This window comes from Aureimonas frigidaquae, assembly GCF_001463905.1.
GTDB classification, from domain to species: domain Bacteria; phylum Pseudomonadota; class Alphaproteobacteria; order Rhizobiales; family Rhizobiaceae; genus Aureimonas; species Aureimonas frigidaquae.
In genome coordinates, this window is the sequence record NZ_BBWR01000007.1 from 55,642 (window position 1) to 110,834 (window position 55,193).

A 55,193-nucleotide genomic window follows, 5' to 3' on the forward strand; every position below is an offset into this window, starting at 1 on the left:
GCTGATTACCAGATAGCCCGATCCTTGTCGAGATGCCGGGCCGCGCTTTATTGCCCGCCGGCGCCCGGCAGATTGCGCAGGATATCGTCGGCCGCAAAGCTTGCCGCGCGCTCGAAAGCCTCGTCGCTATCGCCCCGGAAGGACAGTTTGCGTGCCAGCGCGACCTGGCCGCTCGGTACGTCGATCACATTCACCCAGCCGGACGAGATGAGTGTGCTCATCTTCTGGACGGCGCCGAGGACGATGTAGTCCGCCTGAACGCTACGGGCCGATTCGAGAAGGTCGACCGGCCGCGAATTGGCGGGCGTGCAGCCTTGCGCGGTGCAGGGCAGCTCGACCGCATCGACGGTTCCGGGCGCGCCGAGGCCGTCCTGCAGCAGCGTGCGGAACAGCACCATGCGCCGCTCATGCGCGGCCGTCTGATCGGTCGGCTCGCCGGACGTGTCCACGTAGTCGAAGGGCATGACGGCGAGCCGCGGCTCGGCCGCGTGGGCCGGCGGCACTGCCGGCGCCGCCAGGGCGGCCAGGATGAGGAGGGGCAGGCGAAGCGGCATGGCGGCAACCTTCCGCCGTTCGAACAACGGCCGTGTGGGGCGCCCATGGTCTGGCAGACTGAAGCGCAGCGCGCGCGGCGTCAAGCGGCGCCACGCGCCTGGTTGCTGCGATCCACCTGTTGCAGCACGTGCAGGAGCGCGCGCAGGGCGATCTCCACGCTTTCGCTCGAGGCGGCCTCGCTCTCCGGGCCGAGCGCTTCGCTGATTTCGGCCAGGCGGCTGCGCCCGGTCATGCTGCGCCCATGCTCGGCCAGGGCGGCGATCTGCGCGCGAATGGCCTCCAGCCGCTCGCGTTCGGGCGGGGTCGGCGGCGTGGTGCCGAAGCGGCGTGCCAGTACATGCACCGCATGGACGATGGCGTTGACGCGCATGATGGCGCGCCGCCATTCGGCCTGGCCCGCACCGAAGGTCCAGGCGCTTTGCAAGGGCCCGATCGCGGCGCGGATGTCGGCATGCGCCCGGTCGAGCTGGCGCACCCGCACCAGGAGCCGCGCCGGGTTGTCGCCGCCATCGAGCGCGATGGCGCTTTCCACGAACTGATCGAGCGCCTGCATGAAACGGTCCATGGCCTGGCGCGCCAGGCTGCGCGTGGAGCGCGGCAGGACGCAGAGCGAGACGAACATGCCCGCCGCCGCGCCGATCAGCGTTTCCTCCAGCCGCAGGATCAGGAGTTCGGGCGTGAAGGTTCCGATGAGGCCATAGACGAGCGAGATGGCGACCGTCATGAAGAAGGTCATCGCACCGTAGGACACGGTCAGAAGGTAGAAGCCCCAGAAGACGCAGGCCGCCACCAGGACGAGGGTCGGCGCCAGCGCGCCGTGGATGGCGGTGGCCAGAACCATGCCGGCGATGATGCCGCCGGCCGTGCCCAACGCGCGTTCGAGCCCCCGGATCATCGTCTCGCCGCGCGACTGCGTGTTGGTGAAGATCAGGAAGGCGGTCAGGACTGCCCAGAACCAGCGGTCGGGCGACAGGAAGATGCCGCCCGTCATGGCGATGGCCGAGGCGAGCGTGACCTGGAAGGCTTCCCGCAGGGCGGGATCGCTGCGCCAACCCGTGCGCGTGGAGGGCGGCCGGCGCGGCTCCGGGCCGCCGCCGGTCTGGAAGGCGGCATCGGGCGTCGCCTGCGCGGCGGCGCGCACCTGATGCCGCGCCCGGGCGAGCGTTTCCAGCCGCTCGGCCACTGCCGGGGCCATGCGCCCGGACACCCCGTCCGCCGCGGCTTCACGGGCGCCGGCGAGCGCCATGCCGAGGGCGCTTTCCATGGCCAGGTGAAGATCGAACAGCCGGGCCGCCAGAAGGGCGGCGTGCGGATCGGTGCCCGACTCGGCCATCGGCAGATAGGCCTCGCACAGAAGGATGACGTCCTTGCCCCGCCGCTCCGCCGACAGCGCCTCGGCGCGGGTTGCGGGCGTCCAACCCCAGCGCACGCCGCGCCGGATCTGGCCGGCCAGGCGGCCGACGCATTCGTCCAGCGCCTCGGCGGCGCGGCGGAAATCCTCCGCCGGCCGCTCCGGAATCAGGACGTTGCGCGTCAGATGGGCGATGACCGCCGACAGGACGAGCGACAGCGCGATGCCGGGCAGATCCGTCAGGACAGGATGCAGATAGGCGGCGATCATGCAGCACATGAAGGCGAACATGCCGACGCCTTGCCACCGCGTGCCGAAGCGGCGCGCATAGACCGCCACGAAGATCACGCAGAGAAAGATGACATTGACCGCACCCAGCCGCTCATGGCCGAAGGCGCTGACCAGGCAAATCACGCAGAAGCCCGTCAGCACCGCGATGGCGCGGGTGATGGCCCTGGCGCGCGCCGTGGTATCCTTGATGGCGACGGCGCCCTGGATGGCCGTGGCAAGCGCGATGCCGTAGGCGGCCGGGGTCAGGGCCAGCCAGGGATGGAGCATGGCCAGCGCCGCGCAGACGAGCACCACGGTGATCAGCGCCCGGCTGCCGAGCCGCAGCCGGACGAGGCCGGGATCGGAGGCCAGCAGCCTCTGGCGCAGGCCGAAGCCGTGCCGCTCTTTTGGGGAGTTGCGCGATGTGCTCATTGCCGCTTTGTGTAGAACAGTTGCGGGCGGAGCAGAAGATGAGCGAACTCGACCGAACCGATCGTCGGATCCTGAAGGCGCTGCAGGCCGATGGCCGCATGACGAATTCGGACCTTGCCGCGCAGATCGGCCTGGCCCCGTCCTCGCTCGGTGAGCGGCTGAAGCGGCTGCAGAAGGATGGCTACATCCTCGGCTTCGGGGCCCGGCTCGATCCGCAGCGGCTCGGCTTCGGCCTGCTCGTCTTCGTGGAGGTGATCCTGGACACGACGACGCCCGATGTCTTCGAGCGCTTCGCCAAGGCGGCGCGGCGCACGCCCGAAATCCTGGAATGCCATATGGTGGCGGGCGGCTTCGATTATCTGATCAAGACCCGTCTGCCCGACATGGCCGCCTACCGGCGCTTTTTGGGAGAGATCGTCCTGGCGCTCCCGGGGGTGCGGGAAACGCGAACTTACGCGGTGATGGAAGAGGTCAAGAATGACGGACTCCTGCCTCTTTGAAGGCCAAGTCCTTTTCAAACGATTTTAATTTGGAGTGGAGGCTTCCACCGTCTTTACGTAGCCTGCGTTGCACAGCACAAGAACAGCCGAACTAGTCCAGGCCGCTCTATTTGCCGCGCGCCGCACTTTGGAGGCACCATGCTAAGAACCGAGACCGTCCGCAGGATCCTGTCCTGGTACGAGGGGGAAACACCCGGGCTGAAGAGCAATCTGTCCCGCCTCCTGATGCATGGGCGGCTTGCCGGCACCGGTCGGGTCGTGATCCTGCCCGTCGACCAGGGTTTCGAGCATGGCCCGGCGCGCAGCTTCGCGCCGAACCCGGCGGCCTACGATCCGCACTACCTGTATGAGCTGGCCATCGAATCCGGCGTGTCGGGCTATGCCGCGCCGCTGGGCCTTCTGGAGCAGGGCGCCGACACCTTCGCCGGCGAAGTGCCGCTGATCCTCAAGCTGAACAGCGGCAACTCGCTGGTCACCCGCCAGGACCAGGCCTTGACGGGCACGGTCGAGGACGCGCTGCGGCTCGGCTGCGTGGGCGTGGGCTTCACCATCTATCCGGGTGCGGACGCCTCCTACGACATGATGGAGGAGCTGCGCGACATCACGCTCAAGGCCAAGTCCCGCGGCCTGATGACGGTGGTCTGGTCCTATCCGCGCGGCGGCAAGGTCAGCAAGGACGGCGAGACCGCGCTCGACATCATCGCCTATGCCGCGCACATGGCGGCGCTGATGGGCGCCACCATCATCAAGGTGAAGCTGCCGACCGACTTCGTCGATCTGAAGGACGCGCAGCCGACCTATGAAAAGAACGACATTCCGCGTGCGAACGGCGCCGATCGCGTGCGCCACATCATGCAGTCCTCCTTTGCCGGCAAGCGCCTGGTCGTCTTTTCGGGCGGCGCCGCCAAGAACGAGGAAGAGCTTCTGGGCGAGGTCCGGTCCATCCGCGAAGGCGGCGGCAACGGCTCGATCATCGGCCGCAATTCCTTCCAGCGCCCGAAGGCAGAGGCGCTCGCGCTTCTCGATAAGGTCATGAGCATCTACGCCTGACCTTGCCTTGCGCAATTGCTAAAGCGGGGAGGGGGAATTACCTATGAGGTGCTCCCCTTCCCGCGAGACAGGTATGCGCACGATGACCAAGGCCGCCAAACTGACGCGCAACGAGACGCTGGTTCTCGATGCGCTGCGGCAAGGGACCGGGCCCCTGACCGCCTATCAGATCCTCGACATGCTGCGCCCGGAGGGGATCAAGGCGCCGCTGCAGATCTATCGCGCCCTGCGCGCTTTGTCGGGACGCCATCTCGTCCACCGCCTGGAAAGCCAGAACGCCTTCGTGGCCTGCTCGCACGGCCATCACGAAGGCCATCGGCATACGGTGATCTTCCTGGTGTGCCACGCGTGCCAGACGGTGCGCGAGGCCGTCGACCCGGGTATCGACCGCGCCGTGGCACGGCTTGCCGAGGCGGAAGGCTTTGCCGCGGCCGATGCCGCCATGGAGATTCGCGGCCTGTGCCCGCAATGCCAGGCTGCCGGTGTGCGCCAGACGGACGAGACGGTGGCCCCGGCCGACTGACGATGCCCGCGCCCGCCTTTCGCGGGAGGCGATCAGTTTCCGGCGGCCGCCTTCAATGCCTCTGCCGGATCGCGCGGGGCGCCGCTTTCGTCGAAACCGGCCAGATAGGCGATGACGTTCTTCAACTCGTCGGGCTTCTTGATGCCGGGAAAGATCATCTTGGTCTTGGGGACGACGGCCTTGGGGTTCTGCAGCCAGGCGGTCATGAGCTCTTCGTTCCAGACCTTGCCTTCGCCCCAGGTGACGAGGTCGGGCGAAAACTTGAACCCTTCCACGATGCCCGGCTTTTCGCCGATAATGCCGTTGAGCTCGGGGCCGACCTTGTTGGCGGCGCCGGCTCCGACGGCGTGACAGGCCATGCAGCGCCGGAACACTTTTTCCCCTGCCGCAGGATCTCCCATCTCCTGGGCGGCGAGGGGGGTGATGGTCGCGGCCACGCACAGGATGCTGGCGGCGATTGTCGCCTTCCGCATGATTCCTCCAGATATTGCGGTGCCCGACGCGCGCTCAATCTAGGTTGAACAATTCCAGCTTGGCAACGGAGAATTCTTAGCTCTTCGCGTCTTAACCATGTTCCTTATCGGTGCGTTAGGGATCAGTCATCTACAGGAGTGGACAAGGGTGGCGCGCACCGCGCGAGCAGTGTCAGTCCGGAACCGTCCCGGCCCGCCGCAACGCAACCGGCATCGCCGTGGGATGCGCCCCGCCCATCCGGCCCGAACGTGGCCGGCAAGCACCGCGACCGCGGTATCTGGAGCATATGACATGAAGCGCATCGCACTCATCCTGGCGGCGTCGGCCGTTCTGGCCGGCCCGGCCCTTGCCGCGGACATCTATTACGACCAACCGGTCGCAGCCGCGCCGATGGCCTATGATACGGGCTTCACCTGGACCGGCTTCTATGTCGGCGGGCAGGGCGGCGTGGCCCTGAGCCGCGAATCCGGCCTGTTCTCATCGAACAACTCGTCCTTCCGGGGCGGCAGCGCCGACGGCAATGCCGGCGTGGTGCTCGGCCTGCATGGCGGTTACGACTATCAGGTCCAGAACTTCATCCTCGGCGCCGTCGCCGATCTGAGCTATGTCGACGCCAATTCCCAGGCGACGTTCCAGCAGTTCGGCCAGGAGTTCGGTTCCAAGCAGGATATCGACTTCATGGGCACGCTGCGCGCCAAGGGCGGCCTGACCTCCGACCGCTTCGCCGTCTATGCCACGGGCGGTCTTGCCTATGCCAACGTGTCGAACAAGCTGATCGGCAGCCCGCAGGTTTCGTCCGCAGGCCAGACCTACAACGTCTCCCTGGAAAAGGATGACGACAATTTCGGCTACGCCGTGGGCGCCGGGCTCGACTACCTGCTCGGTCAGAACATGTCGGTCGGTATCGAGTATCTCTATACCGATCTCGGCAAGGTGAACACGAAGGTCAAATACACGCCCGTCGGCGGCACGATCGCGACCGATTCCCTGAGCGCGACCTCCAACGACGATCTGGACTTCCACACCGTCTGGGCCAAGGCCTCCTGGCGCTTCAACTGAGGCCGGGCTGCGTAGAGGCAGAATCGCAAAAGGCCGCCAGGGAAACCCGGCGGCCTTTTGTTTGTTGAGGGGGTTGCACGACAGGCAGCCCGGAGCACTGGACGAACTAAGAATATCGTCCTAATGTCGGCGGAACCGGTTGGGGTGAAGAGCTGTGTCCGTCGCCCTGTAATGCAGCGGGGCGGTCAGTCGTCTCCCCGCCGATCCGGCCCTTCTTGTAAGCTACATTCAGCGGGCGCATCGCTGTTTGTTCGAGTAACGGCTTTCGGGCTTTACTCTCATGCCCTCTACGGCGTGACGGATCGGCTGCCATCGCGGGCAGGCCATCGCGCCTTCAGCCACGCGCGGGGAGCCAGCCGCCGAGGTTTTCCTCGATGATGGTGGTCAGCGCGGTGATGTGCGGGGCGTCGTCGTTCAGGCAGGGAATATAGGTGAAGCGCTCGCCGCCCGCATGTTCGAAGGCCTCGCGGATCTCGCCGTTGATTTCCTCAAGCGTCTCGATGCAATCGGCGCTGAAGGCGGGGGAGGCGACGGCGATGTGCCGGATGCCCTGGCGCGCCAGATCGGCCACATGCTCCACGGTATACGGACGCAGCCATTCTTCAGGGCCGAAGACGGATTGGAAGGTCGTGTCGATGCTGCCCTTGTCCCAGCCCAGGCGCTCGCGCAGGAGGCGCGTCGTCTTCTGGCACTGGCAGTGGTACGGATCGCCCTGCATGAGGTACCGCTTGGGCATGCCGTGATAGGAGGTGATGAGCCGTTCCGGGCGTGCATCCAGCCCCGCATAGACACGCTCGACCGATTGGGCGAGCGCCTCGACATAGAGCGGATGCTCGAAATAGGCGTCCACCACCCGCGACGCCGGTTGCCGGAACTGCTTCATCAAGGCCCGGAAGAACTGGTCGTTGGCCGTCGCGCTCGTCGCGCCGGCATATTGCGGATAGAGCGGGACGTAGAGGATGCGGGTGCATCCGGCATCCACCATGCGCTGCACGACACTGTCCACGGATGGATTGCCGTAGCGCATGCAGAACTCCACCATGACCTTGTCGCCATGGCGCTCGGACATGGCTTTTGCGACCGCGGCGGTCTGCCGTTTGGTGATGGTCAGGAGCGGGCTTTCGTTCAGCTCCTCGTTCCAGATGCTCTTGTAGTTGGCGCCGCTGGAAAAGGGCCGCTTGGCCAGGATCACCGTCTGGAGGATCGGCTGCCACTTCCACCGCGGATAGTCGATGACCCGCTTGTCCGACAGGAATTCGCTGAGGTACCGGCGCATGGACCAGTAATCATAGCCATCCGGCGTGCCGAGATTGGCCAGGAGAATCCCGACCCTGGGCTTGGCCACCGGCGGATGATCGGCCGGCATGGCGTCGGTGCGGCCAAGGGTGCTGGGCTGGTTCATGATGTCTTCCGGTTGGAGGTCGGCGGGTTCCAGCCCCATTTAGGCTGGATACCGTCCGCGTTCCAGACGGAACCGCCACCCATCCGTCAGGCCGCCAGCGGCCCGAGGCCGAGATCGGCCCGCCGCGGCAGGTCGGCGCCGCGCCGCGAGCAGGTGATGGCCGCCGCACGAATGGCAAAGCCGATCACGGCCTCGACATCGCCGACCGACATGGCATCCACGGCGGCGCGGCTCAGATTGCCGTCTTCCTTCAAGCGGGCCAGGGTGGCGGCCTGGAACGTATCGCCCGCGCCGACCGTGTCGACCACGGTCACGGGCAGGCCCGGCACCTGGACCACATGGCCGCCGCTCGTCGTGGCAAGGGCTCCGTTCTCTCCGCGCGTGATGACGGCGAGGGCTGGCCCGGACGCGATCCAGTCCGACAGGACGCTGTCCAGCGAACGGCCGGGATAGATCTGCTGAAGGTCTTCCTCGCTCGCCTTGATGAGCGTCGCCTTGGGCAGCGTGCGGGCCACGCGGTCCCGCCAGATGTCGAGATCCGGCTCCACCGAGGCGCGGATGTTGGGATCGTAGCTGATGAACCGCCGGCCGGATTCCTGGCCGATCAGGTGCAGCAGCGCCGAGGCCGTGGGTTCCGACACGGTCGAGTAGGACGAGATGTGGATGGCGTCGAGCTCGTCCGGGAAATGCTCCGGCACATCGGCCACCTCGACCGAGCGGTCGGCGGTGCCCTCGATGTAGAAGTCGTAATTGGGCGTGCCTTCCGGCGTGAGCGACACGATGGCAAGGGTGGTGGCACGGTTCGTGGGGATCAGGAACCGCTCGTCGATCCCTTCCGCCTTCATGAAGGCGCGAATCCGCCGGCCGAAGAGATCGCCCGACATCTTGCTGAAGAAGGCGCTCGCATGGCCGAGCCGCGACAGGCCGAGCGCCACGTTCAGCGTGGAGCCGCCGACGCGTCCCTCCAGCGCCACCGAGGCAGGATCGCCCCCCTCGGACTTTTCGAACATGTCGAAAAGCGCATCACCGCAACTCAGGAACATGGAACCCCCAACAGCCCGACCAATCCTTCATGGCCTAGCAAAATCGGCGCGGATGGGAAATGCCTTGAGGCGCCGTTGCACAGGCTGCTAAGCGGTGTCGCCGGGCAGCGCCAAAGGCAGCGCCAAGGGATGCAGAGGACAGGCCGTTGAACGATCCCATCATCATCGACGTCACGCGCGGCAGCCTTGTGGAAAGCCGGCACCGCGTGCATGCGGCCGTGGTCGAGGCCGACGGAGCCTGCGCCTTCCAGGCCGGCGATATTGCGGCGGCGGTTTTTCCGCGTTCGGCCGTCAAGGTGCTGCAGGCCCTGCCTTTGATCGAGACCGGGGCTGCGGATGCCGCCAACCTGTCCCCGGCCGAACTTGCGCTGGCCTGTGCATCCCATTCCGGCACGCAAGACCATGTCAGCGCTGTCCGGGCCATGCTGGCCAAGGGCGGGCTGACCGGCGCCGAGCTGGAATGCGGCTGCCATTGGCCCTTCGATCTGAAAGTGGCGCTCGATCTTGCCCGCGCCGACGGCACGCCCACGCCGCTGCACAACAACTGCTCGGGCAAGCATGCCGGCTTCCTGTGCACGGCCGTCCATATGGGTGAGGAGACGGCCGGCTATGTGCGCGCCACCCATCCGGTCCAGGAGCGCGCCCGCCGTGCCATCCAAGAGACGATCGGCGCCGAGCTTTCGAGCGATGCCTGCGGCATCGACGGCTGTTCGATCCCGACCTATGCCGCGCCGCTCGAAGCCTTTGCGCGCGGCTTCGCACGGCTGGCGACCGGAGAGGGCGTGGATGGCGAGCGCGCGCGCGCCGGGCGCCGCCTGATCGATGCCTGCATGGCCCACCCCTTCGAGATGTCGGGCCCCGGCCGGGCCTGCCTGAAGCTGATCGAGGCGGGGCAGGGCCGCGTCTTCGCCAAGACGGGCGCCGAGGGCGTGTTCTGCGGCGCGGTGCCGGAGCTCGGCTTCGGCTTTGCCCTGAAGGCGGAAGACGGGGCCACGCGCGCTGCGGAAAGCGCCGTCGCGGCGCTCCTGGCCGCCATGCTGCGGAAGGTCGATGCGGAGCTGGCGGCGCGTTACGACGAAATGTCGCGTGCGCCCTTGCGCAACTGGGAAAAGATGGCGGTGGGCGAAGTGCGGCCGGCACGGGCGTTGAACCTGCGCTGACGCGGAAGACGCCGGCAGCCGGCAACACGAAATCTCGCCTTTACGTGATCCGCCAGACCTTTAATATGGCGTGCGAGTGGGCACCTATAGCGGGATGTCGCGTGGACGGGTCCACGTGCATTTTGAAATGGGAGTAACGATATGGCTTGGAACAAACCTTCGATCGTCGAAGTCTGCGTTGCAATGGAAATCAACGGCTATATGCCGATCGAATTCTGATTGCCGGAGCAGTCTGAGAGCCGCGGGCGGCTTGACGGCCGCCTGCGGTTGACGATTCTGGGGGCCGCTGCCGGCGGTGGTTTCCCCCAGTGGAACTGCCATTGCGACATTTGCCGGCTGGCCTGGAACGGCGATGCGCGCGTCAGCGCGCGGACGCAATCATCCATCGCCGTCACCGGTGACGGGGTGCACTGGCTTCTCGTCAACGCTTCGCCCGATCTGCGCAAGCAGATCCTGTCGACGCCCGAACTCGCCGCCGGCCGCCATCTTGGCCCCGACGACAGGCGGGGTTCGCCCATCGCCGCCGTTCTGGTGACCAATGGCGACGTGGATCATGTGGCCGGGCTGCTCACGTTGCGCGAACGCCAGGCCCTGACCCTCTACGGCACCGCAGGAGTGCTCGACGTGATCGACGCCAATCCGATCTTCAACGTTCTGGCCCGGGACGCGGTCGCCCGCGTGGCGGTGCCGTCCGGCACGCCCTTCGAGCCGGTGCCGGGGCTTGAGGTCGAATTGTTTCCCGTGCCGGGCAAGGTGCCGCTCTATCTGGAGGGCGACGTCGTGGATGTCGGCGCCATGGGCGATATGACGACGGGCATCCGCCTGACGGCTGGGGGCCGCACGGCCTATTACATTCCGGGCTGCGCCGCTGTGGACGACAGGCTGCGCGACAGGCTGCGCGATGCCGATCTGCTCCTGTTCGACGGCACCGTCTTCACGGATGATGAAATGGCCGCGGCCGGCGTCGGCGCCAAGACCGGGCGCCGCATGGGCCATGTCCCGATCAGCGGTGCGGGCGGCAGCCTCGACGCCTTCAGCGACCTGTCCATCGGTGCGCGGGTCTATGTTCACATCAACAACACCAATCCGATCCTGGTGGAGGGCTCGGCCGAGCGCGATTGCGTGGAGGCAGAGGGATGGATGGTGGCGCATGACGGGCTGGAGCTCGTCCCATGACGGCCCTGCTCGACCCGCATGAATTCGAGGCTGCGCTGCGCCAGATCGGCGCGGAGCGCTACCACAACCTGCACCCTTTCCATAAACTCCTGCATGGGGGCCATCTGACCCGTGAGCAGGTGCAGGCCTGGGCCCTGAACCGCTATTACTACCAGTCGAAGATCCCGGTGAAGGATGCGCTCATCCTGAGCCGCCTGGACAGCCCCGAATTGCGGCGCGAATGGCGGCGGCGCATCATCGATCACGATGGCGATGGGACGGAGCCCGGCGGCATCGAAAAGTGGATCGCGCTCGGAACGGGCGTCGGGCTGGACCGAGGCTACGTCATCTCCGGGAAGGGCATTCTGCCGGCCACCCGTTTCGCGGTGGATGCCTATGTGCATTTCGTGGCCGAGCGCAGCCTGCTGGAGGCCGTGGCATCGTCCCTGACCGAGCTCTTTTCCCCCAATGTGATCGGCGAGCGGGTGGCCGGCATGCTCGCGCATTACCCCTTCGTCACCCCTGCGACGCTCGCCTATTTCGACAAGCGGCCGGTGCAGGCCAAGCAGGATTCCGATTTCGCCCTGCGCTACTGCATCGACAATGCGCGCCGGCCGGAAGACCAGGAGGCGGTGCTGGACGCGCTGCGTTTCAAGTGCGACGTCTTGTGGGCGCAGCTCGACGCCTTGTACTTCGCCTATGTCGAGCCGGGGCTGACCCCGCCGCAGGCCTGGCGGCCGGGCGAGGGCCAGGCCGGGGGAGATCGGGCATGAGCGCGCTGCCCGGCACGCGCGTGCCCCGCTTTCCGCATGGCGTGCGCTTCCGCGAGGACAAGACACGCGGCCGCTTCATCCTGGTCGGGCCCGAGCGCATCTTCGAGGCCGATGGCGTGGCGACGGAAATCCTGAAACGGGTGGACGGCCAGCGTTCGCTCGATGCCATCATCGGCGAACTCGTCGAAGCCTTCGCGGCCGATGACGCAACGATCCGCCCCGATGTCGAGGCCTTCCTGGCAGACCTCGAGCAAAAGCAGCTGGTGCTCCTATGAACGAGATGCCCCATCCGCGCCCCGTCCCCGCGCAGCCGCCTGCGGCGCCGGCGCCGATCGGCCTTCTGGCGGAGCTGACGCATCGGTGCCCGCTGCGCTGCACCTATTGCTCCAACCCGCTGGAGCTCGAAACACGCTCGTCGGAACTGTCGAGCGACGACTGGAAGCGCGTCTTCGACCAGGCGGCAGAGATGGGTGTCATTCACGTCCACCTGTCGGGCGGGGAGCCCACCGCGCGCCGCGATATCGTGGAACTGACGCGGCATGCGGCGGCCGCGGGGCTCTACACCAACCTCATCACCTCCGGCATCGCCGTATCGGACGCCATGCTGGATGCGCTGCTGGAGGCGGGGCTCGACCATATCCAGCTGTCGATGCAAGGCGCAGATGCACAGGTGACCGAACACGTCGGCGGCATGAAGGGCGCTTATGAGCGCAAAGAGGCCTTTGCCGGCGCGGTGGTGGCACGCGGCTTTCCGCTGACCCTGAATGCGGTGATCCACCGGCAGAACATCCACCAGGTGCCGGCCATGATCGAGAAGGCCGTCCATCTGGGTGCCAAGCGGCTCGAAGTGGCCCATACGCAATATTACGGCTGGGCCCTGCGCAACCGGGCACAGCTCATGCCCCGCCGGGAGGATGTCGACCGCACCATCGAGGAGATCACGCAGGCGCGCGAACGGCTACAGGGCAAGCTCGCCATCGATGCGGTGTTTCCCGACTATTATGCGCGCTACCCCAAGCTCTGCAACGGGGGCTGGGGCCTGCGCACCTTCAGCGTGACGCCGTCGGGCACCATGCTGCCGTGCCATGCCGCGCAGACGCTGCACCATCTGGAATTCTGGTCCGTGCGCGATCATGCGCTGGCCGATATCTGGGAGCGCTCACCCGGCTTTGCCGCCTATCGCGGGACAGGCTGGATGAAGGAGCCCTGCGCAAGCTGCGAGCGCAAGACGGTGGACCTCGGCGGTTGCCGCTGCCAGGCGCTGGCCTTGACGGGCGATGCCGCCAATGCCGATCCGGTCTGCGTCAAATCGAGCTTCCACGACATGGTGGCCGGGCTTGCGGTGACGGAATCCGCCGTCGCCGACCCGCGGCCGGCGACGTACCGCCAGTTTTCCAAGGGCGAGGCTGCCGGCTAGAGCCACTTCTTGTAGCGGAAGAAGGCCAGCGGCAGCACGGCCGAGATGATCATGCCGGCCAGTGCCAGCGGGTAGCCAAGGCTCCAGTCGAGTTCCGGCATGTCGTGGAAGTTCATGCCGTAGATGGATGCGATGAGCGTCGGCGGCATGAAGCCCACCGCCGCCACCGAGAAGATTTTGATGATGGCGTTCTGCTCGATGGAGATCATGCCGACGGACGTGTCCAGAAGGAAGCTCGTCTTGTTGTTCAGGAAGGCGGCGAAGTCGTTCAGCGACTGCACGTCGCGCGACATGGCCTTGATGCGGGTCCGCAGCTCCTTGGGCGCCTTGCGCCTGTCGAAGGCGAGCTGCGCGAAGGGCAGCATGCGGTCGAAGGTAGCCAGCGCTTCCCGCGTGCGGGAGGCAAGGTCCGCGCAACGGCCGATCTGCCGCAGCATGTCCTTGTAGGTGGCGCTGGCGATGGGCGCGCGCTGCTCGGACGACTGGAAGATATCCCGCGCCGTGTGGTCGAGATCGGTCGCCGTGCCCTCCAGGAGATCGGCCACGCGATCCACCACGGCTTCGAGAAGCCCCAGGAAGATCACCTCCGCGCGCGGGGGCTTGGGGCCGCGCCGCGGCTTGGCATTGGGTGCTTCCGATCCGGTCGGATCGCCCGGCTCGGCATGTGCCTCCGGCGCCGCGCCCCCGGCGCTCTCCCCGGCGGTCACGACGTCCGGCACGACGTCAGGCACGATGTCCGGCCTTGGCATGGTCTCGGGCGCGGCGCGGGCGGCTTTGGCCGGAGGGCGCTGGGGCAGCGGCAGATCGTGCGACAGGGGCTCGCGGCACAGCTTGGCGGCGTAGAGTTCGAAACTCTTGGGCTCGCTGTAGCGCAGCGTGACGAGGGTCGCCCCCGACAGGATGAAGACCACGGGCGCGAAATGCGCGACGCCCGTCGACTGGCGTCCATGCGGCAGGACGATGGTCATGAAGTCGGCGCCGTCTTCGGAGTAGAGCCGGCTCGACACCTCGATCTCTCGCATTTCCTCCGGGGTCGGCACGTCGATGCCCAAATGGTGCTCGATGGCTCCGACCTCTTCCTGCGTGGGGTCGAGAAGGTCGAGCCAGATGGCCGCCTGTGGAAATTCAGCGCCATGGGACGTCACGGGGCGCATGCGCCCCTCGGAAAAGACGTAGGACAGGATCATCGGATCAGCGCCGGTCAGGCGAACTGGGCGAGGGCCGGCACCGATGCGATGGCCCGGTCCACCGTTTCGTCGCCGGCATGTTCGCGCGCAGCAGTCACCAGCGTTTCGGCGATGTCGCGGATCTGGCCCATATCGAGACCGAGGCCCATCAGCCGGGCGCCCAGTGTCATGATGCCGCCGCTGCCGTCATATCCGCTCGCCGAACCGAGCGCATCGGCCGCGCCGGGCGTTGCGGCGATCATGGAGTCGATCGAGTCGTCCTCGCTCTCGACCTGCATGTAGGCCAGGATATAGCCTACCGCCTGCCGGGCGTTCGCTTCGGAGATTTCGGAGGCGGCTGCTATACGTAAGAAGAGGTCGTCCATGGCGGTCGTCCTGGTATTGTACCATCATCCGGCGGCCGCCGGGCGCGGCGGGACCATGGCAAAGCCCGGGGGCAAGGGCAAGCGGAGGGTTTGAGAAATGGAAGAGGAAGGCCAGCTCCTTCTCGGAGCCAGCGTCGCCGATGGCACGCCCGTGCCCGAGTATCTGGCGTTGCGTTACGCCAATCGCCACGGGCTGGTGACGGGCGCGACGGGCACCGGCAAGACGGTGACCCTCCAGGTCCTGGCGGAGGCCTTTTCCAATGCGGGCGTGCCCGTCTTCTGCGCCGACGTGAAGGGCGATCTGTCGGGCCTTGCCCTGCGGGGCGAGCCGAAGGACTTCCTCGTCAAGCGGGCGGAGGAGATCGGGCTGTCGCCCTATGTGAACGACTACGTGCCGACGATCTTCTGGGACCTTTTTGCTGAAAAGGGCCATCCGGTCCGCACGACGGTATCGGAGATGGGGCCGCTGCTCCTGTCGCGCCTGATGGATCTGACGGATGCCCAGGAAGGCGTTCTCAACATTGCCTTCCGCATTGCCGACGAACAGGGGCTCCTGCTCCTGGACCTGAAGGATCTGCAGGCCATGCTGGCGCATGTCGCGGGCGAGGCCGATGCCATATCGGCCCGTTACGGCAATGTCGCCAAGGCCTCGGTCGGCGCCATCCAGCGCCAGCTCCTCGTCCTGGAAAATCAGGGCGCGGCCAACTTTTTCGGCGAGCCGGCCCTGTCGATCGACGATCTGATACGCACCGACCGCGAGGGGCGGGGCTATGTCAGCGTCCTGTCCGCCGACCGCCTGATGCGCAGCCCCCGGCTCTATGCGACCTTCCTGCTCTGGCTCCTGTCGGAACTCTTCGAGGAACTGCCGGAAGTCGGCGATGCCGAGAAGCCCAAGCTCGTCTTCTTCTTCGACGAGGCGCATCTTCTGTTCGACGATGCGCCCAAGGCGCTGGTCGACCGGATCGAGCAGGTGGTGAAGCTGATCCGTTCCAAGGGCGTCGGCGTCTACTTCGTCACGCAGAACCCGATGGACGTTCCCGAATCGGTGCTGGCGCAGCTCGGCAACCGGGTGCAGCATGCGCTGCGCGCCTATACCCCGCGTGAGGAAAAGGCCGTGCGCACCGCGGCCGATACGTTTCGACCCAATCCCGCCTTCGATACGTTCGCGGCCATCACGCAGCTCGGCGTCGGCGAAGCGCTCGTTTCTACCCTCGGCAAGGGGGGCGTTCCGACCATCGTACAGCGCTGCCTGATCCGCCCGCCGGCCGGCCGGCTCGGCCCGATCGAGGGTGCCGAACGCCGCCAGATCATGGCGGCAAGCCCTGTGCTGGGCCGTTACGACACACCGGTGGATCGGGAATCGGCCTTCGAAATCCTGGCCGCACGGACCGCCGAGCGCGAGGAACTCGCCATGCGCGAGAAACAGGCCGAGGCAGAGCGGCGCATCCCCGTGCCGAGCCTGCCGCCGCAAGGGGGGCAGACGACTGCGCCCCGGACGCGGACGGCGTCCGGCTACCAGCGCCAATCCGTGACCGAGGCGATCATGAAGTCGGTCGGCCGTACCGTCGCCACCCAGGTGACCAACGCGGTGCTGCGCGGCATCCTGGGTGGGTTCAAACGCGGCCGCTGATCAGACGGTGACGCCGCCGCTCGCCTGATTGACGATGACGGTCGCGCCATCCTGCGCGCGATCGTAGAGATCGATGATGTCGTGGTTCATGAAGCGCACACAGCCCGAGGAAACCGCCTTGCCGATCGTCCACCATTCCGGCGTTCCGTGCAGGCGGTACAGCGTGTCGCGGCCGTCCTGGAACAGATAGAGCGCACGGGCACCGAGCGGGTTCGTCAGGCCGGGCTCCATTCCCGTGCGATAGACTTCCAGCTCCGGCTGGCGGGCGATCATTTCCGACGGCGGTGTCCAACGCGGCCAGCGTCGCTTGTACTGGACGCGCGCCCGGCCGTCCCAGGAGAAGCCCTGGCGGCCGATGCCCACGCCGTAGCGCATGGCCGTTCCGCCCGGCTGGACCAGATAGGCGAAGCGCGACGGCGTATCGATGATGATCGTTCCGGGCGCCTCGGGGCCGTTATAGGCGACCTCACGCCGCAGGAACTGCGGATCCATCCGGTTGAGATCGATGGCGGGGATGGTGAACTCGCCGTCGTTGATCACCCCGTAGGCGGCTGCATATTCGGGCGGGATGTTGCCCCGGCTCGGCGTGGCATCGGCGATGCTGGCGCGGTTGGTCGTGGTGCAGCCCGCAAGAGCAAGTGCTGCACCCGCGCCGAGGCCCGCCAGAAGATGGCGCCGCGACAGCGTCGAGCTTGCGATGGTTTGGGTCATGTCCCGCCCTGAAAGAAACGCGTTGGTCCTGAACAATGCCACCGTAAACCTGCAAAGGTTGCGAAATGTTCCACGCACGCCGGTTTTGGCAACCGGGCGGCACAGGCTTTATGACCGGCCTTCAGTCGATCGGCGCCCCGCCAGCCCGCCCGGACGGGGTAGTTCACCTTTGCGAAGGGGAAGAAAAATTCCGCTGCGCCGGCGCAAATGGAAACGGCTTCCGGCTGACAAGTGCGACAATCCACCCTAGTTAAGGCGTGGCTTGGTCCGTGATCGGTCGGCCAGCCGGCCGGATGAACCCGGACCACATACGCGATCAGAAGGGAATCGACGAACATGGCTTTCACCCTGCCTGAGCTGCCCTACGCCTACGATGCGCTGGGGCCCTACATGTCCAAGGAAACGCTCGAGTACCATCACGACAAGCACCACCAGGCTTATGTCGACATGGGCAACAAGCTGGCGGCCGAGGCCGGGCTTGGCGACGCCTCCGTGGAAGAGGTGGTGAAGCAGTCCTACGGCAAGAACCAGCCGCTCTTCAACAATGCCGCCCAGCACTACAACCACATTCACTTCTGGAAGTGGATGGCCCCGAACGGTGGCGGCAAGTCGCTTCCGGGCAAGCTGCAGACCGCCTTCGACCAGGATCTCGGCGGCTACGACAAGTTCCGCAACGACCTGATCGAGGCGGGCAAGGGCCAGTTCGGCTCCGGCTGGGCCTGGGTCTCGGTCAAGGACGGCAAGCTCGAAATCTCCAAGACCCCCAATGGCGAGAACCCGCTCGTCCATGGCGGCACGCCGATCCTCGGCGTCGATGTCTGGGAGCATTCCTATTACATCGACTACCGCAATGCGCGGCCGAAGTACCTCGAGGCCTTCGTCGACAATCTCATCAACTGGGATTACGTCCTCGAGCGCTACGAGGCAGCGGCGCGCTGAGCCTTCGGGCGTCATCGCACGGTTTGCGAAAGGCCCTCCCGGCAGCCGCCGGGAGGGCCTTTGCACATCAGGAAGCCTGTCCTGCGACGGCGATGGCGAAGGCCTGGACCAGCGCCGTTTCCTCCAGCCGCGCGAAGCGGCCGGATGCGCCGCCATGGCCCGCTTCCATGTTGGTGCGCAGGAGCAGGGGGCGGCCGCCATCGCCGCGTTCGGCCCGCAGCCTGGCCACCCATTTGGCCGGTTCCCAATAGGTCACGCGCGGATCGGTCAACCCCGCCAGCACGAGCATGGCCGGATAGTCACGATCGGCGACGTTGTCATAGGGGCTGTAGCCGGCGATGCGGTGATAATCCTCCACGGACTCGATCGGGTTGCCCCATTCCGGCCATTCGGGCGGCGTCAGCGGCAGCGTGTCGTCGAGCATGGTGTTGAGGACGTCCACGAAGGGGACCTCCGCCACGATGCCGCCGAAGGCTTCGGGCGCCATATTGGCGATGGCGCCCATCAGCATGCCGCCGGCCGAGCCGCCATGCGCCACGATCCGGTCGTGGCGCGTGAACCCTTCCGCGACCAGATGACGGGCGACGGCGATGAAATCGGAAAAGGTGTTTTCCTTGTGCTCGCGCCGGCCGTTCTCGTACCAGGCGAAGCCCTTGTCCTTGCCGCCCCGCACATGGGCGATGGCCCAGACGAAGCCGCGATCGACCAGCGACAGGGCATTGGCGTTGAAGGAAGCCGGAATGGTGATTCCGTAGGCGCCATAGCCGTAGAGAAGGCACGGCGCGCTGCCGTCCAGCGGCGTATCGCGCCGGTAGAGGAGCGACACGGGCACGCGCTCGCCATCCGGCGCGGGCGCCATGATGCGCCGCGTGACATAGGCCGAAGGATCGTGACCGGAGGGGACTTCCTGCGTCTTCAGAAGGTGCCGGGCCCGCGTCTCCACATCGTAGGAGAAGGTCTGCGTCGGCGTCGTGAGGGAGGAATAGGTGAAGCGGATCTCGTTCGTGTCGAATTCGTAGGTGCCCGACAGGCCGAGCGAATAGGCTTCCTCGCGGAAGGCGATCGCATGCTGCGCGCCGTCGGCCAGGCGGTGGATCACGATGCGCGGCAGGCCGTCGCGCCGCTCCAGCCAGATCAGGTGCCGCTTCAGGACGAAATGCGACAGGATCAGCCGGCCGGGCTCGTGCGGGACGAGGTCCTGCCATTGCGCGCGGCCCGGCTCCTGCGCCGGCGCGGTGACGATCTTGAAGTCCTTGGCGCCGTCGGCGTTGGTCAGGATGTACAGCGTGCCGGCGGCTTCCTCGACGCTGTATTCCACGCCCGTCTCCCGCTCGGCCACCAGCCGCGGCGCGGCGTCGGGGCGGTTGGCGGGAATGAGCCAGACCTCGGATGTCTCGTGATCGTGCAGGTCGATCGTCACGAAGGCCTTGGACTGCGTTTCGCCGGCATTCATGAAGAAGCCGGCATCCGTTTCCTCGAAGACGAGGCGGTCGTCCTCCGCCGGCGTGCCGATCCGGTGGTAGAAAAGCTTGTCGGGCCGGTGATTGGCGTTCATCCGCGCATAGAAGAAGCCGTCGGCGCCGGCCGACCACGTGGCCGAACCGGCCGTCTGGGACAGGAGGACCGGATCGTCCGTGCCGCTCGACAGGTCCCGGACGGCGATGGTGTAGAATTCGGAGCCCTTGTCGTCATAGCTCCAGGCGATGCGGGCATGATCGGGCGCATGCTCCACGGCGCCGAGCGAGAAATAGGCGCGCTCCCCCGCCTCGACCGGCACATCCAGAAGCACCTCCTCCTGGCCACCCTGGCGCGGACGGCGGATGAAGCGGGGATATTCGGCGCCATGCTGGTAGGAGACGCCGTAGGCATAGGGGCCATCGGGGGCGGGGACGGAGGAATCATCCTCCTTGATCCGCCCGCGCATCTCGGCGACGAGCGTTCGGCGCAAGCCTTCCGTTCCGGCAAGAACCTTCTCCTGATAGGCGTTCTCCGCCTCCAGATAGGCGCGAATGTCGGCATCCAGCAGGGACGTGTCGTGGAACATCTCCTGCCAGTTGTCGGCGCGCAGCCAGGCATAGGGGTCGGTGCGCGTCACCCCATGGATCGTCTGGGTCACGGGGCGCTGTTCGGCCTTCGGGGCAGGGAGGCCGTCTTCGATGGTCAGCATGGGATACTCTGTCAGGGGGGGCGAAGGGGCATGCGGATGCCGCCGGCGCCGGCCGGCGGCAAGGGGCTTGTGGCTTACCGGCCCGCGTCGGGCTCGAACTCCAGGGCATAGCCGTTCATGCAGTAGCGCAGGCCCGTCGGGCGGGGGCCGTCCTCGAAGACATGGCCGAGATGGGCGTCGCAATCGGCGCAGCGCACCTCGGTGCGGACCATGCCATGGGACCGGTCCTGAACCTCCTCCACGGCCTGCGGCTCGACGGGCGTGTAGAAGCTCGGCCAGCCGGTGCCGGAATCAAACTTGGTATCGGAGCGGAAGAGCGGCCGGTGGCAGCAGACGCAAGCGTAGAGGCCATCGGCCTTCTGGTCCCAGTTCGGCCCGGTAAAGGGGCGTTCGGTCCCGTGCCCGCGCGCGACGGCATATTGCTCGGGCGTCAGTTCGGCGCGCCACTCGGCGTCCGTCTTCTCCACCTTCAAGGGGCGATTGTCTGTCGCAGTCATGGTCCTGTCTCCCGGTTCGGGTACTGTCTGTCCCTAGGTAGGGGGCGCGGAGCCGCCACTCAAGCTCGGGGCGCACCGGGCTATGCTCTGACAAAGGATGAAGCCTGCGTGAATATGGCCTGAATGGCTTGAAGAATCGGCGCCAAAACCTAACATGAGCGGTGCGGCGCAGTGGCAATATGAGTTGAGGGGACCGAGTGCATGGAAGGACAAACGGGGCAGCTTTTCTTCCTGGCTGTCGCGCTACCCTTCATCGCCGCAACGCTTGCCTCTCCGATCCATCGCCTGCTCGGCCGTTTCTCGGCCTATGTTCTGGCGCTGTTCCCAATTTTGGCTTTCGCCCTCATTTTCGGGGTGTCCGAGCAGATCCAGGGGCGTGAGATCATCTTGTTCGGGTTCGACTGGATCCCGACCTTCGATGTCCGCTTCTCCTTCCGGCTCGATGGGCTGTCCTATGCCTTCGCGCTGCTGATCCTGGGCATCGGTGCACTGGTGACGCTGTATTCCGGTGGCTATCTCGTCAAGAGCGACAAGCTCGGCCGTTTCTACGCCTATATCTTCATGTTCATGGGGGCCATGCTCGGTCTGGTCCTGGCGGACGACCTGATGACGCTGTTCGTCTTCTGGGAGCTCACCTCGATCACCTCATTCCTTCTGATCGGCTTCCAGCACGAGCGTGAGGCGGCGCGTCGCGGGGCGATCCAGGCTTTGATCGTCACGGGCGGCGGTGCCCTGGCGCTGCTCGCGGGCCTCATCCTCATCCGCGCCACGACCGGGCTGACCTCGCTCAGCGAGCTGATCGACCAGCCGCGCGCCATCATCGATGGCGGCGCCTATGTGCCGATCCTGATCCTCGTGGCGCTCGGCGCCTTCACCAAATCGGCGCAGATGCCGTTCCACATCTGGCTTCCCAATGCCATGGAAGCGCCGACGCCCGTTTCGGCCTATCTCCACTCGGCCACGATGGTGAAGGCCGGCATCTACCTCTTGATGCGCTTCTTCCCCGTCATGGGTGACACGGTGTTGTGGGAGGTGCTGCTGGTCACCGCCGGGAGCATCACCCTGGTCGGCGGCGCCGTGCTGGCGCTGCGCCAGGCCGATGTGAAGCTCATGCTCGCCTATACGACCGTCGCCTCGCTCGGCCTTCTCGTGCTCCTGATCGGGATCGGCTCGGAGATCGCGCTGGAAGCCGCCGTCCTCTACGTCATCGCCCATTCGCTGGCGAAGGCCTGCCTGTTCATGGTGGCCGGCTCCATCGACCATGGCGCCGGCACGCGCGATATCCGCGCCCTTGGGGGCCTGGCCCGGACCATGCCTTTCACCTTCGGGGCGGCGCTTCTGGGTGCGGCCGCCATGGGCGGCCTGCCGCCGCTCTTCGGCTTCCTCGCCAAGGAAGAGGTCTATGCCGCGGCCACGCAGATCACCAATCTGCCCTATGCCGGTGCGATGACGCTGGTGACACTGGCCGGCAACTGCCTGATGTTCGCAACGGTCCTCGTCGTGGCGCTCAAGCCCTTCACGGGAACGCTGCCGAGCGGGCTTCGGCGCGCGCATGAAACCGAGTTTCTCGTCTGGTCGCCGCCGCTCCTCCTCGGCGTGCTGGGCTTCCTGGCCGGGCTGTTCTCGGAAGTCACCCACCAGTTCATCTCCAATCCGATGGCGCCCCCCTCGCTGGAGGAGGCGGTGGCGATCACCATTTCGGTCGGCTTCCACTTCGGCGCACCGCTGATCCTGTCGGTCGTTACCGTCATCGTCGGCGTCCTTCTCTATCTGCGCTCCAAGGATGTGCGCGCGCGCATCGCGGCGGGGCTGGCGGCGATCGGCTGGGGTCCGGACCGGGGCTTCGACCAGCTCATCCGCGGGCTGATCATCGTTTCAGCGGCGATCACCAATTTCCTGCAGCCGGGCCGGCTGGACTATTACATGCGCATGACCTTCATCGTGATCATCGGCCTTCTCTGGATCACCATGGTCTCTACCGGCGGGCTGCCCTCGGTGCCGGAATGGCCGATGCTCTATTTCTACGAATGGATGCTGCTCGGCATTCTCGTGCTCGGCGTCGTGGTGGTCGCGGTGGCGCCCAACCGGCTCGCCGCCATGCTGTCGCTTGGCATTCAGGGCCTGGCCGTCGCGCTTCTGTTCCTGTTGCTCGGCGCGCCGGACCTGTCCTTCACGCAGTTCATGGTCGAGATCCTGTCGGTGGCGATCCTCGCCCTCGTCATGACGCGGCTGCGTCTGCAGCCGGCCGACCGCCGGCCCTGGCGCGAGGTGGCGCCAGAGCTCCTGCTGGCGGCCCTGGGCGGGGCGGGGCTGTCGCTCTTCCTCATCTCGGTCACGCAGACCAGCATGGATACGTCGCTGTCCGATTTCTATACGCGCTACTCCTATGTCATCGCCCATGGCCGCAACATCGTGAACGTGATCCTGGTGGACTTCCGCGCCGTGGATACGTTCGGAGAGATCGCCGTCGTGCTCACGACGGGCGCCGCCATCCTGGCGCTGGTGCGCATCCGCGTGTCCAAGAAGGACAGGCAGCAGGTGGCAGGGCGCAAGAAGAAGCGGCCCGCGGCCACGGAGCACACATCATGAGAACGGTCATCTTCCGGGTGATGGCGCCCTATCTCACCAGCCTCATGTTCCTGTTCTCGCTCTTCGTGCTCCTGCGCGGGCACAACGAGCCGGGCGGCGGTTTCATCGGCGGGCTCATCGCCGCCTCCGCCATCGCCGTCTACGGCATGGCCGTCGGCGTGGAATCGGTGCGGCGCGCGCTGCACTTCCACCCCATCGCCTATGCCGCCTTCGGCCTGATCGTGGCAACGCTGGCCGGGATGGCCTCGCTCGTCATCGGCTATCCGTTCATGACGGGCCTGTGGTGGTTCCCGGAGTTCCTGGGCAATCCGCCCATATCGACGGCGCTCTTCTTCGATATCGGGGTCTATCTCGTCATCGTCGGGTCGATCTCGTCCATCGCCCTGTCGCTGGAAGAGAGGTATGTCGACTGATGGAGACCGCCCTCGCCGTGGTGATCGGCATCATGTTCACCTTCACCATCTACCTGCTCCTGTCGCGCTACATCATCCGCATGCTGCTCGGCGTCGTGCTGCTCGGCAACAGCGTCAATCTGTCGATCTTCGTGGCCGGGCGGATCGGGCCAATCGCGCCGCCGCTGATCCCCGGCGGGCTGGACATGCCGCCCATGGCGATCGCCAATTCCGTGCCGCAGGCGCTCGTGCTCACCGCGATCGTCATATCCTTCTCGTTCTTCGTCTTTCTGCTGGTGCTGACCTATCGGGCGTATCAGGATCTGGAAACCGACGACACGCAGGATATGCGCGTGGCCGAGCCCGAGGACGAGGGGCTGCCGCCCCTCGGCTACTGAGACACCGCCACGCGCGGAACAGATTGCGGCAGGCCCCGGCCTGCCGCGCAAGAGACATGACTGAAGAGGTTCGATGACCGCGACACAGAGCATGGAAGAGATGATCCGGCAGGCGATGGTCCTGGACCAGTCCAGCCTTGCCGGCTGGCTGCTGATCCTGCCCATTCTCATCTGCTTCCTGTTCGGCGCCGGGCTCCTGATGCTGCGCCGGCAGATGAGCTGGCACCCGCCGGTGGCGGTCAGCGGCCTCGTGCTCCTGCTCCTGGCGGATCTCGCCCTCTTTGTCGAAGTCTATCGCAACGGGACCATTTCGATGGCCATGGGCGGGTGGCGCCCGCCCTTCGGCATCGTCTTCGTGGCCGATATGACGAGCGTCCTGTTCCTGTCGGTGGCCGGCTTCGTGGGGCTCGCCTGCGGCATCTACGCCATCGCCTCCATCGACGAGGAGGAGCGGCGCTACGGCTTCTATCCCTTCCTCTTCATCCTGATGGCGGGCGTGTCAGGCTCCTTCCTGACCGGCGATATCTTCAACCTCTATGTCTGGTTCGAGGTGATGCTGATCGGCTCCTTCGGGCTCCTGATCCTGGGTTCGGAGCGCGAGCAGCTCGATGGGGCGACGAAATACTGCTTCCTCAACCTGATCGGCGCGACGGTCTTTCTTCTGACCATCGGCTATCTCTACGGCATCTTCGGCTCGCTCAACATGGCCGACATCGCCGTCAAGGCGGCGGCCTTCGAAGGCAACGGAACGCTGCTGACGGTCGGCGCGCTGTTCCTCGTCTCCTTCTCCATGAAGGCGGCGGCGTTCCCGCTGAACTTCTGGCTGCCGGCCTCCTACCACACGCCGCGTTTCGTCGTGTCGGCGCTCTTTGCCGGGCTTCTGACCAAGGTCGGCATCTATGCGTTGATGCGCGTCCAGCTCATGCTGTTCCCGCCGGAGCGCGTCGGGCTCGGCATCCTCATTGCGTGGATGGCCGGCCTGACCATGATGGCCGGGGCCCTCGGCGCGCTGGCGCAGAGCGATCTTCGGCGCATGCTGAACTACGTCGTCATCGCCGGCATCGGCACGATCCTGGCCGGCATGTCGATTCCGCCCTTCCTGGAAAGCACATCGGCCATCGTCACCACGGGCGCGGCCGGCGTCCTGCGCGAGGGCTCGCAGCAGGGCAACGGGCCGATGCTGATCACGCTTGCCACCGGGCTTGCCGGCTCCATCTATTATGCGATCCACTCCATCGTCGTCATGACGGCGCTGTATCTGGCGGCGGGCGTGGCGGCATTCCGGAACGGCTCCTCCTCGCTGCACGAAATGGGCGGGCTCTGGCGGCGCAACCCCGTCTTCTCGGCCATGTTCCTGGTGCTGTTCCTGGCGGTGGCCGGCCTGCCGCCCTTTTCGGGCTTCTGGCCGAAAATGCTCCTGGTGCGGGCATCGCTTGCCGCCGAACTGCCGTGGCTGGCGGCGGCGATCCTCGTCTCCGGCCTGCTCCTGACCATTGCCTGCATGCGCGCCTTCGCGCTCGCCTTCTGGCGCCCGCTGCCCGCGCTCGCGGCCGCGCAGGACGTGGGCGAAGCCCGTCAGATCGCCGAGGAAACCTTCCGGGCGCCGCCGCCGGGCACGCCGCTCGCCCTGGTGCCGCTGGTGGCGCTGTGCGTCTTCGTCGTGGTGGCCGGCATCTGGCCGGAATGGCTGGCCGAGTTCACCTTCCAGGCTGCAATCGACCTGTTGCAGCCGAGCGGATATCTCTCCTCGGTCCTCGGTGAGGTGGCGCCATGACACTCTTCGTCGTCAACATCGTCCTGGCGCTGGTCTGGGTCATCGTGACCGCGACCTTCAGCCTGACCAACCTGATCTTCGGTTTTATCCTGGCGGCCTTCACGCTGGGGCTGATCCGCGAGCAGATCGGGACGGGCGGCTATCTGCGCCGCAGCGGGCGTGTCGCCTCCCTGTTCCTGTATCTCGTATCGGAAATCTTCATGTCGGCCTGGCGCGTGGCCATTTCGGCCCTGCGGCCCAAGCTCGACCTGAAGCCCGGCGTCTTCGTCTACCGCATGATGGTCGATCGGGATTACGAGATCGCCATGCTGTCGGGGCTGGTCGGGTTGACGCCGGGCTCGCTCGTGCTCGATGTGTCGGACGATCACTCCACCCTCTATATCCATGCGCTCGACTGCACGGACCCGGACGGCGAGCGCCGCCGCATCGCCCGCGGCTTCGAGCGCAAGCTTCTGGAGGCGCTGCGATGACCTTCCTCGAATTTTCCGAAATCGTCCTGGACTGGGCGCTGTCCATCGCGCTCCTGTTCATCGGCATCGCCTTCGTGCTGACCATCATCCGCATTTTCAAGGGCCCGACCCTGCCGGACCGGGTGCTCGGCCTGGATGTGCTGACCGCCGGCTCCATCGGCTTCATCGCCATCATCGGCATCGATACCGGCTTCACGCTTTATGTCGATGTGGCCATCGCGCTCGGGCTCGTCGGCTTCCTGGCGACCATCTCCTTCTCGCGCTTCATCATGGTGCGCGGCGATACGGAGCGTTCGCCGGTCAAGCCGGGGGAGGTGAGCGAAGAGGATGGCAAGCATATCCGCAAACCCATCGGGCGGCGGGAGATGCTGCGATGAGTGGCATCGGCAACATCGTGGCAAGCCTTTTCGTCGTGTTCGGATCTGGCTTCACGCTGGTCGCCGCTATCGGCATCCTGCGCTTTCCCGATTTCTACACGCGCATCCACGCCGCGGCCAAGGCCGGCACGGTGGGCTCCGTCCTGATGCTGATGGCGCTCGCCATCGTCTCCAACGAGACGGCCGAAGTGTTGCGCGCGCTCGCCGCCATCATCTTCCTTCTGATGACGGCGCCCATCGCCGCGCATCTTCTGGGCAAGGCCGCGCAATCGGCCGGCTACCGCATGGGGCCGGACTCGATCCGCGACGAGCGCGCGCAGGGCGAGGGCTCTTCGATGGATGAATCGGACACGCTGACCGGCTGACGCATGGGGTCAGGCGGGCGGGCTGTCAGGCGCGCGCCGCACGGCCGACCGCCACGAAATGCGGATTGGTGAGGCACGCCGTCCCGTCTTCCTTCGTCCGGCCATAGACGAGGGGCGATCCCGCAAGGTCCCGCACATCGCCGCCGGCGGCGCGCAAGACCGCTTCTCCGGCCGCCGTGTCCCATTCCATGGTCGGGCCGAGACAGGGGTAGAGATCCGCCGCGCCTTCGGCCAGCCGGCAGAACTTGATGGAAGACCCCATGCCGGTGACGCTGGAGGGGCGCGCCGCGTTCAGGAAAGCCTGCGTGGCTTGCGTCAGATGCGAGCGGCTTAACGGCGCCGCCGGACCCTCGGGCGGAGCCTCCCGCACGGCGATGCGCTCGCCCGTCTGCCCCGCGCGCCAGCGCCAGGCACCGCCGGTATGGCCGAGATAGGTTTCCCGCAGCGCCGGGGCGTGGACCACGCCGACAAGCGGGCGCCCATCCTCGACATAGGCGATGTTGACGGTGAACTCGTCCCGGCCGGCAACGAACTCGCGCGTGCCGTCCAGGGGATCGATGAGGAAGAATCCGCCAGCCCGCGCAAGGCCCGTATGCCCGGCGGCGCAGGCTTCCTCGGCCAGGAAGGGCGTGGCCGGAAAGGTTTCGTTGAGGGCGCGGATGATGATGCCCTCCGCCGCATGGTCGGCGTCGGTCACGGGCGAGCTGTCGGCCTTGTGGTAGGCCGCGCAGCGCGCGCCGCGCAGCGCCAGGATGGCGCGGCCGGCAGCCTCGGCGGCGTCGCGGAACAGATCCGCCATTCTGGACATATCGACCATGGGGCCGCACGAACCTGTACAAGCGACACGAGGAAAGTTAACTCCTGATCGGCTTTGCCCGACCCTGTCAAGGATGATGGTCCAGATGACGCGCCCCGACCCTGCGAGCACCATACTGATCGTCTTTGCCGGCCTGTTCGGCGCGGGCGGCGTGGCCGGCGCCGCCTATGCGGCGCATGCGACTGCCGCGCCGCAGGCCGCAATCGCGGCGGCAATCGCGCTGGTGCATGCGCCGGCGCTTCTGGCGCTTGCGCTCGCACCGGCGCATGTCATTGCGCTGCGCGCCATTCCCGGCGCCATGATGGTGTCCGGCGTTCTCCTGTTTTCCGGCGATCTCGCCACGCGGATCGCCACGGGCGGACGGCTTTTTGCCAATGCGGCGCCGAGCGGCGGCATGCTGTTGATGGCCGGTTGGCTTGCGCTCGCCATACTGGCGCTCGCCGCGCTGTTGCGCGGCCGGCGCTAGACGGCGCCTTCATCCGGAATCTTCAGGATATGGCCGCAGGCCTTGCAGTGGACCGCATCGGAATCGTGGCGTGACAAGCCGCATTCGGGGCAGGGGAACGTCACCTTGTGGGGCCGGAACAGGGCCTGGGCCAGCCGCACGAACAGGGTGATGCCGATCAGCATGGTGGCGATGGCCGTCAGCTTGCCGCCGGGGCCGGGCAGGGTGATATCGCCGTAGCCCGTCGTGGTGACGCTGGCCACCGTGAAATAGAGCGCGTCCACATAGCCCGCGAGCCCCGCACCATCGCGGAAGAAGAAGGTGTAGATGAAGCCCGTCGCCACGAAGAGGAAGGTGACGAGGTTGACCACCGCGCGTCCCGCATCCTCCCATTCTTCCAGCCCGTGCCGATGCAAGGGACGCCATAGCATGCCGCTGCGCGACAGGGTCCACAGGCGCAGGATGCGCAGGAAGCCGAGATTGGCGAGCGAGAAGGGAAAGAGAAGCGTCACCAGGATGAACAGATCGACCAGCGTCGTCGGCTGGCGCAGCCAGCGGACGAGCTCGGTCGAGGCCAGCGCGCGGGCCAGCATATCGGCCGTCAGAATGGCGGCGACGGCGTAGTCGATCCACAGGAAGTTCTGCAGATCCCGCAGGATGGGGGAGACGATGAAGAACAGGATGATCGACAGATCGATGACGATCATCCCTGTCTGGAAGCGCTGCGCCCGTATGGACCGCCCATGATAGAGCCGTCGCAACCTGTCCCGCAGGGCCGGAAATCCGCCCGCCCGATCTGACGCCTGTTCCTGGCCCACGCAACGCAACTCCCCTCGACGCCCTTCGCAGGATGTCCTGCCGCAGGCGCAACAGGAAGATGCTGCAAGTGCAAAATTAATGATCATGCTGCATGTGCGATGAACAAAGCGACGTTTTTTGACCTTGTGATCAAAAAATATCGTTGACCGCCTATCCAGTTTGGACCCATTCTAGGTTCCAGAACCCGTACCGGGAGGTCGCAGGCATGAACGAGACGCCGCCCATCCGCCCCGATATCGCCGCCGCCCGGCTGAGCCCGGCGGAACTCGATCGGAACTTTGCCGACATCCATCCAGCCCTGTCGCCGCATGATGCGGCGGTTGAGGCCGATCGCTGCTACTTCTGCTACGATGCGCCCTGCATGGATGCATGCCCGACGGGCATCGACATCCCGCTCTTCATCCGCGAGATCCAGGCCGGCAATCCGCTGGGGGCGGCGCGCACGATCTTCTCCCAGAACATTCTGGGCGGCATGTGCGCCCGCGTCTGCCCGACGGAGGAGCTCTGCGAAGGAGCCTGCGTGCGACAGGCGGCCGAGGAGCGGCCTGTGCGCATCGGCCTGCTGCAGCGCCACGCGACCGACACGATGATGGCGACGGGCCGCCAGCCTTTTGCGCGCGCGGCACCCACGGGGCGGCACGTGGCGGTGGTCGGCGCGGGCCCTGCCGGGCTGTCCTGCGCGCACCGGCTGGCCATGCTGGGCCATTCCGTCACCCTGTATGATACGCGCAGCAAGCCGGGCGGCCTGAACGAGTTCGGCATCGCCAGTTACAAGGCCGTGGATGATTTTGCCCAGCGGGAGGTGGATTACCTCCTGTCAGTCGGCGGCATCAGCCTGCAAACGGGGACGGCCCTCGGCCGGGACATCTCGCTCGAAGCGCTGAGCGCTACGCATGATGCGGTCTTCCTCGGCATCGGGCTTGCCGGCGTGAACGCGTTGGGCGTGGACGGCGAGGGCGCGCCCGATTGCCGCGATGCGGTGGACTGGATCGCGACGTTGCGCCAGGCCGGCGACCTCGGCGCGCTGCCGATCGGGCGCCGCGTCGTGGTGATCGGCGGCGGGATGACGGCCGTCGACGCGGCGGTGCAGGCCAGGGCGCTCGGGGCCGAGGAGGTGACGCTGGCCTATCGGCGCGGGCGCGATGCCATGAATGCCAGCCTATACGAGCAGGAGCTTGCGGCGCGGCGCGGCGTGCGGATCCTGTGCCATGTGCAGCCACGGCGCGTCCTGTCGCATGGCGGCGTCGTCCAGGGGATCGAACTGGAGCGCACGCGTGAGGAGGGTGGCCGGCTGATCGGGACCGGCGCCACCCTGACGCTGGAGGCCGACCAGATCTTCAAGGCGATCGGCCAGACGCTCCTGGCTGCGCCGCAGGACGGCGCCGGGTTGCCGGCGCTGGAGGCGGGGCGGATCCGGGTGGATGCCGAGTTGCGGACCAGCATGCCGGGCATCTGGGCCGGCGGCGACTGCATCACCGGCGGGCTCGACCTGACCGTTGCGGCGGTCGAAGACGGCAAGCGCGCCGCCATGTCCATTCACGCCGCGCTCCTGCGCGAACGGCCTTAAGGAGGGTACCGCGATGGCCGATCTGTCCAGCGACTTCATCGGGATCCGTTCTCCCAACCCTTTCTGGCTCGCCTCCGCGCCGCCGACCGACAAGGAATACAACGTTCAGCGCGCCTTCGAGGCGGGCTGGGGCGGCGTGGTCTGGAAGACGCTGGGCGAGGGGCGGCCCGTCGTCAATGTGAACGGGCCGCGCTACGGCGCGATCCACGGGCCCGACCGCCGGCTCCTCGGCTTCAACAATATCGAGCTGATCACCGACCGGGAGCTGGATATCAATCTGGAGGAGATCGCCCGCGTCAAGCGCAACTGGCCGGACAGGGCCGTCGTCGTGTCCCTGATGGTCCCCTGCGAAGAGACGAGCTGGCAGGCGATTCTCGCCCGTGTGGCAGAGACCGGTTGCGACGGGGTGGAGCTGAATTTCGGCTGCCCGCACGGCATGAGCGAGCGCGGCATGGGCTCGGCCGTGGGCCAGGTGCCCGAATATATCGAAATGGTGGCGCGCTGGTGCAAGGCGCATTCGAGCCTGCCGGTCATCGTCAAGCTGACGCCCAACATCACCGATATCCGCTATCCCGCACGCGCTGCACGGCGCGGTGGCGCGGATGCGGTGTCCCTGATCAACACGATCTCGTCCATCGTCTCGGTGGATCTGGACGCGTTTTCCCCCGTACCCTCCATCGACGGCAAGGGCAGCCATGGCGGCTATTGCGGCCCGGCGGTCAAGCCCATCGCCCTCAACATGGTGGCCGAGATCGCGCGCGATGCGCAGACGGCCGGCATGCCCATCTCTGGCATTGGCGGGGTAACGACCTGGCGCGATGCCGCCGAGTTCATCGCGCTCGGTTGCGGGACGGTCCAGGTCTGCACCGCGGCCATGACCTATGGCTTCAAGATCGTGCAGGAGCTCGCCTCCGGCCTGTCGGACTGGATGGATTCCAAGTCCTTTGCGCGGATCGAGGATTTCCGGGGGCGTGCGGTCGGCAACGTCGTCGACTGGCAGTATCTGAACCTCAATTACGTGACCAAGGCGCGGATCGACCAGGCGCTGTGCATCCAGTGCGGCCGCTGCCATATCGCCTGCGAGGACACCTCGCACCAGGCCATCACCTCCATGCTGGACGGCCGGCGGCATTTCGAGGTCATCGATGCGGAGTGTGTCGGCTGCAATCTCTGCGTCAATGTCTGCCCGGTCCAGGATTGCATCACCATGGATGAGATCCACGGCGTGGACCCGCGCACCGGCCGCCCGGTGCCGGACAGTTACAGCAATTGGACCGTGCATCCCAACAACCCGATGGCGGCGCCGGCCGGCGACCATGCCTCCGGCATCCCGATCCTCGATGCGGCGGAATGAGCGTCTATGCCGGGCCGGGTCGCAGGCCCCGCAGGACAAGGGTCAGGATCGTATCGGCGGCTGCGCCCGACGCATCCGCCGCCGGCCCGGTGATCGCCTCCACCTGCACGGCGAAGTCGGCATAATGCTGCGTCATGGCCCAGATCATGAAGATCAGATGGGTGGGGTCCATCCGGTGCAGGCGGCCGGCATCCATCCAGCCGGCGATCACGCCCGCCTTGTCGGCGACGAGCCGGCGCAGCCGCCCGCGCAGGACATCGCCGATCACCGGCGCGCCGGCCAGCACCTCGTTGGCGAAGAGGCGGGAGGCTTCCGGCGCCTCCAGCGACATGCGCAGCTTGATGCGGATGTAGCGCGCCAGCTCCAGCTCCGGCTCGCCCGCAGGGTCCAGGGCTTCGAGCGGCTCAAGCCAGGCATCGAGCGTGCGCTCCAGGACGGCGGCGTAAATGTCGTCCTTGCGGCGGAAATAATAGAGGAGGTTGGGTTTGGACATGCCGGCCGCCGCCGCGATCCGATCCACCGTCGCGCCCTTGAAGCCATCGGCCGAGAAGACGGGAAGGGCGGCCGCCAGGATCAGTTCGCGATTGGCGCGCTGGATGCGCGTGGGCTCCTTCACCATGATGACCATCCCCTCCACCCCTGCCGCCGCCGGCCTGGCCTATGCCTACACATCGAGCACATTTCAGGTTGCGCAAACCGCAGGCAATCGCATTGACCCTTGCCACCCGACCTTCTAGCCTGTGGTTTGACCGGACAGTCAAGAACAACCGGGCGTGCCCGGCAAGGACACCATGCAGGGACGCACATCGATGAGCCTATCCACCAACCTCCAGATCGATGCCGACCGCCTGTGGCAGGCCCTGGACGACATGGCCAGGATCGGGCCGGGGATCGCCGGGGGCAACAACCGTCAGACCCTGACGGACGAGGACGGGGAAGGGCGCCGGCTGTTCCGGCAATGGTGCGAGGCCGCGGGCCTTCGCGTCGATGTGGACAGTATGGGCAACATGTTCGCGACCCGGCCGGGCGCCGATCCCGATGCCACCCCCATCTGCCTGGGCAGCCACCTGGATACGCAGCCGACAGGCGGGCGCTATGACGGGGTGCTGGGCGTCCTCGCGGCGCTGGAAGTGGTGCGCACGCTGAACGACCTTGGCATCGCCACGCGCCGGCCGATCGTCGTGATCAACTGGACGAACGAGGAGGGCGCACGCTTCGCCCCCGCCATGATCTCTTCCGGCGTCTTCGCCGGAGTCTACCAGGAAAGCTGGGCCAAGGACCGCGTGGATGCACAGGGGCTGCGCTTCGGCGACGAGCTGCGCCGGATCGGCTTTGAGGGGGAAACGCCTGTCGGCACCCATAAGGTGGGCGCATTCTTCGAGCTGCATATCGAACAGGGCCCAATCCTGGAGGATGAGGGGATCGACATCGGTGTCGTCACCCATGGGCAGGGCCTCTACTGGCTGCGCGTGACACTGACCGGGCAGGAAAGCCATACGGGCTCCACACCCATGGGCAAGCGGCGCAATGCCGGGCTGGCGCTGGCGCGTACCGTGGAACTGGTCCACGAGACGGCGATGGCGCATCAGCCGGCCGCAGTGGGTACGGTCGGCCACATGGAAGTCCACCCCAATTCGCCCAACATTATCGCCGGTCGGGCCGTCGCCACGATCGACATCCGCTCGCCGCATCGCGACACGCTGGAAGCCATGCGGGAGGCGATCGTGTCCGGCATCGATGCGCTTGCCGAACCGCTCGGGGTCAAGGCCGAGATCGAGATCGTCGGCCATTTCGACCCCGTGGCCTTCGATCCGGAATGCGTCGCGGCAGTCCGGCGGTCGGCCGATCGGCTCGGGCTCAGCCATCGCGATATCGTCTCGGGCGCCGGACACGACGCCTGCTACATCAACCGCATCGCTCCGACGGCCATGATCATGTGCCCCTGCGTCGGCGGGCTTTCCCACAACGAAGCCGAGGCGATCACCCGGCAATGGGCCGGGAACGGTGCGAATGTCCTTCTGAACGCCGTGGTGGACGCGGCCGGCGTCGTCGCCTGATTCACAAGATAAGGAGCAAGACATGACGGTGGTCATCAAGGGCGGCACGGTCGTGACCGCGGACAGGACTTTCGTCTCCGACGTGCTGATCGCGGGCGAGCGCATTGCCGCCGTCGGCGAGGGGCTGGAGGGCGATACGGTCATCGACGCCTCGGGCGCCTATGTCATGCCGGGCGGGATCGACCCGCATACCCATATGGAAATGCCCTTCATGGGAACCCACACGGCGGACGATTTCGATACAGGCACGGCGGCGGCGCTGGCCGGCGGCACCACGATGACGGTGGATTTCTGCCTGCCGGCACCCGGCCAAGGCCTGATGGATGCGCTCGGCCAGTGGCACCAGAAGGCCGGAAAGGCGCGGGGGGACTATTCCTTCCACATGGCCATCACCTGGTGGGACCGGACCGTTTTCGAGGAGATGCCGGCGGTGGTCGCCGAGGGGGTCAACAGCTTCAAGCACTTCATGGCCTATAAGGGCGCCCTGATGGTGAACGACGACGAGATGTTCGCCTCGTTCCAGCGCTGCGCGGAGCTTGGCGCCCTGCCGCTCGTCCATGCCGAGAACGGCGATATCATCGCCTCTTTGCAGCAGAAATTCATGGCGGCCGGCAATGACGGGCCGGAGGCGCACGCCTATTCCCGCCCCCCGGAGGTCGAGGCGGAGGCGACCAACCGGGCCATCATGATCGCCGATCAGGCTGGCGTTCCGCTCTATGTGGTCCACGTGTCCTGCGAGGCGGCGCACGAGGCGATCCGACGGGCGCGCCAGAAGGGGATGCGCGTCTTCGGTGAGCCGCTGGTCCAGCATCTGACGCTCGACGAAAGCGCCTACCAGAACGCCGACTGGGACTATGCGGCCCGCCGCGTCATGTCGCCGCCCTTCCGCGACAAGGTCAACCAGGACTCGCTTTGGGCGGGGCTTGCCGCCGGATCGCTTCAGGTGGTGGCGACCGACCACTGCGCCTTCACCACGGCCCAGAAGCGCATGGGGCTCGGCGACTTCACCAAAATCCCCAACGGCACCGGCGGGCTGGAGGATCGGCTTGCGGTCCTGTGGACGCATGGCGTCGGGACGGGGCGCCTGACCATGAACGAGTTCGTCGCGGTCACCTCCACCAACATCGCCAAGATCCTGAACATCTATCCACAAAAGGGCGCCATCCTGCCCGGGGCGGACGCCGACCTGGTGATCTGGGACCCTGCCGCCACGAAGACCATCACGGCCGCGCGGCAGCATTCGGCCATCGACTACAACGTCTTCGAGGGCATGGAGGTCCGGGGCCTGCCGGTCATGACCCTGTCCCGCGGCAAGGTGGCCTTCCGTGCGGGAGAGGTGCTGGCGCAGCAGGGCGACGGCCAGTATGTGCGCCGGCCGGCCAATGCGCCCGTCAACCGTGCGCTCAGCACCTGGAAGGACCTCGTCGCCCCCCGGCGCGTAGAGCGCGGCGGCATCCCCGCCGGCGTCTGACCGCTGGGCCGGCGCGCGTCTGCAATCGAGGGAATGCAGCCGAGGGGTGCGGCCGGCGCCGGCTGGCAGATCAAGGGTTTGATCGCTTCAAAAGCTTTGCGCAAGGCTCGCTCCGGCGCGAACGCGCGCCTCAAGCCCGTGGCAAGGTCTGTACCCCATGGTGCCGATAGCGGGTCCAGTGACCCGTGGCAGGGCCGCAGAGGCCGTGCCGAAGGCATTTCATGTGCGTGGTCGGCCCGCTCGCTCAGGGCCGGCGCGTCCGCCGGCCGAGGGAAGCAGCGTTCATGGGTTATCATGCCATGCCGCAATTGGATGAGAGCTGCCCGAACCAGGACCGGGAACGGCTGCTGGCAGTCGCCCTGCGGCCGGTGATCGCGGAGCTGCGGCTGGTCGAGCCGGGTGACTACATCGCCTTCCTGCGCATGGACGTGCCCGGCAACATCGCCGATATCGTCGACAGTTCCAGCCAGCTCCACCTGGCGCCGGGCGCTCTGACCTTCGCCTCGAGCGGGGAGGCGCGGGTGACATGGTCGACGCCCCCGGTGGTCGAGCTCGATCTGAAGTTCCGCGATGCGGACACGGAAGTCCATTTCAGCCTGGCGCTGGGCGCCGGCGCCGCCGCCATCCGCATCGACCATTTCCCGCGCAGCGACGAGACGGAATCGGACGCCGCGCAGACGCTGCGCCTGAAGGCCGCCCTCCAGCGCGCGCGGCTCCCCTACGGCAACGCCTGACCGACCCGCCCGTCGCGCTGCCTGCCTGCGCTCCGCGGCGGAAGGACCTGTTGCGCAAAAGACTCAGAACCCGCCATCCCGAGGGAAAAAGAACGGACCCCGGATTTTTTTTCAGGTGGCCTTAACAGTCCGCTAACGCTTGTCCTGCAATGAGTTGGCTACCCTTGCGGAATCGATGTCTGAATCCCCTAGTGAATTTTGGGGATAGGCGGGATTCCCCCTCTCCGATTAACAATAAATCAGGTTTTCAAAACTGATTCGGCGGGGGTTCCATGATCGTTGTGGTCGACAATCGTGAGCTTGTCACGAACGGGTACAAGTCTCTTCTTGGTGGAGAAGGGGTCTCTTCTGCGGGCTTTCATGTGAACGAGTTCCAGGATTGGGTGCAGACGGCATCCGATACTGACGTCTCCGCAGTAGAAGCCTTCCTTCTGGGTGATTTTCCCGAGCGCAATGCCATCACGCGACTCGTGCGGGGGCGCACCAATGCGCCGCTGATCGCCCTGGCCGAAACAAGGGCCCTGGCATCCACCTTGGATCTGTTTGCCGCAGGCATCGACGACGTCGTCGCCAAGCCGGTTCACATCAAGGAAATCCTGGCGCGCGTCGGCGCCATCCGCCGCCGCGACGTGACGGACCGCAACCGGCTGGAAGCGGATGAAATCTGCGTCTTCAACGATGGCCGCGATGCGGAAGTGGCTGGCGAGTCGCTCGTCCTGCCGCGGCGCGAGCGCCGGATCCTGGAATATCTGGTGGCCAACAAGGGCCGCCGCGTATCCAAGCAGCAGCTCTTTTCGGCGATCTACGGCATCTTCGACGAGAATGTCGAAGAGAACGTCATCGAGAGCCATATCTCCAAGCTGCGCAAGAAGCTGAAGATGCGGCTCGGCTACGATCCGGTCTCGTCCAAGCGTTACCTCGGCTACGGCATCGGCGTCTGACGCCATAGGCGTCAGCGGACGGCCATCGTCCGGCATGCGATGCTGCGGGCGGCCAGAAGCACGCAGGCGACATCGGCCTCTTCATGATCCCGGAAGCCTGCGAAGCGGGCCCGGTACAGAACCACCGATCCGGCCGCACTTTCGGTGACGATCGGCAGTTTTTCGTCCAGCATCCCATCGGCGCCCTGCCGCGCCTCCGCCAGCATGTCCATGGCGATGGCCATGGCGGGCGTCGCGGCGATCTGGATGATCCAGCGCTCCGGGCCATCGGCCGCAGCGGGAGCGGCGGCCGATCGAGCCTCTGCCTGCGGCGTGGCCGAGGCCACGGCAAGGGATGCCATCTCTCTGGATGCCGGCGCCGGCACGGGCTCCGAGATATCCTCTGCAGGCTCGATATCGGTCAGCGCCGAAGGCAGCGCATCGGTCCCCACCTCCGAATCATCATCGGCCACGAGCGCCAGGGCTCCGGTGCCCTGCAGGGCATGGGCCGTTTGCGCCGGTTCCGATTCCCGCAGCATCTGCGCCATGGCGCGCGTGGCGCCGCCGGGCGCCGAGGCCAGGATAAGCGCGGGCTCACGCTGCGCGGCGCGGGGCACCGGAACGTCGGCGGCCGATGCCACGGCCGTCACGGGTGCCGCTGCCTCTGCTGCCACTGCGGCCGTTGCCGTGGCCTTTGCCGGTGTCGATGCCGCCACGACGGAGCCGACCGTGGTCTGCCAGTCGATGCCCTTGGCCGAGGCCATCAGCGGCTCGGCCGGGCCGTCGCTGGCGCGGGGCAGGGTTTCTTCGATCAGCTTGACCATCTCCCGGTCCCGGGCGGCCACGGAGGTGCCCCCCAGAATGACCGCCACGATGCTCTTGCGACCGCGTACGACCGAGGTGGCGAGGTTGAAGCCGGCTGCGTTGGTAAAGCCTGTCTTCAGGCCATCGAGGCCCTTCACGCGCCCCAGCAAATGGTTGTGGCTGCGGATGGTCTGACCCTGGAACGGGAAGCTCTGGACGGAGAAGAGGCCGTAATATTGGGGAAAGTCCCGGCGCAGCGCCAGGCCGAGCCTGGCGAGGTCCCGGGCCGTGGTCACATGTTCCTTGTCCGGCAACCCATGCGGGTTGCGAAAGACCGTGCTGCGCATGCCGAGCGCATGTGCGCGCTCGGTCATCATCCGGGCAAAGCCCTGTTCGGACCCGCCGAGATATTCGGCGACGACCGACGATGCATCGTTGGCCGACCGCGTCGCAAGGCCCAGCAGCGCGTCGTGCGCGCTGATCGTGCTGCCGGCGCGCAGCGCCAGCTTGGATGGGGGCCGCGCCGCCGCATAGGCCGAGACGGGAAGCTGCGTGTCCATCCGCATGCGCCCGGCCTTGAGCGCATCGAAGGCCATGTAGAGCGTCATCATCTTGGTGAGGGAGGCCGGGTAGCGGCGCGCATCGGCATTGACGGCCTTCAGCACGGACCCGTTATGCGCGTCGATCACGATGACGGCGTAACGGTCTGCGGCCAGAGCCTGGCCTGTCGGCAGCGCCAGGACCGTCATCAGCAACAGGAGAAGAGTCAGAAACGGGCGGTGCACGCAAAAAGCCTCTCGACAGGCCGTGCGCCAGCATCGATCGGCGGTATCACGGGCCTGTGAACCCTTTAGCAGCCGACCGCTTACCAAAGGCTTACACCGGCCGGATCAGGGCTTGTGCTCGAGGAGGACGGTCGCTTCCTTGGTGATGCGCCCCTTCACCTTGTCGGCCAGGGCGGCAAGGAACATGGGCAGGTCGATTTCTACATGGACGTGATCGTCCAGGACATCGAGCCGGCCGTTGATGGCCTGTCCCATCATGCGGGCGCGAAAATCCAGGTGGTCGCCGGTCCAGACATCCTCGAACTTGATCATGCCGCCGGTTGCGTCCGAGCGGATGCGGTCGAAACCGCCGATGATCCGCTGACGGGCGGCGTCCCGCGACAGCTTGTGGGGGATGTCGAGCTTCACGGTCTCGGCCATGCGTGCCTCCATGGTTCGGCACTTCTATGGCGGGTTCGGGCCACGCTGGCAACAGCCGCGCGCCCCGAACCGATTTGCGAAGGGAAGGCGCGCCTCAGGCGGACGCGGCCGCCGTCGAACGCTGCCCGCCGGAGCGGCGCCGGCGATTGCCGTTGCCGTTGCCGTTGCCGCCGTTGCGCTTGCCTTCGGCCGGGGCGGCATGGTGCCGTTCGCCACCCTGCTTGGGCTTCTGGCCCTGCGGGCTGCGGCCGGCGGGGCGGCGCTGCGGCCGGCCGCGCCGGGGCGCTTCGTCGGACGGCGCGGAGGCGAGCGTCGCGTCGTTGACGTAATCGGTCTTCTGCACGTCGAAGCGCAGCCCGGTCAGCTTCTCGACGCTGCGCAGCTTGGCGCGCTCGGCCGGATCGCACAGCGTGATGGCGATGCCGGACTTGCCGGCCCGCGCGGTGCGCCCGATGCGGTGCACGTAGCTTTCCGGCTCTTCCGGCAGGTCGAAGTTGATGACATGGCTGACATCGTCGACATGGATGCCGCGGGCCACGATATCGGTGGCCACCAGCACCTTCAGCTTGCCGGCATGAAAGTCGTTCAGGGCCTTCTGCCGGGCCGACTGGCTCTTATTGCCATGGATGGCCAGCGCCTCGATGCCGGCCTTTTCCAGATCGGCGGTCAGCTTGTTGGCGCCGTGTTTGGTCCGCGTGAAGACGACCGTCTTCTCGAAGCGGGGCAGGGCGTCGATCAGCCAGAGCTTCTTGGCCTTTTGCGGCACCAGGAAGACGCTCTGGTCGATCTTCTCGACGGTCACGACTTCCGGGGTCACCTCGACGCGCACCGGCTTGGACAGGATGCGCCCGGCCAGTTCCTCGACGTTCTGCGGCATGGTCGCCGAGAAGAGGAGCGACTGACGCTCGGTCGGCAGCATCTTCACGATGCGCATGACATCGCGCACGAAGCCCATGTCCAGCATGCGGTCGGCCTCGTCCAGGACGACGTGCCGGACCTGCGCCAGGCTCAGCGCCTTCTGGTCGATCAGGTCGAGCAGGCGCCCGGGCGTGGCGATGACGATATCGACGCCGCGGCGGGCGGTTTCGATCTGCGGGCGGATGGAAACACCGCCGAAGATGGACATGTGGCGGATCGGCGTGCCGGCCGAATAGGCCTTCACATTTTCGGCGATCTGGACGGCGAGCTCGCGCGTCGGCGCCAGGAACAGCGCCTTGCAGGTGCCGGGAGCCGGCCGGCCGCCCTTGCGCAGGATGGCATCGATAACGGGAAGCCCGAAGGCGGCGGTCTTGCCGGTGCCCGTCTGGGCGATGCCGAGCACGTCGCGCCCGGCCATGACGGACGGAATGGCCTTGCCCTGGATCGGGGTCGGCGTGACGATGCCCATTTCACGGAGGGCGGCGAGCAGCGCTTCGGACAGGCCGAGCGCCTCGAATTGGGGTTGGGTCAAGAAATACCTGTCGATGGTGCAGGAGCGTCTTGCACCTGCGAAATGGCCGAACGTCTTCGCGCGGAAGCGACAATTCGGCACGGAACCGTGGCCGGACCTTGTGAAGGCCAGGCGGGCGCACGTGCGACATGAAACATGGACGGGCGCAGCGCGATCACGGCGTGACGCCCTGCATATCGCCTCTTTCGCACTGCACGTCAAGTGAAAGCGCCGGGCTGGGCGGAAAGACCCGCCGCCGTCAGCCTTCCAGTTCGGCGCGCAGCATCTCCAGTTCCAGCCACTGATCCTCGGCGGCGGCCAAGGCTGCGCGCTTGTCCGAGATGGTCTTGGCCAGCGCGTTGAAGCGGGTGGGATCGCGGTTGAAGAGCTTGGGATCGGCCATCTCGACCTCGGCGCGGCCGATCTCGGCTTCGAGCTTCGCCATTTCCTTCGGCAGATTCTCCAGCGCGAATTTCTGCTTGTAGGACAGCTTGGCCGAAGCCCGGCCGGCCGGCTCGGTTGCCGCCGCTGCCTTGCCGTCCGGCCGTGCCTTGGCGTCCACCTTTCGGGCCTGGTCGCGGGCGCCGTTCTTCTGTGCCAGCATGTCGGAATAGCCGCCGGCATATTCGAGCCAGCGGCCGTCCTCGTCCGGTGACAGGACGCTGGTGACGGTGCGGTCCAGGAAGTCACGATCATGGCTGACCAGGATGACCGTGCCGGGATAGTTGGCGATCAGTTCCTGCAGGAGGTCGAGCGTCTCCATATCCAGATCGTTGGTCGGCTCGTCGAGGACGAGCATGTTGGCGGGCGTCGCCAGGACCTTGGCCAGAAGCAGCCGCGCCCGCTCGCCGCCAGACAGGTTCCCGACCGGCGTGCGGATCTGCTCGGGCTGGAAGAGGAAGTCCTTGAGGTAGCCGGCGACATGGCGGGCTTCGCCATTCACCATGACCTGGTCGCCACGCCCGTCGGTCAAGGCCTCCACCACGGGAACGTCGTCCCGCAGCCGCGCGCGCTTCTGGTCCAGAAAGGCGATGTCGAGCTTGGTCCCCAGCCGGATCTCGCCGGAATCGGGCGGCGTCTCGCCGATCAGCATGCGGATGAGGGTCGTCTTGCCGGCGCCGTTCGGGCCGACCAGGCCGAGCCGGTCGCCGCGTTGGATCCGCGTGGAAAAATCGCGCACCAGCACCCGCTCGCCATAGGCCTTGCTGACGTTGCGCGCCTCGATCACCAGCTTGCCGCTTTCCCGGACATCGCCCGAGGACATTTCGACCGTTCCCACGGCGCGCCGCGCATCGCGCCGGTCGGCCCGCATCTGATGCAGATTGGCGAGCCGGCGCTCGTTGCGGGTCCGCCGGGCCGTGACGCCGTAGCGCAGCCAATGCTCCTCGCGCTCGATGCGCCTGTCGAGCTTCTGGAGCTGGATCTCCTCTTCCTCGAGCTGCTTGTCGCGCCAGGCTTCGAACGCACCGAAGCCTTCGTTGATGCGCCGTGCGACGCCGCGGTCGATCCAGACGGTGGCCTGCGTCGTGCGCTCGAGGAAGCGCCGGTCGTGGCTGATGATCACGACGGCGCTGCGCATGGCGCGGATCTCGTCCTCCAGCCATTCGATGGTCGGCAGGTCCAGATGGTTGGTCGGCTCGTCCAACAGGACGATGTCGGGCTCCGGCGCCAGCACGCGGGCCAGCGCGGCGCGGCGCGCCTCGCCGCCCGAAAGATCCTGCGGCCGGGCCTGCGGCGACAGGGAAAACCCGTCGAGTAGCCGGGTGACGCGCCAGGGATCGTCGGCCGGGCCGAGACCTGCCGATACGTACTCCTCAACCGTCAGCGCATTCCCGAAATCGGGCTCCTGCGCCAGGTAGCGGATCGTTGCGCCCGGTTGGCGGAAGACCTCGCCCCGGTCTGGCTCCACCACGCCCGCGGCGATCTTGAGAAGGGTCGACTTGCCCGATCCGTTGCGCCCCACCAGGGCGATCCGGTCCTGCGGTAGGACGTTCAACTCCACCCCCGCCAGGAGCGGCGTGCCGCCGAAGGTCAGTCGGATGTCGTCGAGGCGAAGGAGAGGGGGAGAAGCCATGGCGGCTTCTTATCCGATGCCTTATCGCGTGGAAAGCGCGCCTTGGCCTAGACCCTCAGCCGAGACCCTTCGCCCGCGCCTCGGCAAGCTCGGCCTCCAGCATGGCCTCCCGCTCCGCATTGGGGCGGGAGAACCGTGCCAGCGCCAGATAGGCGATCGGCGTCAGATACAGCGTGGCGATGGTGGACAGGCCGAGCCCGCCCACGATGACGTAGCCGAGCGATGCCCGCGCCTCTGCGCCCGCACCCGTCGACAGGATCAGCGGGATGCCGCCCACGATGGTCGCGCACATGGTCATCATGACGGGGCGCAGGCGAATCGATGCGGCTTCCTCCACCGCCGCCCGCACGCTGCGTCCCTCTTCGCGGAGCTGGTTGGCGAACTCGACCACCAGAATGCCGTTCTTGGCCATGATGCCGACCAGGAGCACCAGGCCGATCTGGCTGTAGAGGTTGAGGCTCTCGCCGAAGAAGACGAGCGCATAGACCGCACAGGCCAGCCCGAACGGAACGGTGATGACGATGATCAGCGCCGACACGAAACTTTCGAACTGCGCGGCGAGGACCAGGCAGACGATGACGATCGCAAAGCCGAAGACGAGGGCGAGTCCGGTGGAGGCCTGGAGCAGCGTCGCCGCTTCGGCCAAAGGCACCAGGCGCACGCCGTCGGGCAGATGCGGCCCGGCGAAGTCGGTCAGGTCCTGCCAGCCTTCGCCGAGCGAATAGCCGGGCTGCAGGTCCGCCGACATGCCGACGGCGCGGCTCTGATTCTCGCGCGAGAGGTTGGGCGCGATCGCCTCCTCGCTCAATGTGGCGATGGTGGAAAGCGGAACGAAGCGGCCATCGCCTGTCCGCAGGAAAATGCTGGACATGTCGGCCGGATCGTTGACCGGCTGGCTGGAGGAAATGAGCCGGATGGGGACGGAGCGGTCCTCCACGAAGGTGGTCCCGATCTCGCGGCCGTCGAGCAGGGCCTGGACCGCGGTGGCCAGTCCGTCGATGTCGATGCCGAGGTCGGAGGCGCGCTCGCGGTCGATGTCGAGCGAGAGCTGCGGCTGCGTCGTGTCGAAGGCCAGTTGCACTCGGCCCCAACGGCCATCGGCCGCCATGGCCTCTCGCAGGGTTTCCGCAGCGTCGGACAGGGTGTCGTAATTGTTGCCGGCCAGGGCGAACTGAAGCCCGCGCCCGCCGCCGCGAATGCCGAGGGAGTTGGGCTGGATCACGCGGGCCTGAACGCCCGGGATCTGCGCGAAGGCCGCGTTGAGTTCTTCGGCGATATCCTGCTGGCTGCGGTCGCGCGCGCTCCAATTGGCAAGCGGCATGACCATGAAGGCCGAATTGCCGGTGGCGATGCCGATTCGCGCATAGACGCTCGTCGCCTCCCCATGGTCGACATAGGGCATGACGACCGATTCCACCTTGCGCATCTGCGCGTCCAGATAGTCGAGGCTCGTGCTCTGCGGCGCGGAGATCATCATCAGCACCGTGCCGCGATCTTCCGGCGGGGTGAGCTGCTGCGGAATCTCGCGGTAGGTGAAGATCGCGCCGGCGGCAAAGACGAGCGCCGCGGCCACCACGACGACAGGATAGTCCAGCGACCAGCGCAGGCTTCGGGCATAGACATGGCCGAGCCGCGTCCCGAGCCGGGTCACGGCCTGCTTCAGGCGGCCGGGAGCGGCCTGGTCCTGCCGTTCGCCGATGATGCGCGATGCCAGCATGGGGCAGAGGGTGAGCGCAATGAAAGAGGACAGCGTCACCGCGATGGCCAGGACGAAACCGAACTCCCGGAACAGCCCGCCCGCCACGCCGGGCAGGAAGGAGATGGGCACGAAGACGGCCGCCAGCGTGGCCGTGGTGGAGATGACGGCGAAGAACACCTCCCGCGTGCCCAGCACCGCCGCGGCCTGGGGCTTCAGACCCAGATCGCGCCGGCGCACGATGTTTTCCAGAACGATGATCGCATCGTCCACGACCAGTCCCGTCGCCAGCACCAGCGCCAGGAGGGTGACGATGTTGATCGAAAAGCCGACCAGCCAGACGCAGGCGATCACCCCGATGAGTGCGATGGGGATGGTGACGGCCGGAATGAGCGTCGCGCGCATGGACAGAAGGAACAGGTAGATCACCGCCACGACGATCAGGACGGCGAGCCCGAGCGTCAGCTGGACCTCATGGAGCGAGCCGTTGATGAAAACGGCCTCGTCGCTGATGACGACGACGCGCGTCCCATCCCGGAAGCCAGCATTGAGCTCGTCCGCCGCACGGCGCACCCCTTCCGAAATGGCGATGGAGGAGGCCCCCGCCTGGCGCACGACCTCCAGCCCGATCCCCGTCTGACCGTTCACGCGCAGCTTGGACGAGGCCTCGTCCGGGCCGAAGCGGACATTGGCCACATCGCGCAGGCGCGTGGTGCGATCCACCAGGAGATCGCCGAAGGATTGCGGCGTGACGAGGCTCGCATCGGCCCGCACGACAAGGCGCTGATTGGCCGATTCCAGCGCGCCGGCCGGCACGTCCAACGCTGCATTGGACAGGGCGCTCGTCAGGTCCGCCAGGGTCAGGCCGCGGGTGGACAATTCGTCCGGCCGGATGTCGATGAAGACCTGCCGCTCGCGGTCGCCGCTGAGGGTCACCTCGGCCACACCTTCCACCGCCGCGATGCGATTGGAAATCTGGTCGTCCACAAGATCGGTCAGGTCCTCGATCCGCCGGTCGGGCGACAGGACGGCCAGCCGCATCATGGCATCGGCGTCCGCATCGGCCTTGACGATGCGCGGCTCGTCGGCATCGTCCGGCAGGCGGTTGGCAATGGCTGCAACAGCGTTGGTCACGTCGCTGGCCGCCACGTTCAGGTCCGTCGAGGTCGAAAATTCGATGACGACGCGGCTCTGCCCCAGGCGCGAGGTGGACGAGATGGACACGACACCCGGCACGCGCGCCACGGCGTTCTCCACCTCGCTCGTGACCTGCCGGTCCATCACCTCGGGCGAGGCGCTCTCGAAACTCGTCGATACGGTGATGACCGGCCGATCGACATTGGGAAGCTCACGGATTTCCACCGCGCTGAAGGCGGCCAGACCCGCCACCATGATCAGCATGTTGATGACGAGCGTCAGCACCGGTCGCCGGATGAACAGGGAGGCCAGCCGCGTGATGCCGTCGCCCGCGCTCATCGGGCCGCCTCAGCGCCGGCCGCATGGGCAAGCCTCGGCCGGTCGGGACCGGCCAGCGCAGCACGGCCGCTGCCGCTCGGGGCCTCACGGTCGACGGTGGGGCCGGCCTCCGGCGTCTGCGGCACGTCGGGCAGGGCATCGGGATCCTCGACGCGGACGGGCACGCCGTCGCGCAGCTGCTGCACCCCTTCGGTGACGACAGGCTGGCCCGGCGCCAGCCCCTCGGCAGCCACCAGGACGCGGTCCACATTGCGCTCGATGATCTCGACCGGGACCTTGGCGGCGCGGCCGTCCGTGACCGTCCAGACATAGGCGCCGGCGCGTTCCCACTGGATCGCGAGCGCATCGACGGAAATATAGTCCTGCCCTTCGAAGCCGATATCGACCGCAAAGGACATGCCCGGCCGCAGGCCATCTGCCTGATTGTCGATCGTGGCTTCGGCGCGCAGGGTCCGGCTCGTCTCGTCCAGGCGGTTGTCGAGGGCGGTGATCTCGCCGCTATAGCGCTGGCCGTCGCGCGTCGTCGGCACGGCCGAGACGGGGTGGCCGATCGCCAGTTGCGAGACATAGGCTTCCGGAATTTCGATCCGCATGCGGATGCGGCTGCGATCGTCCACGGTGGCGATCAGCGTGGTGTTGGAGACGTAGCTGCCCGGCTCGATCGTCACGATGCCGACCCGGCCGGAGATCGGCGCCCGGATCTGCCGGTCCGACAGGGCGATTTCCGCCGCACGCAGATCGAGCATGGCCGCATCGGCGGCGCGCCGCACCTCGTCGAACTGGACCGAGGTGATGGAGGAAGAGTCCAGAAGTGTCCGGAACCGACGCACCTGGTCCTGCGCCGCTTCGAGCGCAATTCTGCGGCGATCCACCTCCACGCGCTCGGCATCGTCCTGCAGAACGGCCAGGATCTGGCCCGCCTCGACCGTATCGCCCGAGCGCAGGCGGATATCCTGCACCAGGCCCGATGCGTCGGGCTGTATGGCGACGCTCGACAGCGCCTGGCCGGTCCCGATCACGCGCAGCCTGTCCCGCGTGCGGTCCGCCACCGCCGGGTCGGTGACGACCAGCATCCGGGACAGGGCATCGCTGTCTTGCGCGGGCGTTGCGCCGACCCGCGTTTCGCCGCCGCGCGAGACGGCCTCTACCAGACGCACGAGCGGCCCCGGCAGGCTGTCCCGATGGCTGAGCAGAAGGCGACCGGGCGTCTCGAACGCCCAGAGTGCGACGACGCCGAGCATGAGGAGGACCGCGACGGTCCCCAGGGTCTGACGGATGATGGCCATCGGCGCCTTTCGGTCGGACCTTCGATGGAAGGTCGGAAACTTGTCGATCATACCATGTGCATGGGGCAGGCTGGGACAGGAACGGGCCCGTTGCACTGTCCGTGCCAGACAATACCGGCACAAGGGCGGCACAAGCGTTACGATTTGTATCCGCGGCCACACATCGCCAAAACGTGAAAGGCCCGGCGCGAGGGCCGGGCCTTTCGTCGACGCCTGCGCGTCGGTTACTGCTGGGTCGTCGTTGCGCCGCTTTCGATCCGCATGGAGTCGCGGTTGTCGGCGTAGCTGTCGCGGTCGTATTCCGGCGCAGCCCCGAGTTGTTCCTGCGTGAAGGCGGTGGACAGATACATGGAGCCACCGGAGTCGCGCATGAACTGGAGGTTGTCCATCGCCACGGCGACCGGCTTCGCGCCGATGCCGAGGAAGCCGCCCACATCCACGATCACCGCGTCGACCTGGCCTTCCGGCGTCAGGGCGATATCGCCCACGCTGCCGATGGAGCTGTCATCGGGGCCATAGACCGTGGTGCCGATCAGATTGTCGGCCGTCAGGTCCGCCCCGGCTACCGGCGTCAGATCGGCCGGACGGGCCGTTCCTTCCGTCGAAGCCGTGGTGGTCGTGTCGGTGGCGCCGGTTGCCGGAGCGGCAGCCATGTCACCGGCCGGGGCCGTCGTCGCCCCGCCAGCCGGTGCGGCGGCCATGCCGGTTGCGGCAGCACCGCCGGCAGCCATGCCGGTTCCAGCCGTGTCAGCCGGGGTGGCAGCGGCCGTGCGGGTCTCGTCACGTCCCTCGAAGGGGGCCGCGTTCTCCAGCGCCTCGCGGTCCACCGCCAGGCTCGCATGCTGCTCGCCTTCCGGATTGTTGGTCAGCGCCACCGCGTCGAAGGGCACGCCGACATTCTTCTGGCCGATGCCGAGGAAGCCGCCGACGCCGATCACCAGGCCGGCGATCGTGCCGTCCTCGTTGATGACGAGGTTGTTGATGCTGCCGATATTGTCGGAGTCCGTTGTCGGGCCGGTATAGACATTGTCTCCGACGAGTTCATCCGCCAGATATTGGTCGGCTGCGAGGGTGGTGAGATAGTCGCCGCCCATGCCCGTATTGGCCGTCGCCGTGGCGACATCACCCATATCGTCGGTTTCCGGCGCGTCGGCCATCATGTCGTTTTGCGCAGCCGGAGCGGCCGGAGCGGCCTGCATGCCCGTGGCCGGAGCCATGGCGCCGCCATCGGCGGGAGCGGCCGTCATGCCGCCGGCCGGGGCCATGGCGCCGGTCGTGCCCGCGGCGTCGGCCGTGTCTTGCGTGGTGGTGAAGGTCGGGGCTGCGCTGATCTCGTCGACCGTGGCCGTCAGCATGGCCGTCGGCTCATTCTCCGCATTCATGGACCATTCGAAGAGCTGGAACGGAACGGCGACATCGCGCGATTCATCGCCTAGCGCGCCGCCGGTGCGCAGGATGGCCGCGAGGACCGTTCCATCTGCGGAGACGACGAGGTTCTGGATTTCGCCAGCCTGCTGGTCGCCCGCGACGGACATCATCACCTCGGTGCCGATCATGTCGTCGGACAGGTGCTGATTGGCGGCCAGCGTGGTCATGTAGTCGAAAGCACCGGCCGGAGATGCGGCGGTCGTCTCACCCGTGGCCGGCGTGGTCGCAGCAGGAGCGGCCTCAGTACCCGTGGCCGGGCTGGTTTGCATGGCGGGGGCAGTCGTGGCCGGCGCAGTCGCATCCTGCGCCATGGCGCTCGTTGCCAGCACGGTTGCAAGGGCAGTCGTGGCAAGAAGTCTGCGGATCATCGATGGTTCTCCCAATCCGTTTTATCGGCCGAAGGGCCATGTTTTGCATTCGACGACTTAACCGGAAGACAGAGGTTCGGTTCCCCCGTTCACAGGAGTGTCAGGCAAAAACGATGACACCCAGAAGAAGGAAGATGAGAAGCCCGGCCAGGACGATGAAGATGAGGATCTTCGCGAGGCCGGCGGATGCCCCGGCCACGCCCCGAAAACCCAGAAGGCTCGCGATGGCGGCGACGATGAGAAGTATGACGATCCATTCCAGCATGGTATGTCCCTCGAGCGTTCGTGCGTCCTCCGCATGAACGATTGTCGCCGCAGCGCGTTCCGCTGACGGCCAGGGATCCGGAGGCGCTCCTTATGCATGTGCAGGTTGTTCTGAACCGCAAGGGAGGGACGTTACGGACAGCGGATCTCGATATGCTCACGGCGCTGATCCGCGACGAGTTCGTCATGCACGGGCACCATGTCGAGATCGACCTGGTGGAAGGCAAGGAAATCGGCCGCGCCATCGAGGCCGCCGCTCGGAGGCCGGACCTAGATGTGCTGATGGTCGGCGGGGGCGATGGCACCGTGTCCTGCGCCGCTGCGGCGGTCATGGGAACGGGCATCGCGCTGGCGATCCTGCCGGCCGGGACGATGAACCTTTACGCCCGCACCCTGCAAATGCCCCTCGATCTGCCGGCCGCCATCAATGCCCTGGCCTCCGGCCGGCCGGTCGACGTCGATATTGCCACCGTCAACGACAGGCCCTTCGTCCACCAGTTCGCGGTGGGCATGCATGCGCGCATGGTGCGCACGCGCGAGCGGCTGGACTACGCATCGCGCATCGGCAAAATGTGGGCCTCGACCCGCGCCATCGCCATGACCATGCAACGCCTGCCGCTGGTGCGGCTGGACCTGGAGATCGACGGCAAGCCCGAACAGATCGAGACGCCGGCCGTGGCCGTGTCCAACAATATGTACGGCGCGGGCCATCTGCCCTTCGCCGACAATCCGCGCGGCGGCGTGCTCGGCGTCTATATCTGCGAGACGACGGACCGCCGTGCTGTCATGCGGCTGGGATGGGATGTCTGGCGCGGTCGGTGGCGGGAGAACCCGTCGCTGCGGGTGGTGACCGCCGAGAAGGTCGATCTTTTGTTTCCCGGCCTTGTCGGCGACCGCCGCGCCGTCCGCGACGGCGAACTCGAAACGCTTGAGCCGCGCTCGCACATCCAAATCCGCCCGGGCAAGCTTAAGGTTCTGGCGCCCGAGGAAGCAAGCTACCTCTGAACGGCAAAGGGCCCCGTGCCGCCCTTGGCGCACGGGGCCCTGAGTGCATGCGCGCCTGGCTCAGGCGCGCTCGATGCCCCCATCGGCCGCGTCGTCGGCATCCGGCACGCCATAGGCATGGCCGCCGCCGGCAAGCATGCCGAGCGCTTCGTTGATCTGTTCCAGGAGCGGGTCGAACGTTCCGTCCCGATCCAGTTCCTCACCCGTGCCAAGGGCCGCACTCAAGGCGTGCAGCCGCTCGACGCGCTCTTCGATGGGCATGGTCGTGTCGTTCAGAATGTCTTCGATGTCCGCGGCGCTGACATCGTTCGCCGTGTCGGCCTGGGTGCCGACTTGCAAAGGGCGGGGGAAGGTGTCGGACATCGGATCCGCCTCCTTATTGCCCGGGCGCGTTGTCTTGGCCCGGCGTCACCGTGCCGGTCTGCGACTGGCCTGCCGGCGGTGTGGCCGGTGCGACATCGCTCTGCTCGGCGCCACCGATATTCTGGTCCGGCAGAACGCGGCCGTAGAGCCCAAGGCCGGCAAAGACGATGAGCGCAAGCGCCAGACCGACCAGGAGTATCGTCAACGTGCGGCTGCCGCGGGCACCCTGCTTGGCTTCGGTAGACTTGATTTCTTCGACCATACGTTCCTCGTCCATGTCGCGGGACGCCCGTCGCCCCTAAGCCGGGAAACGACCGAAGGCCGAATTCGATCCACCGTGGCAGACACGAAAAACCCGGCCATGGGGATGGCCGGGTCTGATGCTTGCATCGGTGCGACGCGGTGAGGGGCTAGAGGTTGCGGCGGGATGCGAAGGCTCGCAGCGCACCCCAGATGGCGACGCCCGCGACGGGAAGGATCAACAACCCCTTGCGCCGTTTCATCGACCGCAGGATGACCGGAAGGTTCGAAACGGCTGCGATGCCGGCGATGGATGCCACGTCACGTTGGAGCCGGTCCGAGGCCCGCTCCTTCGGTGGCCGCCCGATGATCAGGACGCCCACATACAGGGCGATGACAATCACGAGGAAGCCCAGCGCGAAGTAGAGCGCCGCGGGCAGGGTGCCGACGGACTGCGCTGCCCAGAGCCAGGCCGCGATCAACAGGAAGATCACGAGGAAAAGCGCCGCAACGCCCATCAGCGCGTACAGCACGGCCATGCGCTTCAGGCGTGCGATGAAGATCCCCGCCTCTCCCGTCAGGAGCTTTGCGATGAGTGGCCCCAGCATGGATTAGTTTTTGAAGATTCGAGCGTAGAAGTAGCCGATGGCCGCGGCGATCAGGACCGACTTCAGCGGCTCGGCGCGCACGCGCTCGCTCAACTGTTCCTCGAGCTCGCCGACGGTTTCCTGTGCCTGCCGGAAATACTGCTCGCCCGTTTCCTTGATGTCTTCCTTCAGCGCGAAAGCCTGGTCGCGGGCCGAGCTGGCACGGTTTCCGGCAACGCCCTTCAAGGTTTCCGTCACGTTGGCAAGATCCTCGCGGAGCTGCTTCACCTGGGCCTCGAGGTCGGCCTGGTTCGCATCCGACCGGCCCTTGCCGGCCGCTTCGTTGGGGTTGGTGGTGGACATAGACGAGTTCCCTCTCGAATGGGCGGGTTGAGCCTGGCGCCATGCATGCGACTGCGGGCACCTGGGACGTAATGTCCCATCTTGCCCGATGGTTCCAGCGTCACGCCGCGGGCGCGACACCGATGATCTGGGACGAAATGGAATCCGGACCGAATTCACCGTCGCCTTCGATTCCGAGGGTTTCCGACAAGCGGGTGCGGGCGCGGGAAACGCGGCTCTTTATGGTGCCGACCGCGCATTTGCAGATTTCCGCCGCCTCTTCGTAGGAAAATCCGGAGGCGCCTATCAGAACCAGCGCTTCGCGCTGGTCGTCCGGCAGGAGATCCAGGGCCCGGCGAAAATCCTGCAGGTCCAGATGTCCCTGCTGCTCGGGATGGCCGGCAAGCTGCATGGCGTGAATGCCATCCACATCCTGAACCTCGCGGCCCTTCTTGCGCATCTGCGTGTAGAACTCGTTGCGCAGGATGGTGAAGAGCCAAGCTTTGAGGTTGGTGCCGGGCTGGAACGTGTGCTGCTTGTCCCACGCCTTGACGAGCGTCTCCTGCACGAGATCGTCCGCGCGGTCGGACGAACCGGCCAGAGAAGCCGCGAAGGCGCGCAGGCTCGGAATGATGGCGATGAGGTCTTTCCTGAACTCAGGGCTGTCGCTCATGGCGTTACTCCCCCGTGCCGGACGTCTTGCTCTTCTTCTCGGCCGCGTCGAGCGCGTCCAGGAGTGACAGGAACCGGTCCGGAACCGGTTCAGCCGCGACATCCTCGTAATAGGCGCGCAAGCGCCGGCCGATGGCATTGCTCGGGCCGAGCGGCGTGTCATCCTTGCCGGTATCCGTTGGTGAGCCGTCGGTCGGCTTTCGTTGATCGTCCATTGAACCTCGCATGACGAAGCGCCCGCGTCCGGTCGATGCAGGAAAACCGGACATGGCCAAGCTTGCTTTGTATGTGTGCCGCCGATGCGGCTCAACAAGAGTGCACGGCGCAACTTTATGTCCGACCGGCGGCAAGCCGAATATTTTCTCGAAGAGCGGCAGGCCTGCGCGCTGAGTCCGCAATAATTTTCGTGGGGGACGGCACTCTGTGTTGGAAATGCCGGCTGGCGCCCCATATCAGCCGCTGCTGTAGTAACATTATTTTCGGTTCTGTTGATCGGTCCGAGGGGAGTCTTCATGTCGATGTCGTCGCGCATTGCGCCGCACATTCCCTATCTTCGCAGGTATGCGCGCGCCCTGACCGGGTCGCAGGCGAGCGGCGATGCCTATGTTGCCGCGGTTCTGGAGGCGCTGATCGCCGAGCCGAGCCTGTTCGATACACAGGAAAGCCCTCGCATCTCACTCTACAAGCTGTTCTCGTCGCTCTGGCAGTCGCTGGAGGTGAACATCCGCGAGGATGCGCCCGTTTCGGCCTGGGAGGAAAAGGCGTCCCGCAACCTTCGGGCCATTTCGCCGCTGCCGCGCCAGGCGTTCCTGCTTGTGGCCGTTGAAGGCTTCACGACCGACGAGGCCGCATCGATCCTGCGCGTATCGGACGAGGACTTCTCCCGCCTGATCGATCATGCGAGTTCCGACATCGGACGCCAGGTGTCGACCAACATCATGATCATCGAGGATGAGCCGCTCATCGCGATGGACATCGAGCAGATGGTCGAAAGCCTCGGCCACGGCGTCACGGGCATTGCCCGCACGCACAAGGAAGCCCTGGCCCTGTTCGAGGAACAGAAGCCCGGCATGGTGCTGGCCGATATCCAGCTTGCCGATGGCAGTTCAGGCATCGACGCGGTGAACGACATCCTGGCCCGCGTTTCCGTGCCGGTGATCTTCATCACGGCCTTCCCGGAGCGTCTCCTGACGGGCGAGCGGCCGGAGCCCACCTTCCTCGTCACCAAGCCGTTCAACCCGGATATGGTGAAGGCGCTCATTAGCCAGGCGCTGTTCTTCGAGTCGGACAAGAAGGCTGCGGCCTGACGGATCGACGGCGCCTTCCATCCGGAGGGCGCCGCATGAACGAGGACAAGCCCTGCGGGACGGTGCAGGGAAGGTGGCGGGCCGGGCGTATCATGGCATGAGGTTTCAGGCGACCATCGACGGAGCGACGAGGCCCATGCGGTCCGCTGGGGCGCACCTGCCTTGGCACCCTCACGGGGAGGCCGGGCCATGGTAGCCTACAAGGCGCTGCGCGCACTGGCCAATACGGAACTCGTCGTCTTTGCGCAGGATACCGAGCTGCGGTATTTGTGGACATTCAATGCGGCGGGTTCATGGCTGGCCGCTGCCGCCGACGGTACCCGTGACGAGGATTTCCTGAGCCCCGACAGCGCGGAGCGGTGCAACAGCATCAAGCTGCAGGTCCTCGCCACTGGCCGTCCGGCCCGTTTCGAGCTCTGCACGGTCGAGGGCGGTCAAAACCGCTGGTTCGACGTGCGGGTGGATGTCGACCGTCCGGAGGGCGGGGACATTGTCGGGCTGATCGGCACGTCGCTCGAAATCACCGAGCAGAAGCGGCGCGAGGACACGCTCAAATCCCTTTTGCGGGAACTGTCGCACCGGTCCAAGAACCTTCTGGCAATCATCCAGAGCCTGGCCAGCCAGACGGCGCGCCACTCCATCACCATTCCCGAATTTCTCGTCCGGTTCCGCGGGCGCATCCAATCGCTCGCCTCTTCGCAGGATCTCGTGACGGATGCCGACTGGCGCGGCGCATCGCTGCAGAAGCTGGTGCGCAGCCAGGTGGACCGGTATGCCCCGGAAGGCATGCGGCAGATCCACCTGGAAGGGCCGGATATCTACCTGTCGCCGACAGCGGCTTTGCATGTCGGGCTGGCGCTGCATGAGCTGGCCGTCAACGCCGCATCCTTCGGCTCCCTGTCCGTGCAGGACGGGGTCGTCGACATCGGCGTGGCGCTGCAGGAGGCGCCGACCGGCAAGATCCTGGTCCTGTCATGGCAGGAGCGGAACGGACCGAAGGTCGGCGCCCGCAGCGATACGCGCTTCGGCACCTCCACGCTGGAGCGCATCGTGCCCAACTCGGTCGACGGCGTGGCGGAGCTGAGCTACCAGGCGGAAGGGTTGCGCTATCGGCTCGAAGTGCCCGATGCGCATTTCGAGATCATCGAGCAGCGCAAAGCTGTGTGACGGAGCTGGCAGGACTTTGAACCTGCCACACTTATGTGGGACAACCCGCCCCAGGGACGCAAGTTGAAAGGCATTTTCCATGAAGAAGACACTCATCCTCGGCGTGACCGCCGCCATGCTCGCTCTGGCCGGCTGCCAGACGCCGAACCAGGACATCGTCGCTCCGGCGGCCGTTGGCGGCCTCGGCGGTGCAGCCATCGGCGCGGCTGTGGGTGGTGACGTTCAGGGCGCGCTCATCGGTGGCGCGATCGGCGCTGCCGGCGGCGCTCTG

At 66.5% G+C, this 55,193-nt stretch carries 55 protein-coding genes and 1 pseudogene (1 of these 56 running past the window's edge); 29 read left to right on the plus strand and 27 right to left on the minus strand.

Annotated elements, in window-relative coordinates:
- Nucleotides 1-47: 47 nt before the first annotated feature.
- The gene (locus AUL30_RS19690; protein ID WP_062227263.1) at nt 48-554 is read right to left on the minus strand and encodes a DUF2380 domain-containing protein; all 507 of its coding nucleotides are present in this window, start codon (nt 552-554) and stop codon (nt 48-50) included.
- An 80-nt stretch (nt 555-634) separates the two neighbouring features.
- On the minus strand, nt 635-2,608 hold the full coding sequence (locus tag AUL30_RS07540; RefSeq protein ID WP_062227264.1) for an FUSC family protein: 1,974 nt from the start codon (nt 2,606-2,608) through the stop codon (nt 635-637).
- A gap of 38 nt (nt 2,609-2,646) precedes the next feature.
- Here AUL30_RS07540 and AUL30_RS07545 point away from each other — a divergent pair, with 38 nt between their 5' ends.
- The 3 genes from AUL30_RS07545 (at nt 2,647) to AUL30_RS07555 (ending at nt 4,681) form a co-directional block, all read left to right on the plus strand.
- Nucleotides 2,647-3,108, plus strand: a complete 462-nt coding sequence (locus tag AUL30_RS07545) for an Lrp/AsnC ligand binding domain-containing protein (RefSeq protein ID WP_062227265.1) — start codon at nt 2,647-2,649, stop codon at nt 3,106-3,108.
- Between the two features lie 138 nt (nt 3,109-3,246).
- Nucleotides 3,247-4,158 carry a class I fructose-bisphosphate aldolase gene (locus AUL30_RS07550; RefSeq protein ID WP_062227266.1) on the plus strand — a complete coding sequence of 304 codons (912 nt, stop codon included), beginning with the start codon at nt 3,247-3,249 and terminating at the stop codon, nt 4,156-4,158.
- A gap of 82 nt (nt 4,159-4,240) precedes the next feature.
- On the plus strand, nt 4,241-4,681 hold the full coding sequence (locus tag AUL30_RS07555) for a Fur family transcriptional regulator (RefSeq protein WP_062227378.1): 441 nt from the start codon (nt 4,241-4,243) through the stop codon (nt 4,679-4,681).
- 32 nt (nt 4,682-4,713) lie between these two features.
- Here the strand turns inward: AUL30_RS07555 and AUL30_RS07560 are convergent, their stop codons facing one another.
- Nucleotides 4,714-5,154 (minus strand): c-type cytochrome, encoded by a 441-nt coding sequence (locus tag AUL30_RS07560; protein ID WP_062227267.1) that lies wholly within the window; start codon nt 5,152-5,154, stop codon nt 4,714-4,716.
- A gap of 292 nt (nt 5,155-5,446) precedes the next feature.
- On the opposite strand from AUL30_RS07560, the gene AUL30_RS07565 reads away from it, so the two are divergent.
- On the plus strand, nt 5,447-6,214 hold the full coding sequence (locus AUL30_RS07565; protein ID WP_062227268.1) for an outer membrane protein: 768 nt from the start codon (nt 5,447-5,449) through the stop codon (nt 6,212-6,214).
- Between the two features lie 334 nt (nt 6,215-6,548).
- Here AUL30_RS07565 and hemH read toward each other — a convergent pair whose 3' ends face one another.
- Both hemH and AUL30_RS07575 read right to left on the minus strand, forming a co-directional pair.
- Entirely contained in the window at nt 6,549-7,616 is a 1,068-nt protein-coding gene (hemH, locus tag AUL30_RS07570) for a ferrochelatase (protein ID WP_210173821.1), read from the minus strand.
- 86 nt (nt 7,617-7,702) lie between these two features.
- Nucleotides 7,703-8,659: a carbohydrate kinase family protein gene (locus tag AUL30_RS07575; RefSeq protein WP_062227269.1), complete on the minus strand. Its 957-nt coding sequence runs from the start codon at nt 8,657-8,659 to the stop codon at nt 7,703-7,705.
- Between the two features lie 146 nt (nt 8,660-8,805).
- Between AUL30_RS07575 and AUL30_RS07580 the strand changes: the two genes are divergently transcribed.
- The 5 genes and pseudogenes from AUL30_RS07580 to pqqE all read left to right on the plus strand — a co-directional run bounded on the left by AUL30_RS07580 (nt 8,806) and on the right by pqqE (nt 13,164).
- Entirely contained in the window at nt 8,806-9,819 is a 1,014-nt protein-coding gene (locus tag AUL30_RS07580) for an asparaginase (RefSeq protein WP_062227270.1), read from the plus strand.
- Nucleotides 9,820-9,960: 141 nt separating this feature from the next.
- Entirely contained in the window at nt 9,961-10,038 is a 78-nt protein-coding gene (gene pqqA / locus AUL30_RS20275) for a pyrroloquinoline quinone precursor peptide PqqA (protein WP_083507769.1), read from the plus strand.
- Between the two features lie 42 nt (nt 10,039-10,080).
- Nucleotides 10,081-10,995, plus strand: a complete 915-nt coding sequence (pqqB, locus tag AUL30_RS07585; RefSeq protein ID WP_062227380.1) for a pyrroloquinoline quinone biosynthesis protein PqqB — start codon at nt 10,081-10,083, stop codon at nt 10,993-10,995.
- Nucleotides 10,992-12,022: pseudogene (gene pqqC / locus AUL30_RS07590) on the plus strand (pyrroloquinoline-quinone synthase PqqC). The gene pqqB and the pseudogene pqqC overlap by 4 nt, the downstream one beginning before the upstream one ends.
- A gap of 5 nt (nt 12,023-12,027) precedes the next feature.
- Nucleotides 12,028-13,164, plus strand: a complete 1,137-nt coding sequence (gene pqqE / locus AUL30_RS07600) for a pyrroloquinoline quinone biosynthesis protein PqqE (RefSeq protein ID WP_083507770.1) — start codon at nt 12,028-12,030, stop codon at nt 13,162-13,164.
- Here pqqE and AUL30_RS20065 read toward each other — a convergent pair.
- The gene (locus tag AUL30_RS20065; protein WP_062227274.1) at nt 13,161-14,351 is read right to left on the minus strand and encodes a magnesium transporter CorA family protein; all 1,191 of its coding nucleotides are present in this window, start codon (nt 14,349-14,351) and stop codon (nt 13,161-13,163) included. The genes pqqE and AUL30_RS20065 overlap by 4 nt on opposite strands.
- A 14-nt stretch (nt 14,352-14,365) precedes the next feature.
- On the minus strand, nt 14,366-14,716 hold the full coding sequence (locus tag AUL30_RS07610; protein WP_062227275.1) for a hypothetical protein: 351 nt from the start codon (nt 14,714-14,716) through the stop codon (nt 14,366-14,368).
- Between the two features lie 97 nt (nt 14,717-14,813).
- Here AUL30_RS07610 and AUL30_RS07615 point away from each other — a divergent pair, with 97 nt between their 5' ends.
- Nucleotides 14,814-16,346, plus strand: a complete 1,533-nt coding sequence (locus tag AUL30_RS07615) for a helicase HerA-like C-terminal domain-containing protein (RefSeq protein WP_062227276.1) — start codon at nt 14,814-14,816, stop codon at nt 16,344-16,346.
- On the opposite strand, the gene AUL30_RS07620 is transcribed toward AUL30_RS07615, so the two are convergent.
- The gene (locus tag AUL30_RS07620; protein WP_157069984.1) at nt 16,347-17,057 is read right to left on the minus strand and encodes a L,D-transpeptidase; all 711 of its coding nucleotides are present in this window, start codon (nt 17,055-17,057) and stop codon (nt 16,347-16,349) included. It lies immediately after the preceding gene.
- A 336-nt stretch (nt 17,058-17,393) separates the two neighbouring features.
- Here AUL30_RS07620 and AUL30_RS07625 point away from each other — a divergent pair, with 336 nt between their 5' ends.
- The gene (locus tag AUL30_RS07625; protein ID WP_062227277.1) at nt 17,394-17,996 is read left to right on the plus strand and encodes a superoxide dismutase; all 603 of its coding nucleotides are present in this window, start codon (nt 17,394-17,396) and stop codon (nt 17,994-17,996) included.
- 67 nt (nt 17,997-18,063) lie between these two features.
- Here AUL30_RS07625 and AUL30_RS07630 read toward each other — a convergent pair whose 3' ends face one another.
- Together AUL30_RS07630 and msrB are read right to left on the minus strand one after the other, a co-directional pair.
- A complete protein-coding gene (locus AUL30_RS07630; protein WP_062227278.1) occupies nt 18,064-20,163 on the minus strand; it encodes a S9 family peptidase in 2,100 nt (699 codons plus the stop codon).
- A 74-nt stretch (nt 20,164-20,237) separates the two neighbouring features.
- Nucleotides 20,238-20,660 (minus strand): peptide-methionine (R)-S-oxide reductase MsrB, encoded by a 423-nt coding sequence (gene msrB, locus AUL30_RS07635; RefSeq protein WP_062227279.1) that lies wholly within the window; start codon nt 20,658-20,660, stop codon nt 20,238-20,240.
- 201 nt (nt 20,661-20,861) lie between these two features.
- Here msrB and AUL30_RS07640 point away from each other — a divergent pair, with 201 nt between their 5' ends.
- The 7 genes from AUL30_RS07640 to mnhG all read left to right on the plus strand — a co-directional run bounded on the left by AUL30_RS07640 (nt 20,862) and on the right by mnhG (nt 27,025).
- Nucleotides 20,862-23,249: a putative monovalent cation/H+ antiporter subunit A gene (locus AUL30_RS07640; protein ID WP_062227280.1), complete on the plus strand. Its 2,388-nt coding sequence runs from the start codon at nt 20,862-20,864 to the stop codon at nt 23,247-23,249.
- A complete protein-coding gene (locus tag AUL30_RS07645; RefSeq protein WP_062227281.1) occupies nt 23,246-23,662 on the plus strand; it encodes a Na+/H+ antiporter subunit B in 417 nt (138 codons plus the stop codon). Before AUL30_RS07640 ends, AUL30_RS07645 begins: the two co-directional genes overlap by 4 nt.
- The gene (locus AUL30_RS07650; RefSeq protein WP_062227282.1) at nt 23,662-24,039 is read left to right on the plus strand and encodes a Na+/H+ antiporter subunit C; all 378 of its coding nucleotides are present in this window, start codon (nt 23,662-23,664) and stop codon (nt 24,037-24,039) included. Before AUL30_RS07645 ends, AUL30_RS07650 begins: the two co-directional genes overlap by 1 nt.
- A 73-nt stretch (nt 24,040-24,112) precedes the next feature.
- Nucleotides 24,113-25,813: a proton-conducting transporter transmembrane domain-containing protein gene (locus AUL30_RS07655; protein ID WP_062227283.1), complete on the plus strand. Its 1,701-nt coding sequence runs from the start codon at nt 24,113-24,115 to the stop codon at nt 25,811-25,813.
- A complete protein-coding gene (locus AUL30_RS07660) occupies nt 25,810-26,283 on the plus strand; it encodes a Na+/H+ antiporter subunit E (RefSeq protein ID WP_062227284.1) in 474 nt (157 codons plus the stop codon). The genes AUL30_RS07655 and AUL30_RS07660 overlap by 4 nt, the downstream gene beginning before the upstream one ends.
- Nucleotides 26,280-26,660 (plus strand): cation:proton antiporter, encoded by a 381-nt coding sequence (locus AUL30_RS07665; RefSeq protein ID WP_062227285.1) that lies wholly within the window; start codon nt 26,280-26,282, stop codon nt 26,658-26,660. The genes AUL30_RS07660 and AUL30_RS07665 overlap by 4 nt, the downstream gene beginning before the upstream one ends.
- Nucleotides 26,657-27,025, plus strand: coding sequence for a monovalent cation/H(+) antiporter subunit G (gene mnhG, locus AUL30_RS07670; protein WP_062227286.1), 369 nt, complete (start codon nt 26,657-26,659; stop codon nt 27,023-27,025). Before AUL30_RS07665 ends, mnhG begins: the two co-directional genes overlap by 4 nt.
- Nucleotides 27,026-27,050: 25 nt before the next feature.
- On the opposite strand, the gene cysQ is transcribed toward mnhG, so the two are convergent.
- Nucleotides 27,051-27,842, minus strand: coding sequence for a 3'(2'),5'-bisphosphate nucleotidase CysQ (gene cysQ, locus AUL30_RS07675; RefSeq protein ID WP_244490739.1), 792 nt, complete (start codon nt 27,840-27,842; stop codon nt 27,051-27,053).
- An 85-nt stretch (nt 27,843-27,927) separates the two neighbouring features.
- Between cysQ and AUL30_RS07680 the strand changes: the two genes are divergently transcribed.
- Nucleotides 27,928-28,308 (plus strand): DUF423 domain-containing protein, encoded by a 381-nt coding sequence (locus AUL30_RS07680; protein WP_062227382.1) that lies wholly within the window; start codon nt 27,928-27,930, stop codon nt 28,306-28,308.
- On the opposite strand, the gene AUL30_RS07685 is transcribed toward AUL30_RS07680, so the two are convergent.
- Complete coding sequence (locus tag AUL30_RS07685) at nt 28,305-29,114, minus strand: potassium channel family protein (RefSeq protein ID WP_062227288.1); 810 nt, start codon at nt 29,112-29,114, stop codon at nt 28,305-28,307. The two genes, AUL30_RS07680 and AUL30_RS07685, sit on opposite strands and share 4 nt — an antisense overlap.
- Before the next feature lie 197 nt (nt 29,115-29,311).
- Here AUL30_RS07685 and AUL30_RS07690 point away from each other — a divergent pair, with 197 nt between their 5' ends.
- Nucleotides 29,312-30,673, plus strand: coding sequence for an NAD(P)-dependent oxidoreductase (locus AUL30_RS07690; RefSeq protein WP_062227289.1), 1,362 nt, complete (start codon nt 29,312-29,314; stop codon nt 30,671-30,673).
- A gap of 13 nt (nt 30,674-30,686) precedes the next feature.
- Nucleotides 30,687-32,027 (plus strand): NAD-dependent dihydropyrimidine dehydrogenase subunit PreA, encoded by a 1,341-nt coding sequence (preA, locus tag AUL30_RS07695; protein WP_062227290.1) that lies wholly within the window; start codon nt 30,687-30,689, stop codon nt 32,025-32,027.
- Nucleotides 32,028-32,031: 4 nt separating this feature from the next.
- Here preA and AUL30_RS07700 read toward each other — a convergent pair whose 3' ends face one another.
- Nucleotides 32,032-32,646, minus strand: a complete 615-nt coding sequence (locus AUL30_RS07700) for a TetR family transcriptional regulator C-terminal domain-containing protein (protein ID WP_244490741.1) — start codon at nt 32,644-32,646, stop codon at nt 32,032-32,034.
- Nucleotides 32,647-32,836: 190 nt separating this feature from the next.
- Here AUL30_RS07700 and AUL30_RS07705 point away from each other — a divergent pair, with 190 nt between their 5' ends.
- The 4 genes from AUL30_RS07705 (at nt 32,837) to AUL30_RS07720 (ending at nt 37,230) form a co-directional block, all read left to right on the plus strand.
- Nucleotides 32,837-34,084 (plus strand): Zn-dependent hydrolase, encoded by a 1,248-nt coding sequence (locus tag AUL30_RS07705; RefSeq protein WP_062227383.1) that lies wholly within the window; start codon nt 32,837-32,839, stop codon nt 34,082-34,084.
- Between the two features lie 22 nt (nt 34,085-34,106).
- Nucleotides 34,107-35,555 carry a dihydropyrimidinase gene (gene hydA / locus AUL30_RS07710; protein ID WP_062227292.1) on the plus strand — a complete coding sequence of 483 codons (1,449 nt, stop codon included), beginning with the start codon at nt 34,107-34,109 and terminating at the stop codon, nt 35,553-35,555.
- Between the two features lie 284 nt (nt 35,556-35,839).
- The gene (locus tag AUL30_RS07715) at nt 35,840-36,289 is read left to right on the plus strand and encodes a hypothetical protein (protein WP_062227293.1); all 450 of its coding nucleotides are present in this window, start codon (nt 35,840-35,842) and stop codon (nt 36,287-36,289) included.
- A gap of 272 nt (nt 36,290-36,561) precedes the next feature.
- Nucleotides 36,562-37,230, plus strand: a complete 669-nt coding sequence (locus tag AUL30_RS07720; RefSeq protein ID WP_062227294.1) for a response regulator transcription factor — start codon at nt 36,562-36,564, stop codon at nt 37,228-37,230.
- 11 nt (nt 37,231-37,241) lie between these two features.
- On the opposite strand, the gene AUL30_RS07725 is transcribed toward AUL30_RS07720, so the two are convergent.
- The 8 genes from AUL30_RS07725 to AUL30_RS19265 all read right to left on the minus strand — a co-directional run bounded on the left by AUL30_RS07725 (nt 37,242) and on the right by AUL30_RS19265 (nt 49,240).
- On the minus strand, nt 37,242-38,798 hold the full coding sequence (locus tag AUL30_RS07725) for a D-alanyl-D-alanine carboxypeptidase family protein (protein WP_062227295.1): 1,557 nt from the start codon (nt 38,796-38,798) through the stop codon (nt 37,242-37,244).
- Between the two features lie 105 nt (nt 38,799-38,903).
- Nucleotides 38,904-39,218, minus strand: a complete 315-nt coding sequence (locus AUL30_RS07730) for a polyhydroxyalkanoic acid system family protein (RefSeq protein WP_062227384.1) — start codon at nt 39,216-39,218, stop codon at nt 38,904-38,906.
- A 94-nt stretch (nt 39,219-39,312) separates the two neighbouring features.
- Nucleotides 39,313-40,668, minus strand: coding sequence for a DEAD/DEAH box helicase (locus AUL30_RS07735; RefSeq protein WP_062227296.1), 1,356 nt, complete (start codon nt 40,666-40,668; stop codon nt 39,313-39,315).
- A 238-nt stretch (nt 40,669-40,906) separates the two neighbouring features.
- Nucleotides 40,907-42,721: an ABC-F family ATP-binding cassette domain-containing protein gene (locus tag AUL30_RS07740; protein WP_062227297.1), complete on the minus strand. Its 1,815-nt coding sequence runs from the start codon at nt 42,719-42,721 to the stop codon at nt 40,907-40,909.
- A gap of 55 nt (nt 42,722-42,776) precedes the next feature.
- On the minus strand, nt 42,777-45,893 hold the full coding sequence (locus tag AUL30_RS07745) for an efflux RND transporter permease subunit (RefSeq protein ID WP_062227298.1): 3,117 nt from the start codon (nt 45,891-45,893) through the stop codon (nt 42,777-42,779).
- Entirely contained in the window at nt 45,890-47,179 is a 1,290-nt protein-coding gene (locus AUL30_RS07750) for an efflux RND transporter periplasmic adaptor subunit (RefSeq protein ID WP_192843033.1), read from the minus strand. The genes AUL30_RS07745 and AUL30_RS07750 overlap by 4 nt, the downstream gene beginning before the upstream one ends.
- A 224-nt stretch (nt 47,180-47,403) precedes the next feature.
- A complete protein-coding gene (locus AUL30_RS07755) occupies nt 47,404-48,975 on the minus strand; it encodes a PRC-barrel domain-containing protein (RefSeq protein WP_062227300.1) in 1,572 nt (523 codons plus the stop codon).
- A 100-nt stretch (nt 48,976-49,075) separates the two neighbouring features.
- Nucleotides 49,076-49,240 carry a DUF1328 domain-containing protein gene (locus tag AUL30_RS19265; RefSeq protein ID WP_083507758.1) on the minus strand — a complete coding sequence of 55 codons (165 nt, stop codon included), beginning with the start codon at nt 49,238-49,240 and terminating at the stop codon, nt 49,076-49,078.
- 92 nt (nt 49,241-49,332) lie between these two features.
- On the opposite strand from AUL30_RS19265, the gene AUL30_RS07760 reads away from it, so the two are divergent.
- Nucleotides 49,333-50,244, plus strand: coding sequence for a diacylglycerol/lipid kinase family protein (locus AUL30_RS07760; protein WP_062227385.1), 912 nt, complete (start codon nt 49,333-49,335; stop codon nt 50,242-50,244).
- Nucleotides 50,245-50,304: 60 nt separating this feature from the next.
- Here AUL30_RS07760 and AUL30_RS07765 read toward each other — a convergent pair whose 3' ends face one another.
- From AUL30_RS07765 to AUL30_RS07790, 6 genes are all read right to left on the minus strand, one after another.
- Entirely contained in the window at nt 50,305-50,607 is a 303-nt protein-coding gene (locus tag AUL30_RS07765) for a hypothetical protein (RefSeq protein ID WP_062227301.1), read from the minus strand.
- Nucleotides 50,608-50,620: 13 nt separating this feature from the next.
- The gene (locus AUL30_RS07770; RefSeq protein WP_157069987.1) at nt 50,621-50,884 is read right to left on the minus strand and encodes a flagellar basal body-associated FliL family protein; all 264 of its coding nucleotides are present in this window, start codon (nt 50,882-50,884) and stop codon (nt 50,621-50,623) included.
- Nucleotides 50,885-51,017: 133 nt separating this feature from the next.
- The gene (locus AUL30_RS07775) at nt 51,018-51,455 is read right to left on the minus strand and encodes a hypothetical protein (RefSeq protein ID WP_062227303.1); all 438 of its coding nucleotides are present in this window, start codon (nt 51,453-51,455) and stop codon (nt 51,018-51,020) included.
- Nucleotides 51,456-51,458: 3 nt separating this feature from the next.
- Nucleotides 51,459-51,797 carry a DUF883 family protein gene (locus AUL30_RS07780; protein ID WP_062227304.1) on the minus strand — a complete coding sequence of 113 codons (339 nt, stop codon included), beginning with the start codon at nt 51,795-51,797 and terminating at the stop codon, nt 51,459-51,461.
- A gap of 100 nt (nt 51,798-51,897) precedes the next feature.
- A complete protein-coding gene (locus tag AUL30_RS07785; protein ID WP_062227305.1) occupies nt 51,898-52,449 on the minus strand; it encodes a sigma-70 family RNA polymerase sigma factor in 552 nt (183 codons plus the stop codon).
- 4 nt (nt 52,450-52,453) lie between these two features.
- Nucleotides 52,454-52,663, minus strand: a complete 210-nt coding sequence (locus AUL30_RS07790; RefSeq protein WP_062227306.1) for a NepR family anti-sigma factor — start codon at nt 52,661-52,663, stop codon at nt 52,454-52,456.
- Nucleotides 52,664-52,960: 297 nt separating this feature from the next.
- Here AUL30_RS07790 and AUL30_RS07795 point away from each other — a divergent pair, with 297 nt between their 5' ends.
- The 3 genes from AUL30_RS07795 to AUL30_RS07805 all read left to right on the plus strand — a co-directional run.
- The gene (locus AUL30_RS07795; protein WP_062227307.1) at nt 52,961-53,755 is read left to right on the plus strand and encodes a response regulator; all 795 of its coding nucleotides are present in this window, start codon (nt 52,961-52,963) and stop codon (nt 53,753-53,755) included.
- 189 nt (nt 53,756-53,944) lie between these two features.
- Complete coding sequence (locus AUL30_RS07800; protein ID WP_062227308.1) at nt 53,945-54,922, plus strand: PAS domain-containing sensor histidine kinase; 978 nt, start codon at nt 53,945-53,947, stop codon at nt 54,920-54,922.
- 79 nt (nt 54,923-55,001) lie between these two features.
- Nucleotides 55,002-55,193, plus strand: partial view of a glycine zipper domain-containing protein gene (locus AUL30_RS07805; RefSeq protein WP_062227309.1) — the 5' portion only. 96 nt of this gene lie beyond the right edge of the window; the window shows 192 of its 288 coding nt (coding positions 1-192); its start codon is at nt 55,002-55,004; its stop codon lies beyond the right edge, outside the window.

Coding starts and splice junctions, on each gene's coding strand:
- AUL30_RS19690 (WP_062227263.1), bottom strand. CDS start 554: ATGCCGCTTCGCCTGCCCCTCCTCATCCTGGCCGCCCTGGCGGCGCCG.
- AUL30_RS07540 (WP_062227264.1), bottom strand. CDS start 2,608: ATGAGCACATCGCGCAACTCCCCAAAAGAGCGGCACGGCTTCGGCCTG.
- AUL30_RS07545 (WP_062227265.1), top strand. CDS start 2,647: ATGAGCGAACTCGACCGAACCGATCGTCGGATCCTGAAGGCGCTGCAG.
- AUL30_RS07550 (WP_062227266.1), top strand. CDS start 3,247: ATGCTAAGAACCGAGACCGTCCGCAGGATCCTGTCCTGGTACGAGGGG.
- AUL30_RS07555 (WP_062227378.1), top strand. CDS start 4,241: ATGACCAAGGCCGCCAAACTGACGCGCAACGAGACGCTGGTTCTCGAT.
- AUL30_RS07560 (WP_062227267.1), bottom strand. CDS start 5,154: ATGCGGAAGGCGACAATCGCCGCCAGCATCCTGTGCGTGGCCGCGACC.
- AUL30_RS07565 (WP_062227268.1), top strand. CDS start 5,447: ATGAAGCGCATCGCACTCATCCTGGCGGCGTCGGCCGTTCTGGCCGGC.
- hemH (WP_210173821.1), bottom strand. CDS start 7,616: ATGAACCAGCCCAGCACCCTTGGCCGCACCGACGCCATGCCGGCCGAT.
- AUL30_RS07575 (WP_062227269.1), bottom strand. CDS start 8,659: ATGTTCCTGAGTTGCGGTGATGCGCTTTTCGACATGTTCGAAAAGTCC.
- pqqA (WP_083507769.1), top strand. CDS start 9,961: ATGGCTTGGAACAAACCTTCGATCGTCGAAGTCTGCGTTGCAATGGAA.
- pqqE (WP_083507770.1), top strand. CDS start 12,028: ATGCCCCATCCGCGCCCCGTCCCCGCGCAGCCGCCTGCGGCGCCGGCG.
- AUL30_RS20065 (WP_062227274.1), bottom strand. CDS start 14,351: ATGATCCTGTCCTACGTCTTTTCCGAGGGGCGCATGCGCCCCGTGACG.
- AUL30_RS07610 (WP_062227275.1), bottom strand. CDS start 14,716: ATGGACGACCTCTTCTTACGTATAGCAGCCGCCTCCGAAATCTCCGAA.
- AUL30_RS07615 (WP_062227276.1), top strand. CDS start 14,814: ATGGAAGAGGAAGGCCAGCTCCTTCTCGGAGCCAGCGTCGCCGATGGC.
- AUL30_RS07620 (WP_157069984.1), bottom strand. CDS start 17,057: ATGACCCAAACCATCGCAAGCTCGACGCTGTCGCGGCGCCATCTTCTG.
- AUL30_RS07625 (WP_062227277.1), top strand. CDS start 17,394: ATGGCTTTCACCCTGCCTGAGCTGCCCTACGCCTACGATGCGCTGGGG.
- AUL30_RS07630 (WP_062227278.1), bottom strand. CDS start 20,163: ATGCTGACCATCGAAGACGGCCTCCCTGCCCCGAAGGCCGAACAGCGC.
- msrB (WP_062227279.1), bottom strand. CDS start 20,660: ATGACTGCGACAGACAATCGCCCCTTGAAGGTGGAGAAGACGGACGCC.
- AUL30_RS07640 (WP_062227280.1), top strand. CDS start 20,862: ATGGAAGGACAAACGGGGCAGCTTTTCTTCCTGGCTGTCGCGCTACCC.
- AUL30_RS07645 (WP_062227281.1), top strand. CDS start 23,246: ATGAGAACGGTCATCTTCCGGGTGATGGCGCCCTATCTCACCAGCCTC.
- AUL30_RS07650 (WP_062227282.1), top strand. CDS start 23,662: ATGGAGACCGCCCTCGCCGTGGTGATCGGCATCATGTTCACCTTCACC.
- AUL30_RS07655 (WP_062227283.1), top strand. CDS start 24,113: ATGACCGCGACACAGAGCATGGAAGAGATGATCCGGCAGGCGATGGTC.
- AUL30_RS07660 (WP_062227284.1), top strand. CDS start 25,810: ATGACACTCTTCGTCGTCAACATCGTCCTGGCGCTGGTCTGGGTCATC.
- AUL30_RS07665 (WP_062227285.1), top strand. CDS start 26,280: ATGACCTTCCTCGAATTTTCCGAAATCGTCCTGGACTGGGCGCTGTCC.
- mnhG (WP_062227286.1), top strand. CDS start 26,657: ATGAGTGGCATCGGCAACATCGTGGCAAGCCTTTTCGTCGTGTTCGGA.
- cysQ (WP_244490739.1), bottom strand. CDS start 27,842: ATGGTCGATATGTCCAGAATGGCGGATCTGTTCCGCGACGCCGCCGAG.
- AUL30_RS07680 (WP_062227382.1), top strand. CDS start 27,928: ATGACGCGCCCCGACCCTGCGAGCACCATACTGATCGTCTTTGCCGGC.
- AUL30_RS07690 (WP_062227289.1), top strand. CDS start 29,312: ATGAACGAGACGCCGCCCATCCGCCCCGATATCGCCGCCGCCCGGCTG.
- preA (WP_062227290.1), top strand. CDS start 30,687: ATGGCCGATCTGTCCAGCGACTTCATCGGGATCCGTTCTCCCAACCCT.
- AUL30_RS07700 (WP_244490741.1), bottom strand. CDS start 32,646: ATGGTGAAGGAGCCCACGCGCATCCAGCGCGCCAATCGCGAACTGATC.
- AUL30_RS07705 (WP_062227383.1), top strand. CDS start 32,837: ATGAGCCTATCCACCAACCTCCAGATCGATGCCGACCGCCTGTGGCAG.
- hydA (WP_062227292.1), top strand. CDS start 34,107: ATGACGGTGGTCATCAAGGGCGGCACGGTCGTGACCGCGGACAGGACT.
- AUL30_RS07715 (WP_062227293.1), top strand. CDS start 35,840: ATGGGTTATCATGCCATGCCGCAATTGGATGAGAGCTGCCCGAACCAG.
- AUL30_RS07720 (WP_062227294.1), top strand. CDS start 36,562: ATGATCGTTGTGGTCGACAATCGTGAGCTTGTCACGAACGGGTACAAG.
- AUL30_RS07730 (WP_062227384.1), bottom strand. CDS start 39,218: ATGGCCGAGACCGTGAAGCTCGACATCCCCCACAAGCTGTCGCGGGAC.
- AUL30_RS07740 (WP_062227297.1), bottom strand. CDS start 42,721: ATGGCTTCTCCCCCTCTCCTTCGCCTCGACGACATCCGACTGACCTTC.
- AUL30_RS07745 (WP_062227298.1), bottom strand. CDS start 45,893: ATGAGCGCGGGCGACGGCATCACGCGGCTGGCCTCCCTGTTCATCCGG.
- AUL30_RS07750 (WP_192843033.1), bottom strand. CDS start 47,179: ATGGCCATCATCCGTCAGACCCTGGGGACCGTCGCGGTCCTCCTCATG.
- AUL30_RS07755 (WP_062227300.1), bottom strand. CDS start 48,975: ATGATCCGCAGACTTCTTGCCACGACTGCCCTTGCAACCGTGCTGGCA.
- AUL30_RS19265 (WP_083507758.1), bottom strand. CDS start 49,240: ATGCTGGAATGGATCGTCATACTTCTCATCGTCGCCGCCATCGCGAGC.
- AUL30_RS07760 (WP_062227385.1), top strand. CDS start 49,333: ATGCATGTGCAGGTTGTTCTGAACCGCAAGGGAGGGACGTTACGGACA.
- AUL30_RS07765 (WP_062227301.1), bottom strand. CDS start 50,607: ATGTCCGACACCTTCCCCCGCCCTTTGCAAGTCGGCACCCAGGCCGAC.
- AUL30_RS07770 (WP_157069987.1), bottom strand. CDS start 50,884: ATGGACGAGGAACGTATGGTCGAAGAAATCAAGTCTACCGAAGCCAAG.
- AUL30_RS07775 (WP_062227303.1), bottom strand. CDS start 51,455: ATGCTGGGGCCACTCATCGCAAAGCTCCTGACGGGAGAGGCGGGGATC.
- AUL30_RS07780 (WP_062227304.1), bottom strand. CDS start 51,797: ATGTCCACCACCAACCCCAACGAAGCGGCCGGCAAGGGCCGGTCGGAT.
- AUL30_RS07785 (WP_062227305.1), bottom strand. CDS start 52,449: ATGAGCGACAGCCCTGAGTTCAGGAAAGACCTCATCGCCATCATTCCG.
- AUL30_RS07790 (WP_062227306.1), bottom strand. CDS start 52,663: ATGGACGATCAACGAAAGCCGACCGACGGCTCACCAACGGATACCGGC.
- AUL30_RS07795 (WP_062227307.1), top strand. CDS start 52,961: ATGTCGATGTCGTCGCGCATTGCGCCGCACATTCCCTATCTTCGCAGG.
- AUL30_RS07800 (WP_062227308.1), top strand. CDS start 53,945: ATGGTAGCCTACAAGGCGCTGCGCGCACTGGCCAATACGGAACTCGTC.